At 59.1% G+C, this 57671-nt stretch carries 51 protein-coding genes and 1 riboswitch (2 of these 52 running past the window's edge); of the genes, 35 read left to right on the top strand and 16 right to left on the bottom strand.

What is annotated here, in order from left to right:
* The 9 genes from GOW09_RS08475 to cmk form a co-directional block, all read left to right on the top strand.
* Window positions 1-93 carry the final stretch of an outer membrane protein gene (locus tag GOW09_RS08475; protein ID WP_371808033.1) on the top strand. 636 nt of this gene lie to the left of the window's left edge, so the window shows 93 of its 729 coding nt (coding positions 637-729); its start codon lies beyond the left edge, outside the window; the stop codon is at window positions 91-93.
* 135 nt (window positions 94-228) lie between these two features.
* Window positions 229-1251: a PhoH family protein gene (locus GOW09_RS08480; protein WP_152457164.1), complete on the top strand. Its 1023-nt coding sequence runs from the start codon at window positions 229-231 to the stop codon at window positions 1249-1251.
* Between the two features lie 36 nt (window positions 1252-1287).
* Entirely contained in the window at window positions 1288-1782 is a 495-nt protein-coding gene (gene ybeY, locus GOW09_RS08485) for an rRNA maturation RNase YbeY (protein ID WP_171117393.1), read from the top strand.
* Between the two features lie 36 nt (window positions 1783-1818).
* A complete protein-coding gene (locus GOW09_RS08490; RefSeq protein ID WP_171117395.1) occupies window positions 1819-2706 on the top strand; it encodes a hemolysin family protein in 888 nt (295 codons plus the stop codon).
* Window positions 2703-4208, top strand: a complete 1506-nt coding sequence (gene lnt, locus GOW09_RS08495) for an apolipoprotein N-acyltransferase (RefSeq protein WP_171117397.1) — start codon at window positions 2703-2705, stop codon at window positions 4206-4208. The genes GOW09_RS08490 and lnt overlap by 4 nt, the downstream gene beginning before the upstream one ends.
* Before the next feature lie 41 nt (window positions 4209-4249).
* A riboswitch (SAM-SAH riboswitch) is annotated at window positions 4250-4299 on the top strand.
* A gap of 5 nt (window positions 4300-4304) precedes the next feature.
* Window positions 4305-5486, top strand: a complete 1182-nt coding sequence (gene metK, locus GOW09_RS08500) for a methionine adenosyltransferase (RefSeq protein ID WP_171117399.1) — start codon at window positions 4305-4307, stop codon at window positions 5484-5486.
* Between the two features lie 97 nt (window positions 5487-5583).
* The gene (gene trmB, locus GOW09_RS08505; protein ID WP_171117401.1) at window positions 5584-6294 is read left to right on the top strand and encodes a tRNA (guanosine(46)-N7)-methyltransferase TrmB; all 711 of its coding nucleotides are present in this window, start codon (window positions 5584-5586) and stop codon (window positions 6292-6294) included.
* Between the two features lie 68 nt (window positions 6295-6362).
* Window positions 6363-7709, top strand: a complete 1347-nt coding sequence (aroA, locus tag GOW09_RS08510) for a 3-phosphoshikimate 1-carboxyvinyltransferase (RefSeq protein WP_171117402.1) — start codon at window positions 6363-6365, stop codon at window positions 7707-7709.
* Window positions 7706-8323, top strand: a complete 618-nt coding sequence (gene cmk, locus GOW09_RS08515) for a (d)CMP kinase (protein ID WP_170344919.1) — start codon at window positions 7706-7708, stop codon at window positions 8321-8323. Before aroA ends, cmk begins: the two co-directional genes overlap by 4 nt.
* A 21-nt stretch (window positions 8324-8344) precedes the next feature.
* Here the strand turns inward: cmk and GOW09_RS08520 are convergent, their stop codons facing one another.
* The gene (locus GOW09_RS08520; protein WP_171117404.1) at window positions 8345-8821 is read right to left on the bottom strand and encodes a YHS domain-containing (seleno)protein; all 477 of its coding nucleotides are present in this window, start codon (window positions 8819-8821) and stop codon (window positions 8345-8347) included.
* Between the two features lie 217 nt (window positions 8822-9038).
* On the opposite strand from GOW09_RS08520, the gene GOW09_RS08525 reads away from it, so the two are divergent.
* From GOW09_RS08525 to GOW09_RS08565, 10 genes are all read left to right on the top strand, one after another.
* Window positions 9039-9575, top strand: coding sequence for a hypothetical protein (locus tag GOW09_RS08525; RefSeq protein WP_171117406.1), 537 nt, complete (start codon window positions 9039-9041; stop codon window positions 9573-9575).
* 206 nt (window positions 9576-9781) lie between these two features.
* Entirely contained in the window at window positions 9782-11467 is a 1686-nt protein-coding gene (locus tag GOW09_RS08530; RefSeq protein WP_171117408.1) for a tryptophan halogenase family protein, read from the top strand.
* Between the two features lie 170 nt (window positions 11468-11637).
* On the top strand, window positions 11638-11913 hold the full coding sequence (locus GOW09_RS08535; protein WP_256368156.1) for a DUF6525 family protein: 276 nt from the start codon (window positions 11638-11640) through the stop codon (window positions 11911-11913).
* A gap of 231 nt (window positions 11914-12144) precedes the next feature.
* Complete coding sequence (rpsA, locus tag GOW09_RS08540) at window positions 12145-13821, top strand: 30S ribosomal protein S1 (RefSeq protein ID WP_068337749.1); 1677 nt, start codon at window positions 12145-12147, stop codon at window positions 13819-13821.
* A gap of 270 nt (window positions 13822-14091) precedes the next feature.
* On the top strand, window positions 14092-14376 hold the full coding sequence (gene ihfB, locus GOW09_RS08545; protein WP_050603110.1) for an integration host factor subunit beta: 285 nt from the start codon (window positions 14092-14094) through the stop codon (window positions 14374-14376).
* Window positions 14377-14383: 7 nt separating this feature from the next.
* Entirely contained in the window at window positions 14384-14734 is a 351-nt protein-coding gene (locus GOW09_RS08550; RefSeq protein ID WP_171117412.1) for a lipopolysaccharide assembly protein LapA domain-containing protein, read from the top strand.
* An 11-nt stretch (window positions 14735-14745) separates the two neighbouring features.
* Entirely contained in the window at window positions 14746-15387 is a 642-nt protein-coding gene (locus tag GOW09_RS08555; RefSeq protein ID WP_171117414.1) for a phosphoribosylanthranilate isomerase, read from the top strand.
* Window positions 15388-15611: 224 nt separating this feature from the next.
* A complete protein-coding gene (locus GOW09_RS22310) occupies window positions 15612-15770 on the top strand; it encodes a hypothetical protein (protein WP_217360261.1) in 159 nt (52 codons plus the stop codon).
* Between the two features lie 68 nt (window positions 15771-15838).
* Window positions 15839-17086, top strand: a complete 1248-nt coding sequence (gene trpB, locus GOW09_RS08560; RefSeq protein ID WP_171117416.1) for a tryptophan synthase subunit beta — start codon at window positions 15839-15841, stop codon at window positions 17084-17086.
* A gap of 704 nt (window positions 17087-17790) precedes the next feature.
* The gene (locus GOW09_RS08565; RefSeq protein WP_217360262.1) at window positions 17791-19386 is read left to right on the top strand and encodes an Ig-like domain-containing protein; all 1596 of its coding nucleotides are present in this window, start codon (window positions 17791-17793) and stop codon (window positions 19384-19386) included.
* 53 nt (window positions 19387-19439) lie between these two features.
* Here GOW09_RS08565 and GOW09_RS08570 read toward each other — a convergent pair whose 3' ends face one another.
* The 7 genes from GOW09_RS08570 to GOW09_RS08600 all read right to left on the bottom strand — a co-directional run bounded on the left by GOW09_RS08570 (window position 19440) and on the right by GOW09_RS08600 (window position 25468).
* On the bottom strand, window positions 19440-19814 hold the full coding sequence (locus GOW09_RS08570) for a DUF2237 family protein (RefSeq protein WP_171117420.1): 375 nt from the start codon (window positions 19812-19814) through the stop codon (window positions 19440-19442).
* Between the two features lie 9 nt (window positions 19815-19823).
* Window positions 19824-20987 carry a serine hydrolase gene (locus tag GOW09_RS08575; RefSeq protein WP_171117422.1) on the bottom strand — a complete coding sequence of 388 codons (1164 nt, stop codon included), beginning with the start codon at window positions 20985-20987 and terminating at the stop codon, window positions 19824-19826.
* An 83-nt stretch (window positions 20988-21070) separates the two neighbouring features.
* The gene (gene pth / locus GOW09_RS08580) at window positions 21071-21751 is read right to left on the bottom strand and encodes an aminoacyl-tRNA hydrolase (protein WP_171117424.1); all 681 of its coding nucleotides are present in this window, start codon (window positions 21749-21751) and stop codon (window positions 21071-21073) included.
* A 141-nt stretch (window positions 21752-21892) separates the two neighbouring features.
* Window positions 21893-22546 carry a 50S ribosomal protein L25/general stress protein Ctc gene (locus tag GOW09_RS08585; RefSeq protein WP_171117427.1) on the bottom strand — a complete coding sequence of 218 codons (654 nt, stop codon included), beginning with the start codon at window positions 22544-22546 and terminating at the stop codon, window positions 21893-21895.
* 249 nt (window positions 22547-22795) lie between these two features.
* Window positions 22796-23962, bottom strand: coding sequence for an alpha-hydroxy acid oxidase (locus GOW09_RS08590; RefSeq protein ID WP_171117429.1), 1167 nt, complete (start codon window positions 23960-23962; stop codon window positions 22796-22798).
* Between the two features lie 147 nt (window positions 23963-24109).
* The gene (trpA, locus tag GOW09_RS08595; protein WP_171117431.1) at window positions 24110-24901 is read right to left on the bottom strand and encodes a tryptophan synthase subunit alpha; all 792 of its coding nucleotides are present in this window, start codon (window positions 24899-24901) and stop codon (window positions 24110-24112) included.
* Between the two features lie 78 nt (window positions 24902-24979).
* A complete protein-coding gene (locus GOW09_RS08600) occupies window positions 24980-25468 on the bottom strand; it encodes an acyloxyacyl hydrolase (protein ID WP_171117433.1) in 489 nt (162 codons plus the stop codon).
* 199 nt (window positions 25469-25667) lie between these two features.
* Here GOW09_RS08600 and ychF point away from each other — a divergent pair, with 199 nt between their 5' ends.
* A complete protein-coding gene (ychF, locus tag GOW09_RS08605) occupies window positions 25668-26765 on the top strand; it encodes a redox-regulated ATPase YchF (RefSeq protein ID WP_152457188.1) in 1098 nt (365 codons plus the stop codon).
* Between the two features lie 22 nt (window positions 26766-26787).
* Here the strand turns inward: ychF and GOW09_RS08610 are convergent, their stop codons facing one another.
* Window positions 26788-27144: a nuclear transport factor 2 family protein gene (locus GOW09_RS08610; RefSeq protein WP_171117435.1), complete on the bottom strand. Its 357-nt coding sequence runs from the start codon at window positions 27142-27144 to the stop codon at window positions 26788-26790.
* Window positions 27145-27326: 182 nt separating this feature from the next.
* On the opposite strand from GOW09_RS08610, the gene GOW09_RS08615 reads away from it, so the two are divergent.
* From GOW09_RS08615 to fdhF, 3 genes are all read left to right on the top strand, one after another.
* Window positions 27327-28208, top strand: coding sequence for a LysR family transcriptional regulator (locus GOW09_RS08615; protein WP_152457190.1), 882 nt, complete (start codon window positions 27327-27329; stop codon window positions 28206-28208).
* 85 nt (window positions 28209-28293) lie between these two features.
* The gene (locus GOW09_RS08620; protein ID WP_171117437.1) at window positions 28294-29997 is read left to right on the top strand and encodes an NAD(P)H-dependent oxidoreductase subunit E; all 1704 of its coding nucleotides are present in this window, start codon (window positions 28294-28296) and stop codon (window positions 29995-29997) included.
* A gap of 13 nt (window positions 29998-30010) precedes the next feature.
* Complete coding sequence (gene fdhF / locus GOW09_RS08625) at window positions 30011-32794, top strand: formate dehydrogenase subunit alpha (RefSeq protein WP_171117439.1); 2784 nt, start codon at window positions 30011-30013, stop codon at window positions 32792-32794.
* Window positions 32795-33074: 280 nt separating this feature from the next.
* Here fdhF and GOW09_RS08630 read toward each other — a convergent pair whose 3' ends face one another.
* The 4 genes from GOW09_RS08630 to GOW09_RS08645 form a co-directional block, all read right to left on the bottom strand.
* Window positions 33075-37163 carry a translocation/assembly module TamB domain-containing protein gene (locus tag GOW09_RS08630; RefSeq protein ID WP_254442710.1) on the bottom strand — a complete coding sequence of 1363 codons (4089 nt, stop codon included), beginning with the start codon at window positions 37161-37163 and terminating at the stop codon, window positions 33075-33077.
* Entirely contained in the window at window positions 37160-38968 is a 1809-nt protein-coding gene (locus tag GOW09_RS08635) for an autotransporter assembly complex family protein (RefSeq protein WP_171117443.1), read from the bottom strand. Before GOW09_RS08635 ends, GOW09_RS08630 begins: the two co-directional genes overlap by 4 nt.
* Window positions 38969-39120: 152 nt before the next feature.
* Window positions 39121-40107 carry a type I glyceraldehyde-3-phosphate dehydrogenase gene (locus tag GOW09_RS08640; RefSeq protein WP_171117444.1) on the bottom strand — a complete coding sequence of 329 codons (987 nt, stop codon included), beginning with the start codon at window positions 40105-40107 and terminating at the stop codon, window positions 39121-39123.
* A 54-nt stretch (window positions 40108-40161) separates the two neighbouring features.
* On the bottom strand, window positions 40162-40485 hold the full coding sequence (locus GOW09_RS08645) for a hypothetical protein (RefSeq protein ID WP_170344942.1): 324 nt from the start codon (window positions 40483-40485) through the stop codon (window positions 40162-40164).
* 326 nt (window positions 40486-40811) lie between these two features.
* On the opposite strand from GOW09_RS08645, the gene GOW09_RS08650 reads away from it, so the two are divergent.
* On the top strand, window positions 40812-41168 hold the full coding sequence (locus GOW09_RS08650; RefSeq protein ID WP_171117446.1) for a hypothetical protein: 357 nt from the start codon (window positions 40812-40814) through the stop codon (window positions 41166-41168).
* Between the two features lie 15 nt (window positions 41169-41183).
* Here the strand turns inward: GOW09_RS08650 and GOW09_RS08655 are convergent, their stop codons facing one another.
* Window positions 41184-42119 carry a glyoxylate/hydroxypyruvate reductase A gene (locus GOW09_RS08655; protein ID WP_171117449.1) on the bottom strand — a complete coding sequence of 312 codons (936 nt, stop codon included), beginning with the start codon at window positions 42117-42119 and terminating at the stop codon, window positions 41184-41186.
* A 130-nt stretch (window positions 42120-42249) separates the two neighbouring features.
* Here GOW09_RS08655 and GOW09_RS08660 point away from each other — a divergent pair, with 130 nt between their 5' ends.
* The 4 genes from GOW09_RS08660 (at window position 42250) to GOW09_RS08675 (ending at window position 44931) form a co-directional block, all read left to right on the top strand.
* On the top strand, window positions 42250-42477 hold the full coding sequence (locus GOW09_RS08660; RefSeq protein WP_171117450.1) for a hypothetical protein: 228 nt from the start codon (window positions 42250-42252) through the stop codon (window positions 42475-42477).
* A 7-nt stretch (window positions 42478-42484) separates the two neighbouring features.
* A complete protein-coding gene (locus GOW09_RS08665; RefSeq protein WP_171117452.1) occupies window positions 42485-43291 on the top strand; it encodes a thioesterase family protein in 807 nt (268 codons plus the stop codon).
* A 72-nt stretch (window positions 43292-43363) separates the two neighbouring features.
* Entirely contained in the window at window positions 43364-44011 is a 648-nt protein-coding gene (locus GOW09_RS08670; RefSeq protein ID WP_171117455.1) for a DUF1007 family protein, read from the top strand.
* Window positions 43996-44931, top strand: a complete 936-nt coding sequence (locus GOW09_RS08675; RefSeq protein ID WP_152457201.1) for a nickel/cobalt transporter — start codon at window positions 43996-43998, stop codon at window positions 44929-44931. The genes GOW09_RS08670 and GOW09_RS08675 overlap by 16 nt, the downstream gene beginning before the upstream one ends.
* Window position 44932: 1 nt before the next feature.
* Here GOW09_RS08675 and truA read toward each other — a convergent pair whose 3' ends face one another.
* Complete coding sequence (truA, locus tag GOW09_RS08680; protein ID WP_152457202.1) at window positions 44933-45700, bottom strand: tRNA pseudouridine(38-40) synthase TruA; 768 nt, start codon at window positions 45698-45700, stop codon at window positions 44933-44935.
* Window positions 45701-45807: 107 nt separating this feature from the next.
* Here truA and GOW09_RS08685 point away from each other — a divergent pair, with 107 nt between their 5' ends.
* From GOW09_RS08685 to ileS, 6 genes are all read left to right on the top strand, one after another.
* On the top strand, window positions 45808-47223 hold the full coding sequence (locus GOW09_RS08685; protein WP_171117457.1) for a YcjX family protein: 1416 nt from the start codon (window positions 45808-45810) through the stop codon (window positions 47221-47223).
* The gene (locus GOW09_RS08690) at window positions 47220-47675 is read left to right on the top strand and encodes a GNAT family N-acetyltransferase (RefSeq protein WP_171117459.1); all 456 of its coding nucleotides are present in this window, start codon (window positions 47220-47222) and stop codon (window positions 47673-47675) included. Before GOW09_RS08685 ends, GOW09_RS08690 begins: the two co-directional genes overlap by 4 nt.
* On the top strand, window positions 47668-48657 hold the full coding sequence (locus GOW09_RS08695) for a YcjF family protein (RefSeq protein WP_171117461.1): 990 nt from the start codon (window positions 47668-47670) through the stop codon (window positions 48655-48657). Before GOW09_RS08690 ends, GOW09_RS08695 begins: the two co-directional genes overlap by 8 nt.
* A gap of 60 nt (window positions 48658-48717) precedes the next feature.
* A complete protein-coding gene (locus GOW09_RS08700) occupies window positions 48718-49428 on the top strand; it encodes a VIT1/CCC1 transporter family protein (protein ID WP_171117463.1) in 711 nt (236 codons plus the stop codon).
* A gap of 178 nt (window positions 49429-49606) precedes the next feature.
* Window positions 49607-52315 carry a DUF2339 domain-containing protein gene (locus tag GOW09_RS08705; RefSeq protein WP_171117465.1) on the top strand — a complete coding sequence of 903 codons (2709 nt, stop codon included), beginning with the start codon at window positions 49607-49609 and terminating at the stop codon, window positions 52313-52315.
* Window positions 52316-52479: 164 nt separating this feature from the next.
* On the top strand, window positions 52480-55392 hold the full coding sequence (ileS, locus tag GOW09_RS08710; RefSeq protein ID WP_171117466.1) for an isoleucine--tRNA ligase: 2913 nt from the start codon (window positions 52480-52482) through the stop codon (window positions 55390-55392).
* A gap of 40 nt (window positions 55393-55432) precedes the next feature.
* Here the strand turns inward: ileS and GOW09_RS08715 are convergent, their stop codons facing one another.
* Window positions 55433-57391 (bottom strand): hypothetical protein, encoded by a 1959-nt coding sequence (locus GOW09_RS08715; RefSeq protein WP_171117468.1) that lies wholly within the window; start codon window positions 57389-57391, stop codon window positions 55433-55435.
* Between the two features lie 134 nt (window positions 57392-57525).
* On the opposite strand from GOW09_RS08715, the gene GOW09_RS08720 reads away from it, so the two are divergent.
* On the top strand, window positions 57526-57671 hold the beginning of the coding sequence (locus GOW09_RS08720; RefSeq protein ID WP_171117470.1) for a methylated-DNA--[protein]-cysteine S-methyltransferase. 310 nt of this gene lie beyond the right edge of the window; only the first 146 of its 456 coding nucleotides appear in the window; the start codon lies at window positions 57526-57528; its stop codon lies beyond the right edge, outside the window.

The following is a 57671-nucleotide window of genomic DNA, read 5'->3' on the forward strand; positions in this document are numbered from 1 at the left end:
AAATCCGAAGACGTTCAATTCGGTTCGGGCTTTTCCACGAAGTCCACACCGAAATACGGCGGCTTGAGATTCGGGCTGAACTATACGTTCTGATGCGCGTCTGACAGGCTTTTTCTTTTGTATGATCGGCGCTTTTGTCATCTGTGGGCTTATTTTTGAAACTGTGGCTTGCGCCCACCGAGATTTGTTGTCTACGCTCAGGGTGAACTGCCAAGACAGGAGAACGGATTGGCCATCGGTGCCCTGACCCCACCGCAAGACGAAATGCCCCAACGCGAGGCGTTTTTAGAGTTTCCCGACAACCGATTGTTGATTGACCTGTGCGGCGAATACGACCGCAATCTGACCGACATCGAAAGCAAGCTTTCCGTCCAGATCGTACGCCGCGGCAATCAGCTTGTCGTGATGGGCGATGAAGACGCCCAGAAGCAGGCTATTGAGGTGCTTCAATCGCTTTACACGCGATTGGAAGGCGGGCGCGAGGTCGAGGCCGCGGACGTGGACCGAGAACTGCGGATGGGTGGTTCGGAACAGGGGACCGGCAGCCGCGACGGCGATCAGTTGGAAATGTTCAAGGGCGGTTCAGTCGAAATCAAAACCCGCAAGAAACTGGTGGAACCGCGCACGGACGCCCAGAAGGCTTATGTGCAGTCACTGTTTCAAAATGAGCTTGCATTTGGCATCGGGCCAGCTGGCACGGGGAAAACCTATCTGGCTGTCGCCGTGGGCGTGTCGATGTTCATTGGCGGGCATGTGGATCGAATCATCCTCAGCCGCCCGGCGGTCGAGGCGGGTGAAAAACTGGGCTATCTGCCCGGTGACATGAAGGACAAGGTCGATCCCTACATGCAGCCGCTGTACGACGCGCTGAATGATTTTCTGCCCGGCAAGCAGCTGGCCAAGCTGATCGAGGAAAAGCGAATCGAAATAGCGCCGCTGGCGTTCATGCGTGGACGCACGTTGGCCAATGCTTTTGTGGTGCTGGACGAGGCACAGAACGCCACGACCATGCAGATGAAGATGTTCCTGACTCGTCTGGGCGAAGGCAGCCGTATGGTAATCACCGGCGACAGGTCTCAGGTGGATTTGCCACGCGGCGTTCAGTCGGGTTTGCAGGATGCCGAAAGACTGTTGAAAACGATCCCCAACATCAGTTTCAACTATTTCACGTCCAAGGACGTGGTTCGCCACCCGCTTGTGGCCGCGATCATCGAAGCGTATGAGGCGGATGCGGGCCGCGAAACCAGTTGATTGCAAGGCTCATTCACAGGGCTGTTGTGCGATAAGATGAATCTGGAACTCACTGTCGAAGACGACCGGTGGCAAGGGCTTGAAGCTTTGTCGCGGCAAGCGATATCCGCCGTCCTGTCCCATGCGGAACTGGACCCTGAGCTTTGCGAGATCAGCGTTCTGGGATGCGATGATGCGCGCATTTCGGAGCTGAACGCCGAGTTTCGCGGCAAACCAGCCGCCACCAATGTTCTGAGCTGGCCGGCAGAAGACTTGGCCCCGGACGAATCCGGGCAAGCGCCGCATCCGCCAAAGCCGGATTTCACCGGTGAAATTCCTTTGGGCGATATTGCGATCTCCTTCGACACCTGCGCGCGTGAGGCGGATGAGGCGGGCAAGGACATTGACGATCACGTCATCCATTTGCTTGTTCACGGAACGTTGCATTTGCTGGGATATGATCACATTCGTGACCCCGATGCCGCTTTGATGGAAGGGATTGAGGTCGAGATACTTGGCAAGTTGGGTATAGATGACCCATATAAGGTATAAGGTGGGTCAAGCGACCCGATCAGTTGGAACAAGGTAATGGGCGAAACAGACGGCAGTTCTAGGGCAGCGCAAAGCGCGCAACCTCAGGACAGCGGCAATGATACAGAAGAGAAAAGCGGGTTTATTTCTCGAATTTTCGACGCGTTTTCGGGTCATGAGACTCAGCAAAACCCGGTGATGAATGGGCAGAGCGCAGCGGCAGCTCGGCCTCACGGGATGATGAACCTGCGCCGGATGCGCGTCGAAGACGTGGCCATTCCAACGGCCGAGATCATCGCGGTTCCTTCTACCATCACCAAGGATGAACTGGCCGACGTGTTCCGGGACAGTGGGTTGTCCAGAATCCCGGTCTATGAAGGAACGCTGGATACGCCGTTGGGCTTCGTTCACCTCAAGGACTTCGCACTGACCCATGGTTTCAATGGCGGTGCCGACAAGTTTGACCTGAAATCCATGTTGCGCACGCTTTTGTTTGTGCCGCCTTCAATGCCGATCGGTGTCCTGCTGACAAAGATGCAGACCGAACGTCGCCATATGGCGTTGGTGATTGATGAGTATGGCGGCGTCGACGGGCTGCTGACGATCGAAGACTTGATCGAGCAGGTCGTGGGTGAGATCGCGGACGAACACGATGCAGACGAAGATCAGCTTTGGGTGCAGGAAAAGCCGGGCTGTTACGTTGTGCAGGCACGTGTGCCGCTTGAGGACTTCGAAGCCGAGATCGGCAGATCCTTGACCAGCCACGAGGATGTGGATGAAGAAGACATCGACACGCTGGGGGGGCTAGTGTTCATGCTGTCCGGGCGTGTTCCGGCACGGGGTGAGGTCGTGATCCATCCGGAAGGGCCGGAATTCGAAGTGATTGAAGCCGACCCGCGACGCATCAAACGGTTGCGCGTCATGCTGCCGGACGTCGCTGCATGACGCCTGTCCGGGGCTGGCCGTCATCGTTGAGATTGTTTGCCGCCGCCGCACTGGGCGCCGTCGGCGCTTTTGGCCAGGCGCCGCATGGGTATTGGGGCGCTACGGTTCTTGCGCTGATTTTGATCGTTCCGGTTTTCCTTGCCAGTGAAACCCGCGCTCGCGCGGGGTGGATCGGCTGGTTCTTCGCCACCGGCTATTTTGCACATGCACTCAGCTGGATCATCGAGCCCTTTCAGGTGGACGCAGAGCGCCACGCCTGGATGGCACCGTTTGCGCTGGTGTTTATGGCCGGCGGGCTCGCCTTGTTCTGGGCGGTTGCGTTTCGACTGGCGCGGCATGTTGGCGCGACCGCCATGCAGCAAAGCGTTTTGCTGATCGCGACGCTGTCGCTGGCTGAACTGGCACGGGGATACGTGCTGACCGGGTTCCCCTGGGGCGGAGTGGCGCAAATCTGGGTGAATACGCCCGTGGCGCAATTGCTGTCTCTGGTAGGGCCGTATGGCCTGAATGCGCTGACATTTGCCGTGGCGTTTCCGATAGGGGCGGCACTGGTTCAGGAAAGACGCTTGCGGGCACTGCTCCGTCCACTGGGATTTACAGCTGCGGCGGCGGCGCTGGCAGCTGGCTATGCGTCGATGCGGCCAATAGTGCAGGAAGGCCCGCACACAGTTCGTGTTGTTCAGCCCAACGCGCCGCAGCACCAAAAGTGGGACCCGGCATATGCGCCCTTGTTCTTTGCCCGTCAGATTGAATATTCCGCCGCTTTGCCCGGACCGGACCTGATCGTCTGGCCCGAGACCTCAGTTCCAGCCTGGCTGGGCAGCGCACAACCGTATTTGACGGCCATCGCGGATGCCGCTCAGGGGACGCCCGTGGTTTTGGGGATCCAGCGCGGAGACGGCCCGAGGATCTTCAACTCGATGGTCTATCTGGATGAAGCCGGGCAGCAGGGCGGTCTGTATGACAAACACCATCTGGCCCCTTTTGGGGAATATGTGCCTTTTGGCGAGTTGATGGGCCGTTTTGGGATTTATGGGATGGCGGCCACGACGGGGCATGGATTCAGCGCGGGGCCGGGGCCTGATCTTTTGGACCTTGGCGAATTGGGAAAGGCGTTGCCTCTGATCTGTTACGAAGCCGTGTTCCCGCAGGATGTGAACGGTGCGCCGGGCCGGGCAGACTTTCTGTTGCAGATCACCAATGACGCATGGTTCGGAACGCGTTCCGGACCGTTTCAGCATCTGGCGCAGGCCCGGATGAGGGCGATTGAGCAAGGTCTGCCGATGATCCGTTCGGCCAATACCGGCATATCGGCCATGATTGACCCGCTGGGTCAGGTCACGGCCTCATTGGCTTTGGGCAAGGCGGGATACGTGGATGCGATCCTGCCGCAGCCACATCAGCCAACAGTTTATTCCCGCATCGGGGACAGCCCCGTTCTTGCTGCGCTATTGTTTCTTGCTGCACTGGCGTGGTTCAACATCCGCCGCCTGACCAAATAATTAGAGATTGACCCCATCTTGAAGCGCGCGTATGCGTCTGTGACCTGTCACAACGGCTTCCTGGCGTGGCGGAGAAACCCCTAATGGAGCGCATTTATGTCCCGACAGAACTATACATTTACTTCGGAATCCGTTTCCGAAGGGCATCCTGACAAGGTCTGCGACCGTATCTCGGATGCTGTCCTTGATGCATTTCTCAACGAAGAACCAGAAGCCCGTGTGGCTTGCGAAACCTTTGCAACAACCAACCGGATTGTGATCGGTGGCGAAGTAGGCCTGTCTGATCAAGACAAGCTGCACGATTACATGGGGCGCATCGAACAGATCGCTCGTGATTGTGTGAAAGACATCGGTTACGAGCAGGACAAGTTTCACCACGAAACCGTCGAAGTAACCAACCTGCTGCACGAACAATCCGCCCATATCGCTCAGGGCGTTGATGCGGCGGATGACAAGGACGAAGGTGCCGGCGACCAGGGCATCATGTTTGGTTATGCCACGACTGAAACTCCGGCGCTGATGCCTGCACCGATCCAGTATTCGCACGCTATCCTGCGGCGTCTGGCGGAAGTACGCAAGAACGGCACCGAACCTGCTTTGGGCCCCGACGCAAAGTCGCAACTGTCAGTCGTTTATCGCGACGGCAAGCCGGTCGGCGTCAGCTCGATCGTTCTGTCTACGCAGCATCTGGATGAAGCGTTGTCTTCGGATGATATCCGCGCCATCGTCGAGCCTTATATCCGCGAAACCCTGCCTGACGGCTGGCTGTCGGCCGAAACCGAATGGCACGTCAACCCGACCGGCAAATTCGTTATCGGCGGACCGGATGGTGACGCGGGCCTGACCGGGCGCAAGATCATCGTGGATACCTATGGCGGTGCGGCCCCTCATGGCGGCGGCGCGTTCTCGGGCAAAGACCCGACCAAGGTTGACCGCTCGGCAGCATACGCAGCACGCTATCTGGCCAAAAACGTCGTGGCGGCCGGCATGGCCGAACGCTGCACGATTCAGCTGAGCTATGCGATTGGCGTGTCCAAGCCGCTGTCGATCTATGCCGACACGCATGGAACCGGCCAACTGGCGGATGCGGCTATCGAGAAAGCCGTGGGTGAGGTCATGGATCTGACACCGCGCGGCATTCGCCAGCATCTGCAACTGAACAAGCCAATCTATCAGCGCACTGCTGCTTACGGCCACTTTGGTCGTCAGCCGAGCGATGATGGGGGGTTCAGCTGGGAGCGCACCGATCTGGTCGATGCGTTGAAGTCCGCAGTCTGATCTGAACAACACAAAGCGCGCCTTTCAGGGCGCGCTTTTTCCTTGTGCGTACCGCGCGCCCTTGCAACGTTCTCTGGCGCGCAGTATGGCGACCGCCATGAGCACCGAGACCCCACAACGCCCGCGCAGAAACTTCTATGGCCGCTTCAAGGGCAAGACCCTGAAGCCCAGCCAAAAGACCTATCTGAACGAAGATCTGGCGGCTTTGTCGCCCGGTGCGGTGGATTGGGATACAAACCCCGAACGCAGGCCGTTGGACCTGAACAAGTTGTTCGGCGGCAAGCCGGTCTGGCTGGAAGTCGGCTTTGGCGGCGGCGAACACCTGGTTCATCAGGCGCAAAGCAACCCCGACATCGGCATCATCGGGGCCGAGCCCTATATCAACGGTGTTGCCATGCTGCTGGGTAAAATTCGGCAGGCGGGGGTTGATAACCTTGCTGTGCATCCCGGCGATGCCCGAGACCTGTTCGACGTGCTGCCAGAGGCCAGTATATCGCGGGCCTTCCTTCTGTATCCTGACCCGTGGCCCAAAACCCGACATCATCGTCGCCGTTTCGTGACGCCGGAACATCTTGAACCGTTGGCAAAGGTCTTGAAGCCCGGATCGATCTTCCGAGTCGCCACGGACATCCCCGACTATGTGCGGCAGACACTCGAGGAAGTCCCCCGCGCCGGGTTCGAGTGGCTGGCCGAGCGCCCCGCAGATTGGCGCGAGCCGTGGGACGACTGGATTTCCACACGCTACGAGCAGAAAGCCTTGCGTGAAGGTCGCACGCCCCATTACCTGACCTTCCGCCGCAATGACTGATTGCCGCTGGACCAACCGGTGCCAATTCGCTAATCGGCTTGAGCACTGATAGCGCAAAAGGAGCCCCCATGTCCGGACACCGAACGCCCATCCCGATGACTTCGCATCCCTGCGGCCCGCTGACCGGCACGGCAGAGGTGCCGGGCGACAAGTCGATTTCGCACCGGTCGTTGATCCTTGGTGCGATGGCCGTGGGCGAGACCAGGATCTCGGGGTTGCTCGAAGGTGAGGACGTCTTGGACACCGCAAAGGCAATGCGGGCATTCGGGGCAGAAGTCACAGATCATGGCGGCGGCGAATGGACCGTGCATGGCGTGGGTGTCGGCGGGTTTGCCGAACCGGATCAGGTGATTGACTGCGGCAATTCCGGCACCGGGGTGCGACTGATCATGGGTGCCATGGCGACCTCGCCGATTGTGGCAACGTTTACCGGGGATGCCAGCCTGAACAAGCGTCCCATGGCGCGGGTAACGGATCCGCTTGCGTTGTTTGGTGCGCGGGCCGTGGGACGCTCGGGGGGGCGTTTGCCAATGACGATCGTCGGTGCGGCGGACCCGACTCCGGTCCGGTACGAAGTTCCGGTGCCCTCGGCCCAGGTGAAATCAGCGGTTCTGCTGGCGGGGCTGAATGCCCCCGGTAAAACCGTGGTTATCGAGAAAGAGGCAACCCGCGATCATTCCGAGCGGATGTTGTCCGGGTTCGGTGCCGAAATCACGGTGGAAGACACCGATGAAGGCCGGGTCATCACTTTGACGGGGCGCCCGGAATTGAAGCCGCAGGTCATCGCCGTACCGCGCGACCCGTCCAGCGCGGCCTTCCCGGTTTGTGCGGCGCTGATCACGCCCGGTTCGGACGTTCTGGTGCCGGGTATCGGCCTGAACCCCACGCGCGCGGGCCTGTTCACGACGCTGCGCGAGATGGGTGCCGACCTGACCTATGAAAACGAACGCGAAGAGGGCGGCGAGCCGGTTGCCGATCTGCGCGCGAAATACTCGCCAGACATGAAGGGTATTGACGTACCGCCTGAACGCGCGGCCTCGATGATCGACGAATACCCCGTTTTGTCCGTGGTTGCCGCAAACGCCGCGGGCACGACGATGATGGGCGGAGTGAAGGAACTCCGGGTGAAGGAAAGCGACCGCATCGATGCCATGGCACGCGGTCTGCGCGCCAACGGCGTCACGGTCAACGAGGGTGACGACTGGTGGTCGGTCGAAGGGTTGGGCATCGGCAAGGTTCCGGGTGGCGGAACGTGCGAAAGCTTCCTGGATCACCGCATTGCCATGTCCTTCATGGTGATGGGTATGGGCGCGCAGAACCCGGTAAGCGTGGATGATGGCGGCCCGATCGCGACATCCTTCCCGGTTTTTGAGCCGTTGATGGCGTCGCTGGGCGCAAAGGTAGAGCGCAGGTGAGCTTCACTGTCGCGATTGACGGACCTGCGGCTGCGGGCAAGGGTACGATCTCCAAAGCCGTGGCGGCGCATTTCGGGTTTGCGCATCTGGACACCGGGTTGCTGTATCGCGCCGTCGGGCGGCGTACCCTCGAAGGGTTTGGTGCGCTTGAAGCTGCGCAGGCCCTGACCGCCGAAGAGCTTGAGCAGGGTGATCTGCGCACGGCTGAAATCGCGCAGGCCGCATCCAAAGTGGCGGTGATCCCCGAGGTTCGCGCTGCCTTGGTGGATTTTCAGCGCGCCTTTGCCCGAAGGTCAGGTGGGGCCGTCTTGGATGGGCGCGATATCGGGACGGTGATTTGTCCCAATGCCGAGGTGAAGCTGTTTGTAACGGCCAGCCCAGAAGTGCGAGCCGAACGCCGGTTTCTGGAGCTTAGTGCAAAAGGTGCTGACGTGACGCGCGAACAGGTTCTGGCAGATGTCAAAGAGCGGGATGCCCGCGACGCAGAGCGCAGCGCTGCGCCGATGAAGCCAGCTGAGGATGCAGTGCAACTGGACACGACAGACCTCAGTATCGAGGCTGCATTGGCCAAAGCGCTTGAAATCATAAGCGCAAAACTGCCCGCGACGCGCTGACGTCGCAGGCAGGGGCGGAGTTTAAAGCTCGCCTACGGCGATGCTCTTGATGTTTGCCCACTGTTCGTCCGCCGTTTTTGCGGTGGCGGGAACGTCCTTCATGAAGGCCGCGCGGGTTTCGGCGTTCAGGAACAGGTACAGTTTTCCATCTGCGACCAGGTACTGATCCGGGTCTCCGTCGAACTTCTTGCCGACCGATACGCCGAATGAACAGAACCCACCATGCTGCGGCAGGTAGGCCTCCGGGTTCGCTTCGAACGCCTCGAGGTTGGCGGCGGTGGTGAAGTAGTAGGACGCGCCGTCATAGGTTGCCGAGTGGGTGGCGAAGCCTTCGACCGGGTTGCCATCATTGACCAAAGCAACCAGATCGACCCCATGTGCGGCAAGCGGGGCACCTGCGGCCGAGATGCCGTTCGACACGTTGATTTCGTCCGCGGCAAAAGCCGGCGCGGACAGGGCGATGGCGGCTGCCAGGGCGGTGAAGACGATAGTTTTCATTACACGTTTCCTCTTGGTTCTGGGTTCGGGTCGATCGGATCGTCGACCGGTGAAACATAGTTAGGGGATGAAAGCTGGACGTGTAATCGCAGATAGGCCATCAGATATTGCAGATCGTACAAGTATCTGAATGTCCAGAAGGTGCGTTCACCAAGCTTTGTTTGGTCAGTGTGGTTTTGCGTACCTATGCTGAAAGAATGCCCGCAGGAGTGCCATCATGATCCGATTAGCCCTCATCCTTGTTTTCATTGCCCGAAGCCTTGCCGCGCAAGAGCCCGTGCAAAGCCCACCCGAAGCTGAGCCGCCGATGACGTATGAACGGCTGGGCAACATTCTTTTTGCGCTTGACCCCGAAGCAGAGCCGAGCGGCCCCGGGTTTCAATTGACGATTGCAGGGGTGGAGGTCTTGGTCATCACCGACACCAATGCGGATCGGATGCGGGCCATGGTCCCGATCCGCAGCGCCGATGCGCTGTCGGAGGAAGACTTGATCCGAATGATGCAGGCCAATTTCGACAGCACGCTGGATGCCCGCTATGCGATTGCCAATGGCACCTTGTGGGCTGCGTTTATCCACCCATTGTCCCTTTTGGAAAAAGACCAGCTGATCTCGGGGCTGGCCCAGACTGTGAACATCGCCAGGACATATGGCACCCTGTATTCCGGCGGTGCGGCAGAGTTCGGAGGCGGCGACAGCACCGATCTGCAACGTGAGTTGATTGAGGAACTGCTGAAGAAAGGCGAAGAGATCTGACTGCATCGTGAATATGGGACTGGCGTGACGCCAGCTGATAGGCCGACGTTGCGCGGACGGGCCTTCAGGCCGGTGCGTCATAGACCCTAGATGGATTCAGGAAAGCTGTTATAGTTTCTTCCCAGCGAAAAGGGAAAGCTGCGACACAACCCGCAAAAAAACAGGGGCGCAGCAAAAAATTCCCAAGCCAACAGGGACAAAACTATATGAACAATCGTTTGAACAAAATCACCATCGTGGGTGGCGGTACGGCTGGATGGATGACCGCGCTGATCCTGGACATGGTGTTTTCCCGCACGTCAACGCCCAAGGATCGACCGCAAATCTGCCTGATCGAAAGCCCGAACATCTCGACCGTGGGGGTGGGTGAAGCCACGGTTCCGCGGATGCCTGTCACGCTGCGTCAGGCGGGTATTTCAGAGCGGAGTTTCTTCCGCGAGACCAACGCGTCCTTCAAGCTGGGTGTGAAGTTCTGCAACTGGAACAATGACGCCAAGGGCAATCGCATCGATTACATGAACCCCTTTGCGCATGGCCAGATGCTTGAGGGGCTGGAAGCCGCCGAGTATTTCCTGCGCTTCGGCAATGGCGACCGGGATTTCACGCAGTCCATATCGCCGCATGATGATCTGGCCCGTTTGTGCAAGGGTGCGCGTCAGTTGGGGCAGCCGGAATTCGAACAACGGTTTGGTTATGCCTATCATCTGGATGCCGTAAAGTTTGCAGGCATGCTGACCAGGGTCTGCACGAAGCGCGGAGTGGAGCATATCCGGGATGAGGTGCAAACGGTCGAGTTGGATGAACAGGGCAATGTCAGTCATCTCATGCTCGAGGCAAAAGGCCGCCATGACATTGAGATGGTCGTGGATTGCACCGGGTTCCGTGGGCTGATCATCAACAAGGCACTTGGTGAGCCATTTTTGGATTACTCTGACTACCTGCCCAATGATCGGGCCTTGGCGTTGCAGATCGAGCATCCGGATCCTGACAAGATCGAAAGCGCCACCAGATCCACTGCTTTGGGCGCGGGTTGGACGTGGCGCGTGCCGCTTTTTAACCGTGTGGGCACAGGATATGTCTATTCGTCGGCACACCGCACGGATGATCAGGCGGCGGACGAATACCTTGAGTGGCTGGGAGACAGCGGCAAGGGTTTGACACCGCGCGTGATCCCGATGCGCGTCGGTCGCGTGCGCAATGCCTGGGTCAAGAATTGCGTGGCCATAGGCCTGTCCGGCGGGTTCATTGAACCGCTGGAAAGCACGGCGATCCACATGATTGACCATGCGATACGCTGGTTCGCCGAGCATTTGCCCACGCGAGACATCGAACCTTCGCTGAGGGACAGATACAATCGGCAGATGGACAAGCTCTATAATGAGGTTCTGGAATTCATCTGTTTGCACTATCGGTTGGGCAACCGTACCGATGACCAATACTGGATCGATGCGCGCACCGAGATGAAGATACCGGATCGGTTGGCCGAAAATCTTGACTTGTGGCAGTATCGCCTGCCGATGGATCACGATATCGAGTTCGCCACTTTGTTTGACAGCCGCGTTTATCAGACCGTTCTTTTGGGCAAACAGGTTTATGATACGGGCTATGGTTCAGGCATCCGTGATCGTCTTCGACCGTTGAAGAAACCGATTTGGTTCCAGGGTATGAAGAACGCGAAAATGGATCTGGCGAAGATCGTTAAATCCATGCCGGATCACAAAACACTGTTGCGCGATATCCGGGGGGAACTTGATCAACCTGCCTTTGGAATGGCGGCGGCAATGAAGCCTACAGTGGCGATGCCGGGCACGGCGCCAGCCCCTGTTGTCATCGAGAACATGCCGAACTTTGCTGAAATCCAAAGCGGCAAAAAGGATCTGCAACTGTTCTGACTGCTTCCTGCCCGTCGTGTAGGGAATGTTTGCAGGAAAGGCGGGGTGCAAACTCCCCGTCTTTTTTACTTCCGTGTGCTTTGTTGATATGTAATGTAATTACATACACATTGCGAAAGGCGACCGTATTGCAACAACAGAAGAAACAAGGGCAAACAAGGGGTCGGAACTTGCGGAGTACCCTCAAACGTCGGAGACGACAGGCGGCGCCTATGCAGGTCTACGACTCTCTGCCGTCAGGGCTGCGCCTGTGGTTGGCCTCGGCAAGCTTGCCGTGGAGCCCCGTTTCTGCGCAAAAAATCTGGAACCGGGCCGGAGGTGCGCGCAACCCATCCGCAGCGTTGATGCGACTGGACGCAATTGAACAGGCCATGCTGCGGCGCGATGCCGGGGTTTGGACCTTCAAAACCGGCAACGCGCCTGGGTACAGAGCCGCCAAACCTTGAAAATATGGGCTTTGCCCTTGCACATACCGGGGAATCCGCCTATACGCGCGCTGTCGATACAAGGGCGGTCAACGTCCGGATGACGTTTCTGAGCAGGGCCGAGTTACCTCGGCCCTTTGTGTTTGTTTGCTCAGGGGCGCACCGGATCACGCCTGAAGACATCATGAAACAAGACCGGCGGAGACAACCGCTCGGCCAGCAAAAACGTATTGTAAAGGAAAACAACGCCACATGGCTAACGCATCCATGGAGGAATTCGAAGCCCTCCTGAATGAAAGCTTCGAAATGGACACACCCGAAGAGGGGTCTGTTGTCAAAGGCAAGGTTCTGGCGATCGAAGCCGGCCAAGCCATCATCGACGTAGGCTACAAAATGGAAGGCCGCGTTGATCTGAAAGAATTCGCAAATCCCGGCGAAGCCCCTGAAATCGCTGTAGGCGACGAGGTCGAAGTTTACCTGCGTGCCGCAGAAAACGCCCGTGGCGAAGCCGTCATCTCGCGCGAGATGGCCCGCCGTGAAGAGGCATGGGACCGTCTGGAAAAAGCATATGCCGACGACCAGCGCGTCGAAGGTGCAATCTTTGGTCGCGTCAAAGGTGGTTTCACCGTCGATCTGGGTGGCGCAGTTGCGTTCCTGCCCGGCTCGCAGGTTGACGTTCGCCCCGTGCGCGACGCTGGCCCGCTGATGGGTCTGAAGCAGCCGTTCCAGATCCTGAAAATGGACCGCCGCCGTGGCAACATCGTTGTTTCGCGTCGCGCCATCCTGGAAGAATCGCGTGCCGAACAGCGTGCCGAAGTCATCGGCAACCTGTCCGAAGGTCAGACCGTCGAGGGTGTTGTCAAGAACATCACCGAGTACGGTGCATTCGTTGACCTGGGCGGCGTTGACGGCCTGCTGCACGTCACCGACATGGCATGGCGCCGTGTGAACCACCCGTCCGAGATCCTGACGATCGGCGAAACCATCAAGGTTCAGGTCATCAAGATCAACAAAGAGACCCACCGCATCAGCCTGGGCATGAAGCAGCTGCAGGAAGATCCGTGGGATCTGGTTGCTGCCAAGTACCCGCTGGGCTCGGTCCATCAGGGTCGCGTTACCAACATCACCGACTACGGCGCGTTCGTCGAGCTGGAAGCCGGTGTCGAAGGTCTGGTGCACGTGTCCGAGATGTCCTGGACCAAGAAAAACGTCCACCCCGGCAAGATCGTTTCGACCAGCCAGGAAGTCGACGTCATGGTTCTGGAAATCGACGGCGCCAAGCGTCGCGTGTCTCTGGGCCTGAAGCAGACTCAGCGCAACCCGTGGGAAGTGTTTGCAGAAACACACCCCGAGGGCACCGAGGTCGAAGGCGAAGTCAAGAACATCACCGAATTCGGTCTGTTCATTGGCCTCGAAGGCGACATCGACGGCATGGTTCACCTGTCCGACCTGTCCTGGGACGAGCGTGGCGAGGATGCGATCCAGAACTACCGCAAGGGCGATGTCGTTCAGGCGGTTGTCTCGGAAGTTGACGTCGAAAAAGAGCGTATCTCGCTGTCGATCAAAGCCCTGGGCGGTGACAAGTTCGCCGAAGCCGTGGGCGGCGTGAAGCGTGGCTCGGTGATCACTGTCGAAGTCACCGCGATCGAAGATGGCGGCATCGAGGTCGAATACGAAGGCATGAAGTCGTTCATCCGTCGTTCGGATCTGTCGCGTGACCGTGCCGAACAGCGCCCCGAGCGTTTCTCGGTCGGTGACAAGGTCGACGTCCGCGTCACCAACGTCGACAGCAAGACCCGTCGTCTGGGCCTGTCGATCAAGGCGCGCGAGATCGCCGAAGAGAAAGAGGCCGTGGAACAGTACGGTTCTTCCGATTCGGGCGCATCGCTGGGCGATATCCTGGGTGCAGCCTTGAAATCCGGCGACTGAGCCAAGGCAGTATCCCAAGCATGAATTTCGGCCCCGCACGACAGTGCGGGGCCGTTTTTGTTGCGAATCAATATGTTCCGAACCGCAGGGTTAATAAGGGGATTGATCGCGCATTAAGTGTGGAAATTGGCCTGACAGATAAAATTTCGCGCGAGAATGTGGCAAAATAAAGCCTCAAAACTCAGAGTATCCGTTCCCCCCTTCCGGGTTTTTTCCTATACTGTCAAAACAGTAGACCTGTCACACCGGCTGCCTGGGAGGGTATCACGCATGATCCGTTCAGAATTGATTCAGAAAATCGCTGACGAAAACCCGCATCTCTATCAGCGTGATGTCGAGCGGATCGTGAACACCGTATTCGAAGAAGTCACAGACGCCATGGCGCGCGGTGACCGTGTCGAACTGCGGGGCTTTGGTGCCTTTTCCGTGAAGAAACGCGACGCACGTGTTGGGCGCAACCCGCGCACGGGCGAGACAGTGCAGGTCGAAGAAAAATGTGTACCGTTTTTCAAAACTGGCAAGTTGCTCAGGGATCGATTGAACGGTAAAGCCTGACACCATGATGCGTTACCTTCGATATGCTTTTCTGGCGGCTCTCGGGATCATCCTGATTTCCGTGTCTCTTGCCAATGTTCAGTCCGTTGAACTGAAACTGATGCCGGATGCTCTGGCCGAGCTTCTGGGTTTTAACCTCAGCGCGTCACTGCCGCTGTTTCTGGTGGTTTTAGGGGGTGTTGCAGCAGGATTGGTTATTGGTTTCCTGTGGGAATGGCTGCGGGAACACAAGCACCGCCGCGACGCGACCGTGAAGAAAACCGAAGTGCGCAAGCTTGAGCGCGAAGTCAAGAAACTCAAGAAAAAGCAAAACGAAGGCAAGGACGACGTGCTTGCCATTCTGGATGAGGCGAGCTGAGCCTGACCGATATGCCTGATGTTCGGTTCAAAATCTGCGGTCTGACCGCACCGGATCAAGTGCGCGCTGCGGCAGACGCCGGGGCAGGCTATGTTGGGTTCGTTTTCTTTCCGAAATCGCCACGCAATCTGGATGTTTCGCGGGCCGCAGAACTGGCGCATCTGGTCCCAGTTGGCGTTGCCAAGGTGGCTTTAGTGGTGAATGCCACTGACGAAGAATTGGACGGCATCGTTTCGACTGTACCGCTTGATATGCTTCAACTGCATGGCAAGGAATTGCCCGAACGGGTTTCCGAAATTCGCGAGCGATTTGGTTTGCCGGTGATGAAAGCCATAGGAGTGGCCGAGGCCGAGGATCTGGCGGCCATCGATCTTTACTCGGAGGTGGCCGATCAACTGCTGATCGATGCGAAACCGCCCAGAGAGGCTGAATTGCCGGGCGGCAACGGGTTGGCCTTTGACTGGCGGCTGTTGGCCGGACGGAAATACTGGCGGCGACCCTGGATGCTGGCCGGAGGCCTGACACCCCTGAACGTTGCCGAAGCTGTCCGGATGACAGGTGCCCGGCAGGTAGATGTGTCAACCGGTGTCGAAAGCGCGCCGGGTGTGAAAGATGCGGCCCTGATCCGCGACTTTGCATCGGCTCTCAGGTGATCTGAAAAAGATCTTGTTGCGTATCCCTCGAAACAGAGGGGTTGAGCATGCTCGCAGCAATCGGGGGCGTTTCCTTGAAACATTGGTACCATGCGCCGGAGTTTTTCTGGCGCGCGGGACAGGCCTGTCGGCAGGCGCAAGGCGACCCATTGTGTCTGCACGCTGACTTGTTCAGGCAGGATGGCATCTATTTTTCATTCAGTGTCTGGCAAGACATTGAAGCAATGCTGACATTTTCCCAATCCGGCCCCCACAGGCGTGCCGTGTTGGCGGCCGGTCGGTTGGCGGATGTGAACAGGTTTCATCATTTTCCGTGCATTGGTGTGCCCTCGCCGGAACAGGCGATTCAGGTCTGGCGTCAAAACACGCAGGTTGTGGAATGATGCGTTTTGCCCATGGCAAATCCCGCTGCCACCACCTATGAACAACAGATACGACGAGGGAGACACCCATGGCCAACGATCTTTTCAATTCCTTCATGTCCGGCCCTGACGAACAGGGACGTTTCGGCATCTTCGGCGGGCGTTTTGTCAGTGAAACTCTGATGCCGCTGATCCTGTCGCTGGAAGAGGAATACAACAGGGCCAAGGATGATCCGACGTTCTGGGCCGAGATGGATGACCTGTGGGCAAACTATGTGGGTCGTCCTTCGCCGCTGTATTTTGCGGAGCGCCTGACCGAGCATCTGGGGGGTGCCAAGATCTATCTGAAGCGTGACGAGCTGAACCACACCGGCGCACACAAGATCAACAACGTGCTGGGTCAGATCATTCTGGCGCGGCGTATGGGCAAGACCCGGATCATTGCTGAAACCGGGGCAGGGCAGCACGGCGTGGCCACCGCCACCGTATGTGCCAAGTTTGGCTTGAAATGCATTGTCTATATGGGGGCGCACGACGTGCAGCGGCAAGCTCCGAACGTATTCCGCATGCGCCTTCTGGGGGCCGAGGTGATCCCTGTGACCTCGGGTCGTGGGACGCTCAAGGATGCGATGAATGACGCGCTGCGCGACTGGGTGACCAATGTGCGCGACACGTTCTACTGCATCGGCACCGTGGCTGGACCGCACCCCTATCCGGCAATGGTCCGCGATTTCCAGTCGATCATCGGCAAGGAAGCGAAAGAGCAGATGATGAAGGCTGAAGGCCGTTTGCCGGATACGATCATCGCGGCAATCGGCGGCGGTTCGAACGCGATGGGTCTGTTCTATCCCTTCCTCGACGACAAGGACGTCAACATCATTGGCGTCGAGGCGGGCGGAAAAGGTGTGAACGAGAAAATGGAGCATTGCGCCTCGCTGACCGGCGGTCGGCCGGGCGTGTTGCACGGCAACCGGACCTATCTGTTGCAGGATGACGATGGCCAGATTCTTGAAGGCTATTCGATCTCGGCCGGGCTGGACTATCCGGGCATCGGGCCCGAGCATTCCTGGCTGCACGAAATTGGACGCGCGAATTACGTCTCGATCACCGACAAGGAAGCGCTCGAGGCGTTCCAGCTGTGCTGCGCAACCGAGGGGATCATCCCGGCGCTGGAACCAAGCCACGCTTTGGCCCATGTGATGAAGATCGCACCGGAATTGCCCAAGGATCACCTGATCTGCATGAACATGTGCGGTCGTGGAGACAAGGACGTTCAGACCGTAGCCAAATATCTGAACTTCGATATGTCAGACACCGAAGGCCGTACGGCGGACTGAGTGTGAACCGGGGCGGCATGTCCCGGTTGCTCTGTCTTGGGGTCGATGGCTCAAGCAGACCTGAAAGCAATAATTCCAAGGCAGGACAGGCGGGATAGTCAAACATGTGACATGTCCGCCGAAATCAGGTTGCCCTGCAAAAAGGGCCGCCGCCAATGCGCATGTAAGGACAACACAGAAGCCCGAGGAATCGCCGGCTGCTGTGAAACCTCGATCATTGTGCCTGCATTTGTTTCCCAACAACTGCCAGTTGCGACCCCTGCCCGAGATTGTTGCGAATATCCCGTCAAAGCCGAGGGTCTGTATCCGGCATATCTTGAGCATATGACTTGCAAAGTCACGGCTTGTTGTGACGTCTTGCCGAGAAGACTCCCTGAAAACAACGTGCTTCTAAGTGCTTTCCGGCATTTTTCGCCTTTGCCTTGCGGTTTATGCATGGCCATGTGGCCCGCACGCCAAAGTTGAGTTGCTTCCAATTCTATACAGTGTCTCCAAATTGAATTAACTATTGGGTAACTGGCGTAGTTGCGGCCGGTTCAGGGGACGTCTCTGCAATGGATGGGACAATGGATGACGTGGTTCGGGGCACAGTGTCTTTGCCCGGGCGCCCTGGTGTTTAGCGCCCTCGCGGTGTTGTAGGAGGTAAAATGGTTAGGTCCGTTATTTCGAGGCTGTTGTGCCTCTGTTTTCTGATTTCAGCACTCATGATCGGAAGCGCGAAAGAGGGTGCGGCTCTTGGTGGCGGCTTCATCATAACCTCGGTTCCGACGCCGAACAGGGGAAGCATCTTTTTCAACAATATCCCATTTACCGGCACGGCCTTTGTTTCTCTGGGGGGGTCGGGGCAGGTTCCCGGCGGCAGTTTCTATTTCAACAACGGCATTTTGAACCAGAGTGCGATCACGCCCGCCGGCCTTGCTTCCCTTGGCTATATCGGCGCAACCATTCTCAGTCAGGATGGCGCGGATTCCACATATGCGGCAGACGGGTACATGGGGATAACGTTCACCGCGCGCGAAACCGTTGGAGGGCCGCTTTATCGCTATGAGATCGCGTTGTCCGGTGTAACGAACACCCAAATCGTCAACACGCGCGTTCTGGTGGATACGACACAGCCAACTGCAACGATCGGGGCCTTGACGCCGACCGGCAGCGGAACGTTTCAAGCAAGCATTACCCTCAGCGAACCAAGCACCGATTTCACCGTGGGCGACCTGTCCGTCACCAATGCAACGGCTACTCTGACCGGGTCCGGCACCAGCTATGTCGCCACTTTGACGCCCCAGAACAACGGCACCATCGAGCTTTTCATTCCGGCAGGGGTGTTCTCGGACGCGGCTGGGAATCTGAACCTGGAATCAAACAGGGTCAGCACGCTTCAGGCCGTGACAAATGCTCAACGTCAGATTCAGGCGTTCCAGAACGCCCGGGCCAACAGCCTTGTGACGAACCAGCCGAAACTGACCCAGTTTCTGCAAGGTTCGGGGTCGGGTGTTCTGGACGCTTCGGTCACGCAGGGCTCGGGCTATCTGAATTTCGCCAGTGATCCGGCGCGGCCCGTCTGGTTCAGTGTGACCGGCAACTGGAGTTCGCAGGATGATTTTGACAACTCCTATGCACTGGCAGTTGTCGGGGCTCATCGCCAGATCAATTCGAACCTGTTGATCGGTGCCATGCTTCAGTTCGACTATGCCGAAACGGAAAACGGCCCGGCCAGCGTGGACGGTACGGGCTGGCTGGTTGGTCCTTATGTGGTGGCAAAATTGCCCAATCATTCGGTGTTTCTTGAAGGGCGCGTTCTTTATGGTCAGGCCGACAACAACATCTCTCCGTTTGGCACCTACGAGGACAGTTTCGACAGTGACCGTTGGCTGGTCCAGTCGCGCGTAACCGGTGAGATAAAGCGTGGCGCCCTGACATTGATGCCTTTGCTGGACGTAAGCTATGCCAGCGACGATCAGAAAGCGTACACCGACAGCCTGGGCAATCTGATTCCACAGCAGGATTTCAGTTTGACGACGGCACGGTTGGGTGTCGATTTCAGTCACCCGTTGCAAGTGTCACGAGGAGAGATGATGCTGACGGGTGGGCTTTCTGGGATTTGGAGCACGACTTCGGGTACCGGGACCGCCCCGGGCGTGACACCGATTGGCGATACCGCCCGTGCCCGCGCGGATCTGGGCCTGGACTACCGGCTGGAAAACAACAGCTTGCTTGCAGCAAACGTGTTCTACGATGGCATTGGTGAAAGCGGTTTCGAAAACTACAGCATCAGCCTGATCTGGCAAATGGCATTCTGACCTTGGGGCGAAACTGGATCGCGGATCACGTCTCGCCCCGGGCGCAATGGCTTTCAGGCATTCGCCTTGTTCTGAAGCAAGATATCAAGCGGCACAATCTCGAGCGCGCGTTGATGGGTCGCCTCCAGGTGAACCTTTGGCGCGCATCCTTCGTCATGGGCCTGTAGGAACCGGCCGGCACACAGACACCAGCTGTCACCGGGCTTGAGACCCGGGAAATCGAATTCGGGCCGAGCCGTGCTCAGATCATTGCCGACGTATTTCGAGAATGCCAGAAACTCGGCCGTCATCACGGCACAAACGGTATGGCTGCCCTGATCCTCGGGGCAGGTATTGCACGCACCATCCCGAAAGAACCCGGTCAGAGGATCGCGTGAGCAGGGCGCCAGAACGCCGCCGAGTACATTGATACTGTCTTGTTTCTGCATGAACACACCTTACAGGCTTTCTGCGATCTTGCGGAACATTTCGATATTCTGGTCGTTTATGCCAGTGTCGCGGAATTTCCGATCAGCGCCGGTAGACACAATCAGAACGCCGCGAGGTTGGTTGAAATAGATGTATTGCCCATACACGCCCCGGGCCAGAAACTCTCCCTCATGGGCGCCGCGCGGGATCCACCACTGGTACCCATATCCAATCTTCCCCTGAGCGGTCGGGGCGCTGGGTTGAGTTGCCTCGAATATCCAGTCGGCGGGCACCACTTGCCGGCCGCTCAATTTCCCATCTTGCAGGATCATTTGCCCGAACCGTGCAAAGTCACGTGTCGTGAAATTCAATCCGCCCAGAACAAAGGCGACACCAGCGCCGTCAGTGACATAGTACCCGTCACGCTCAAGGCCCAGGGGCTGAAGGATTTTCTCCGTCAAAAGATCCGCGACACTGCGACCGGTCGCCCCGCGTATCACCATGCCCAATACATGCGTGTCTATGGAAACGTATTGCCAGGTTTCACCGGGGGGCGCGAAACTGTCCTGCAATGAGGCTGCAAAATCGTCCAGTTCACCGCCCAGGGCAATCACACGGCCCATCCTGTTGATGTCAGATTTTGGGTCCAGATAATCTTCGCCAAACGTGACGCCGCTGGCCATGTTCAGAACGTTCCGAATTGTCGCCCTGTCATATGCGCTGCCTGCAAGTTTGGGGGCGTATTTGACGACGGGATCATCCAATGAATCGATTGCGCCCTCTTGCAGGAGAATGCCGAAAAGCGCCGACAGATAACTTTTTGCCACTGACCACGAAATCCGACGATCATCGGGACCGGTGCCCAGATAGTATTCCTCGAACCGGATCTTGCCGTTCTGCATGATAAGCAAAGAAGTGACCGAGCGTTCATTGATCCAAGTGTCGGTGCCTTCCGGAAGATCGAAACCTTCGCCGTAGGGCAGTTCCCATGTTGGGGCGTTTCCACGCGGCAGATCCACGGTCAGAAAGGCTTCATCCATATGCGAAAAGTTGTGAACGATCTTGTCCTCGGCAAACAGAGAGTTCACCGCCATCAGGCGCTGTAACTCTTCGCGTTTCCAAAGCCCAACGGCAGCGGCGGCCAAAGCCAGCGCCAGCACAATGCGCAGAACCCACTTCAGTATGGACCGCATCGCATAGCCTCCCTTGTTTGCGTGTATTGGAACGTGGACATCCCGCTTTCGCAACGCCGACGTAACGGAAAGAGGGCGGGGCGCTATTTGAACCTGTCCAACAGCTTTTGCATGGCGGACCGTTCGTCGGCCGGTGGCTCAGGAGGTGCCTTAGGCGCGGTTTCGGCTTTCGGGGCAGCCGTCTTGGACGACCGGGGCGGTGCAGTGCGCAGGGCCACCGCGTTCATGAATTTTCCACCATCATCCCGCGCCAGATGGGGCACTCCGTCTGAAACACCCCGAAGGACGTCATCCAGCCAGTCCGCCTCGGATTTCGCAAAGTCGCTCAGGACATAAGCCGAGACCATCTCTTTGCGCCCCGGATGTCCGATCCCAAGCCGGACACGGTCATAGGCTGCGCCTATATGGTCGTGGATCGAACGCAGACCATTATGCCCAGCGTGTCCGCCGCCCGCCTTTACCCGCACTTTGCCCGGGGCGAGGTCCAACTCGTCATGGAACACGACAACATCTGTGGACTCGAGCTTGTAGAAACGCATCGCTTCACCCACGGATTGACCGGACCGGTTCATGAAGGTCTGCGGTTTCAGCAACAGGATTTTTTCAGAGCCCAACCGCCCTTCCGAGATTTCGCCCTGAAACTTGGATTTCCATGGGCCAAACCCATGATCTTCCGCAATCCGCTCCACAGCCATGAACCCGATGTTGTGCCGGTTTCGGGCGTATTTCTGCCCCGGGTTTCCCAATCCGACAAAGAGTTTCATGACCAAGCTCCGCCTCTGTAGCCTCGAGGCTATGTGATGCCCGGAATTGCCATGGAAATCCAGCCAGCGCCGCGCGTCTTGGCCATAAAAAAACGGGGCTCGTCAGAACCCCGTTTCAAAATCCAGACGTTTGATCCGGATTTATTCTTCTTCTTTGCCGACGACTTCGACTTCGTCGACTGCAACTTCCGCTTCTTCACCTTCTTCGTCGTCGCTCGTGGACAGACCGGTCGGTGCCGAGACGTTCGCGATTACGAAGTCGCGGTCGATGGTCGGCTTGGTGCCTTCGGGCAGGTCAACCGACGAAATGGTGACGACGTCGTTGATGTTCATTCCGGCCACATCAACGGTGATCTTCTCAGGAATGTCACCTGCGGTGCACAACAGCTCGACTTCCGGGCGGACAACGGTCAGAACGCCGCCCTTCTTGATGCCGGGGGCTTCATCTTCGTTGATGAACTCAACCGGAATGTACAGCGCGATCTTGGTGGTCCGGCGCAGGCGCATCAGGTCCAGATGGGTCGGCAGGTCTTTGACGACATCACGCTGAACATCGCGGCAGATGACGCGAACGTCTTCATGGCCTTCGACCTTCAGGTTCCACAGGGTCGACTTGAAGCGACCGGCCTTCAGGCGCTTGAACAGTTCGTTGAACGGAATCTGAATCGGCAGCGGATCTTTGTCGCCGCCAAACACTACGCCCGGAACCATGCCTTCGCGGCGAGTTTTGCGAGCGGCGCCCTTGCCTGTCCCCGTCCGTTCCAGAGCTACGAGATCAGGAATCTCTCCAGCCATGATAATTCTCCAATGTTAGGGCGGGTATCCTCCAAGGCTGTATACCCGCGTGAAGCCGCGTCCTTATCTCGATTCATCCGGTTTGGAAAGGGGTAATTCACAGCTTGCCGTTTTGTGGGGCTCAGCCGCGCGCTCCGAAGTGTTCTTCGCCAGATCAGTGAAGGGTCCGCTGTTTCATCTGGCCACAAATATCCCGGGGGAGACGCCCGGAACGGGCGGCGGGGGCAGAGCCCCAAATCTCCCGCGGTCTCAGCTTCGCCAACGACCACCGAAATCTTCTGGTACCAGAAGATTGTGCGCCCCCAGCGCGCCGACGGTTTTTTCACCGCACAGCGCCATTGTTGTATCAAGTTCCTTCTGAATCACCTCCAGCGCGGTGGTGACGCCTCTCTGGCCCATGGCGCCCAGCCCATAAACGAATGCGCGTCCGATATACGTCCCCCTGGCCCCCAGCGCCAATGCCTTAAGCACGTCCTGACCCGAGCGGATACCACTGTCCAGATGCACTTCGACATCATTGCCGACAGCGTCCATGATTTCGGGCAATACCCGGATCGAGCTGAGCGCACCATCCAATTGACGCCCGCCATGGTTCGACACGACAATGGCATCGGCCCCAAGCTTGGCAGCCATTTTGGCATCTTCCGCGTCGAGTATCCCTTTCAGGATCACCTTTCCGCCCCACTGTTCCATCAGTTTTTCGACTTTACTCCAGTCGAGGGTGGGGTCGAACTGTTCAGCGGTCCAGGCCCCCAGTGAAGACGCGTCCGAGATACCTTGCACATGTCCCACTATATTGCCGAACTCGCGCCGTTTGGCACCCAGCATTTCAATGCCCCAGGCCCATTTGGTCATCAGGTTCGCGATGGTCTTCGCGGTCAGCTTGGGGGGTGCGGACAGGCCGTTCTTCAGGTCTTTGTGCCGTTGGCCCAGAATCTGCAGATCCAACGTAATCACCAGCGCCGAACACCCGGCGTCCTTGGCCCGCTGGATCAGACGGCTGACATAGTCAGCGTCCTTCATCGTGTAGAGCTGAAACCAGAACGGCTTATCGGTGTGCTCGGCCACGTCTTCGATCGAGTTGATCGACATTGTGGAAAGGGTAAAGGGAACACCAAAATCCTCAGCGGCTTTGGCGGCCTTCATCTCTCCGTCCGCATGCTGCATCCCCGTCAACCCGACCGGGGCCAACGCGACCGGCATCGACACCTTCTGGCCGATCATTTCCGAGGCAGTTGAACGCCCGGACATATCAACGGCAACCCGCTGACGCAGGCGGATCTTTTCAAAATCGGAACTGTTTTCGCGGAATGTTTGTTCCGTCCAACTGCCGCTTTCAGCGTAGTCGTAGAACATCCGCGGCACGCGACGCTCGTAAATGCGCCTGAGGTCTTCAATATTGGTTATCACAGGCATGACTCAGACCTCCGAACTTACTGGTTCGTTTTCCTTACCAATGCATGTCAAAGCCTGCAATGATCTGGCCCGGCGGCGGGCAGTCAAAAAAGCCTGCCCCAGAACAGTTTGCGGCAGGCTTTCGAGTGTGTTGTGTTATCTGCCGGATCAGGCGCTATGAGCGCCATCCGACAGGGACTTTACAAAATCCAGAACTTCCTCGACCGGTTTGCCTGCACCGATCTGGCTGACGATCGCCGATCCGACTACGGCACCATCTGCCACGGACGCGATATTGCGGGATTTCTCGGGCGTATTGATGCCAAAGCCCACGATCACCGGCAGCTCGGTCGCGGCCTTGATGCGGGCAACCTCGGGGGCCACATCCGTTGCCTGCGCCTCGGCCGCGCCGGTGATGCCAGTGATTGAGACGTAATACACGAAGCCCGAGGTGTTTTGCAGAACGCGCGGCAGGCGCTGGTCATCCGTGGTAGGTGTTGCAAGACGAATGAAGTTCAGCCCGGCCGCCTGCGCAGGCAGGCAAAGCTCTTCGTCTTCCTCGGGCGGCAGATCGACAACGATCAGCCCGTCAATACCGGCATCTTTGGCATCGGCCAGAAAAGCCTCGACACCCCGGCTGTAAATCGGGTTGTAGTACCCCATCAGGACAATTGGCGTCGTGTCATCTGTTTCCCTGAACGCGCGCGCCAGATCCAATGTGCGCTGCAACGTCATCCCGCCGTCCAGCGCGCGTTGACCCGCCGCCTGAATGGTGGGGCCATCCGCCATCGGATCAGTGAAGGGCAAACCAAGTTCGATGATGTCCACACCCGCGCCGGGCAGGCCTTTGACCACGTCGAGCGAGGTGTCATAGTCTGGGTCCCCTGCCATCACATAGGCAACAAAAGCCTTCTTTCCTTCGGCTTTCAGGGCGGCAAACTTAGCGTCGATACGGGTCATCGGATGTCCTTGCAATCGGGTTTGGACCCGTGTGCAGAAACTTTGACCGAAAATCAATCCCGCCAACGCAGGAATAGCTCAGAAGCCCAGATGGTACCGCAGCAGAACCGCGTTTACACCAGGGTTCTCATCATTGGTGCTGGCGTTCGATTTGTGCGTGATCGCAACTGACATTCTGTTGCCGTTGTTCAGGTTATATCCAAGACCCAAAAGGCTGCGGATCTGAAAGTCTCCGCCCAGGTCGTTCTGGTCGTTGCTGGCATTGAAGTACCCCGGCATGACACTGCCTTCGACGAACCAGCGCTCACCCAGAGAATACAGTCCGACCAGCCCCACACCGATATGCGTATCCCCGTCTTCGTCCACAGAAAACGCAGCACCCCAGCCAGCACTGAACCGAGTTGCCTGGTGAAAAGGAGTGTGATGGTACTCGAGAGCGATCAGTGCCTGATCTTCGGACGTCGCCTCGGAAAAATCTGAATACCCGGCACCAAAAACAACCGTCTGAGCTTGGGCTGTAGCAAATGTAGAGACCGTCAGTACGGCTGCAAGAAGTAGTTTTTCCATTATATTCTGCCATTTAATTTGGTCGCGCTATGTTAATTGTTCATCCTACCCTTCGTTTTTCAGGACCGACAAGAACACGATTTGAGAACAATTTCGTGATGTGGCCGAAGGGACTCAAACAAAGTAGCCCCGGCAATCACTTGCGCATTGATGCGGACCTGCATAGAAGCTGCGCTCGTATTCTATGCAGGAGGCCGTTATGGGCTTTAAGATGGGAATCGTGGGTCTGCCGAACGTGGGCAAGTCGACCCTGTTCAATGCGTTGACCAAAACCGCTGCCGCGCAAGCCGCGAACTTCCCGTTCTGCACGATTGAGCCCAATGTCGGCGATGTGGCCGTGCCGGATGAGCGGCTCGACAAGTTGGCCGCAATCGCATCGTCAAAACAGATCATCCCGACCCGCATGACATTCGTGGATATCGCCGGTCTGGTGAAGGGGGCTTCGAAAGGCGAGGGGCTGGGGAACCAGTTTCTGGCAAATATTCGCGAGGTCGATGCCATCGCCCATGTCCTGCGCTGTTTCGAAGATGGCGACGTGACCCATGTAGAAGGCCGCATCGATCCTGTGGCCGACGCCGAGACCATCGAGACCGAGCTGATGCTGGCCGATCTGGAAAGCATCGAAAAGCGCCGTGCCAACCTGGTGCGCAAGCTGAAAGGCAATGACAAAGAGGCCCAACAGCAGGACCGCCTGCTTGCCGAAGCGCAAAAGATGCTGGAGAGCGGCAAACCTGCACGGTTGGTCGAGGTTTCGGACGAGGATGCCAAAGCTTGGAAGATGTTGCAGCTGCTGACCACCAAGCCGGTTCTTTATGTTTGCAACGTGTCCGAGGAAGAAGCCGCTGAAGGCAACGAATACTCGGCGAAAGTCGCCGAGATGGCTGCCGCCCAAGGCAACTCTCACGTCATCATCAGCGCCAAGATCGAAGAAGAGATCAGCTTGCTTGAAGCGGACGAAGCACAGATGTTCCTTGAGGAAATGGGTCTGGAAGAACCCGGCCTCGACCGTCTGATCCGTGCCGGGTACGACCTGCTGAAACTGGAAACCTATTTTACGGTCGGCCCGAAAGAAGCCCGCGCCTGGACCATCCGCACTGGCACCGCTGCACCGCAGGCGGCTGGTGTCATTCATGGTGATTTCGAAAAGGGATTCATCCGCGCCGAGACCATCGCCTATGACGACTTCATCGCCTGCAACGGCGAGCAGGGGGCGAAAGAGGCAGGCAAGATGCGGGCCGAGGGGAAAAGCTATATCGTCAAGGATGGCGACGTGATGCATTTCCTGTTCAACACCTGACGCCATTTGCCCTGTGCCGTCATCAGGGCGTTTCGTTCAAGCTGCATTGTCGAATCAGCCACCCGCCGTCCGGCTGTCTGTACAAAACGTTGAGAGATGTGCCGTCATCAGTTGTTCCTTCGCGGAAAGTCGCAAGGCACCAGCCGATTTGGCCGTCGATGCCAGCCTGCACAACTTCGATGACTTTGTCCTCGCCACCTTCCTCCAGCCATTCCGAATGTATTGTTTCAATGGCTGTTCGTCCTTTGGCTGCGGGGCCAAAAGGTGAGTATAGCTCTGCGTCTTCGGTGAAAAACGATGCGCACCCAGCTGCGTTTCGGGATCGGTAGCATCCGACATACGCGTCAAACAGTTTTTGAAATACGTCTACAGCGGTCATGCGGTACCTCGCCTACTTGTTCCCAGCGCCCATTAATGGCGGGCAATCTTATACGACAAAGCACCAGTTTCCGACGCGCCCGCGCTGAAAGACGGTGCTTTCCCTGTACGGTAAAGACGGTGCTTTCCCTGTACGGTAATGCAGTTAGAGTGGTCTTTGGCCTGATGTTGGAAATTTGAATCATGATCGAAATCCGCGACCTGCAACTGCTCAGCGCGTTGGCGCGGCACCGTCATTTCGCCAAGGCCGCCGAGGAATGCGGGATTTCGCAGCCCGCCTTTTCCATGCGCATCCGCAACCTCGAGGATCGGCTGGGCGTGTCCATCGTCCGCCGCGCCAACCGGTTTCAGGGCTTGACCGAAGAGGGCGAGATGATTGTCCAACGGGCGCGGCGTATTCTCGATGACACCAAAGCACTGGAACAGCAGGTGCTGGCCACCAGGGGCGAGATCACCGGCACGCTGATCCTTGGCGTGATACCGACGGCCATCGCCTTTACCGGGCGCCTCACCAAACGCTTTCGGCAAGCCCATCCTCGCATCGTTACGCGCATCGAGACCATGTCTGCCACCGCCATTCAACACCGGCTGGACGAAGGAAGTCTGGACGCCGGGATAACATATGGTGACAGCATCGGGACTGATCTGCGACAGGTGCAACCTTTGTACGAGGAAACCTATGTTCTGCTGGTTCCGTCACACATGACGGACGAAACCGGCCCCTTGCCTTGGGCGCGCGTGGCTGAATTTCCGCTGAGCCTGCTCGAGCCGCAGATGCAAAACCGGCGTATTCTGGATCGTATCTTTGCCGAACAGGGGCTGCACCCGGACGTGGTCGCCGAAACCAGCGGATTCACCGCGTCGATGGTGATGGCACGCGAGGGGCTGGCTGCCACGGTTGTGCCACGTGTCCTTATTCGGGCATTGGGCGAGTTGCAGGGGACAAAGGTGCTGCCGCTGGTCGATCCGATTGTAAGTAAACCGATCTGTCTGGCCACCCTGAGCCGAGATCCTGAACTGCCAACGGTGCAGGCACTGCGCGCTGTGGTGACGTCTTTACGGTGATAAGATGTCGTTATCGTGCGATTGCAAAAAGCGATTTGACGATATGCTAGCCTGATGAGACACGGGGCCTGAATCGGAGGGCATCATGGCACCATTAGACACCAAGCCATCAGGCGCACCCAAGGGCGTCTGGAAGTCAGGTAAAGGCAAGGGGCGGCACACGCCCAAAGGCCGACAGTTCACGGATGAAGCACAGGCCGAAATTGCGCGCCTGCTGGGCGACCGCCCACGCCGCCGCGACCTGCTGATCGAGTTTCTGCACCTGATTCAGGACACGCACGGCCATATCAGCGCCGACCATATCGCCGCGCTGGCCGTCGAGATGCGGATCGGGCAGGCCGAGATTTACGAGACCGCGACCTTCTATGCCCATTTCGACGTGGTGAAAGAAGGTGAAACACCGCCCCCCGCGCTGACCATTCGCGTCTGTGATTCCCTGTCCTGCGAAATGGCTGGTGCGCAGCAGTTGAAAAAAGCGCTGGAGGATGGGCTGGACCCGTCCGAAGTGCGCGTTCTGCGTGCGCCCTGCATGGGGCGCTGCGACACCGCGCCGGTGCTGGAAATCGGGCACAACCATATCGACCACGCGACCCCTGAAAAGGTGCAGGCCGCCATCGCGGCCGGGGACACCCACGCCCATCTGCCCGACTATGAGACCTTCGCGACCTATGTCGAGAACGGCGGATACGCCAAGCTGAAAGAGCTGCGCGAGGGCGGCGACTGGGAAGCGGTCCAGGAACAGGTTCTGGCCTCGGGCCTGCGGGGCCTCGGCGGTGCCGGTTTCCCGTCGGGCAAGAAATGGGGCTTTGTCCGCATGAATGACGGCCCGCGTTTCCTGGCCGTGAACGGGGACGAGGGCGAGCCGGGCACATTCAAGGATCGCTACTATCTGGAACGCACGCCGCATGTTTTCCTCGAAGGTATGCTGATCGCTGCCTGGGCGGTTCAGGCCGAGACCTGCTTCATCTACATGCGTGACGAATATCCAGCCGTTCTGGAAATTCTGCGGCGCGAGATCGCGGCTTTGGAACAGGCCGGGATCGTCGAGAAAGGCTATATCGACCTGCGCCGCGGCGCGGGCGCTTACATCTGCGGAGAAGAATCCGCGATGATCGAGTCGATCGAGGGCAAAAAGGGCCTGCCGCGTCACCGCCCGCCCTTCGTGGCGCAGGTCGGCGTATTCGGCCGCCCGACGCTGGTGCACAACGTGGAAACGCTCTACTGGGTGTCCAAAATCTGCCGGGAAGGTCCGGAGATCCTCAATTCGGTTGAAAAGAATGGCCGCAAGGGGCTGCGCAGCTATTCGGTCTCGGGCCGGGTGGCCAAGCCGGGCGTTTACCTGCTGCCGGCAGGGTCGACCATTCTTGACGTGATTGATGCCGCCGGGGGCATGGCCGAAGGTCATGTGTTCAAGGCGTATCAACCGGGCGGGCCGTCGTCAGGTCTTCTCCCCTCCAGCATCGACGACGTCCCGCTCGACTTTGACACACTACAACCGCTGGGCACCTTCATCGGGTCTGCTGCGGTTGTGGTTCTGTCCGGTCAGGACACGGCCCGCGATGCGGCGCTGAACATGCTGCGCTTCTTCGAGGACGAAAGCTGTGGCCAGTGCACGCCCTGCCGGGCGGGCTGCGAAAAGGCGGTGAAACTGATGCAGGCCGAGAAGTGGGATACCGACCTGCTGGAAGATCTGTGCCAGGTGATGGGCGACGCTTCGATCTGCGGTCTGGGGCAGGCTGCCCCGAACCCGATCCGCCTGGTCATGAAACACTTCGCTGAAGAAATCTGAGGGAGACAGAGCCATGCTTGATGCAAGCCCAAACAAGACCGTCACCTTCAACCTGAACGGCGATGACGTCACCGTGCCCGAAGGCACCACTATCTGGGAAGCGGCCAATGGCCGTGGACTGGTGATCCCGCATCTGTGTCACAAACCGGCGCCGGGCTACAAACCCGATGGCAACTGCCGCGCCTGCATGGTCGAAGTCGAGGGCGAGCGTACGCTGGTCGCCTCGTGCATCCGTCCGGCGGCTGACGGGATGGTGGTGAAAACCGACACCGACCGCGCCGAGAAATCGCGCGCCATGGTCATGGAACTGTTGGTGGCCGACCAGCCCGAGCAGCCGCACGATGCCTCGAGCCATTTCTGGGATATGGCCAAGCTGAACGATGTCAGCGACAGCCGTTTCCCGGCGAAAGAGCCCGAGAAGATTCCGCTGCTGGATGACAGCCATGTGGCGATGCGGGTCAATTTGGATGCCTGCATCAACTGCAACCTCTGCGTCCGCGCCTGCCGCGACGTACAGGTCAATGACGTGATCGGCATGGCCGGGCGCGGGCATACCGCGCAGGTGGTGTTCGACCAAAACGACCCGATGGGCGAGTCGACCTGCGTGGCCTGCGGTGAATGCGTTCAGGCCTGCCCGACCGGCGCTCTGATGCCCGCCACCGTGCTGGACGACCAGCAGCACGGCGACAGCAAGGATTACGATTCCGAAACCGAAAGCGTCTGCCCCTTCTGCGGGGTGGGCTGCAAGGTCAGCCTCAAGGTCAAGGACGGCAAGGTCAAATATGTCGAGGGCATCAACGGCCCCGCCAACGAAGGCCGTCTGTGCGTCAAGGGCCGGTTCGGGTTCGACTATATCCACCACCCGCATCGCCTGACCAAACCGCTGATCCGGCGCGAGGATGCACCGTCAAAAGGTCTGAACGTTGATCCCGGCAACCTGTCGACCCATTTCCGCGAAGCGACCTGGGAAGAAGCGATGGATCTGGCGGCCACCAGACTGATGGCCCTGCGCGACCAAGACCCTCGCAGCGTTGCGGGCTTTGGCTCGGCCAAATGCACCAACGAAGAGGCCTATCTGTTCCAGAAGTTCATCCGTCAGGGTTTCAAACACAACAATGTCGACCACTGCACCCGTCTGTGCCATGCGTCGTCTGTGGCCGCTCTGATCGAGAACGTGGGTTCGGGCGCAGTGACGGCGACCTTCAACGAGATCGAGAACGCTGATGTGGCGATCATCATCGGCGCCAACCCGATCGAGAACCACCCCGTCGCGGCGACCTATTTCAAGCAGTTCGCCAAGCGCGGCGGCAAGCTGATCGTGATGGACCCGCGCGGTGTCGGCATGCGCAAATTTGCGGACGAAATGCTGCAATTTCGGCCAGGTGCCGATGTCTCGATGCTGAACGCGATCATGAACGTGATCGTCGAGGAAGAGCTGTATGACAGCCAGTACATCCACCGCTGGACCGAGAACTGGGAGGCCGAGAAAGAACACCTGCGCCAGTTCACCCCCGAGGCGATGGCGCCGATCTGCGGCATCGAACCGGATCAGCTGCGTCGCGTTGCGCGCACCTTTGCGCAAGCCAAGGCTGGTCTGATCTTTTGGGGTATGGGCGTCAGCCAGCATATCCACGGCACCGACAATTCGCGCTGCCTGATCTCGCTGGCATTGATGACCGGGAATGTCGGCAAACCCGGCGCGGGTCTGCACCCTCTGCGGGGCCAGAACAACGTGCAGGGTGCATCAGACGCCGGCCTGATCCCTATGTTCCTGCCGGACTACAAGACGGTGACGGATGACGGCATTCGCGCGCAGTTCACCAATATCTGGAAATCGGATGATTTCTCGAACGAGAAGGGTCTGACCGTCACCGAGATCATTGACCAAGCCTATGCGGGCAACATCAAGGGCATGTACATTCAGGGCGAAAACCCGGCTATGTCCGACCCGGATGTTGGCCACGCACGTGAGGCCCTGGCCAAGCTAGACCTGATGATCGTGCAGGACATCTTCCTGACCGAAACCGCGAACTATGCCGACATCATTCTGCCGGCCTCGGCGCTGTATGAAAAGAACGGCACGGTTTCGAACACCAACCGTCAGGTGCAACGTGTCCGTCCGGCCGTGGCGCCTCCGGGTGAGGCGCGCGAGGATTGGAAGATCACGGTCGAACTGGCGCAGCGCATCGGGCTGAACTGGGACTACTCCGATGTGTCCGAGGTCTTTGCCGAGATGAAACTGACCATGGAGTCGCTTGACAATATCACGTGGGAACGGCTGGAAAACGAGACGATCACCTATCCGTCGCTCAGCGAAACCGATCCCGGCCAGTCTATTGTGTTCGGCGATGGTTTCCCCCGCGCGGGTGGCAAAGCAAGGTTCACTCCGGCCAATGTCATCCCGCCTGATGAGGCGCCCGATGATGAATACCCGATGATTGCCACCACCGGCCGTCAGCTGGAACATTGGCATACCGGTTCAATGACCCGCCGGGCAAAGGTTCTTGATGCGGTCGAGCCAGAGGCCAACTGCTCGATGAACCCGCGCACGCTGAAGCTGATGGGGATTGAGCCGGGCGAAATGATCCGCCTGACCACGCGTCGTGGTTCGATTGAAATCATGGTGCGCGCCGACCGGGCCATTGCCGAAGACATGGTGTTCATCCCGTTTGCCTATGTCGAAGCGGCGGCGAACATCCTGACGAACTCGGCCATCGACCCCTACGGCAAGATCCCCGAGTTCAAATTCTCGGCCATTCGTGTCGAAAAGATCGAGGATGCGATGGCAGCGGAATAAGATCGCGGCCAGACTGAGCAAGGGCGGCCTCTGGAAGGGGGCCGCCTTTTTTCTTTGCCGCGCCATCGTTCAAACGATTGCACCGTCTGACCGGCTCCGACAATTCGTCGGGTTTTCAATTGGCCGCAGCACCGCGCAAATTTCCGCGCTGGCGATTGCATCGCGACCACCAACGAAATCGGAATCAGGCGTCGACAAGACAATTTGAACACCCGTCACCTGCTCGTGCGACATGAACGGATGGCTCAACTCGGTTTCTTTTTTGACAGTTGGTCAGTGGTCAGTAGTCACGCTCGAAGAACACACCCACGCCGGTCTCTCCTCGGCCATCGACCGTACCGCGCACGGTGAAATTGTCCGTGACATCGAGGTTCAGGTTCACTTCGGTGTCACCTTCGGTGTTCACGGTGAAGTCCGTATAGAGGTTTTCACCCAGGTACGCGCCCGCGCCCAAACGGCCCGCGCCGCTTTCGGACGCTCCTATGTCGACCGTGTCGACTCCGGTGGAGTCGCGGAGACCTTTGGTTGCATCCCCTCCCGCACCGCTAAGCTGCGCCAGTGATGCTGCCATTTGCGCGATCAGGAAAGGCGAGATTTCTGAAAACCGGTTCCCGAACAGCAACATTGCCAGTGCTTCTTCAGCCGGACGTTCGGGGTCGGAAAACACATTGACCTCAGGTGAATCCAGCGGGCCGGCTATTTCGATCGTTGCGGTGCCGTCAGACGTGCTGGCTGAAGACTCGAACTCGATATACGGGGTCAGGTCGCCCTGCAACGTGACGATCCCCTTGGTCAGTGCCAATCTGCGGCCCAGAATGTCGAAATTCCCGCGGATCAGTTCGATCTGACCGGACGGAACGACAGAGGCAGTGGTGCCGCCGATGAAAATTCGACCACCCAGTTCAGCGTTCACCCCGCGCCCTCTGACGAAAACCGCTTTGGGTGCAAGCAGGCTAATATCCAGCGCAATACGGGATGCGCTTTTCTCCGATCCTTCGGTCACGACCAATCCGGCCCGCTCTCGGGTGACGAAACCGGCGCGACTTTCGTTGATGTGCTGGATGTCCGGGATAGGTGCCGCGCCTACCGCGCCGGACGCGGCGGCAAGGTTGATGTTGGTTTCGTCAAACGTGATCTGACCGGCAAGCGAACTGTTTCCGGCCAACGCCCCGGTCATGGCAATCTGACCGTTCAGGGTGGTTTCATACAGCAACCGGTCTGTCAGCACCAGGTTGTTCAGGGTGGTGGTAATCTGGGCGTTGAACGGAGGGGTCAGGTCAACAGGCCCGTTGACGGTAAAGTTGCCGCCCGCCCGAACTCCGCCATTCAGTGTAATGTTTGCGCGACTTTGCGCCAGATCCACCTGACCACTGATCCCGGTAATGGTCTGACCAGCACCCGGAATTGCAAGGGATGTGCCCGAAGTGGTGACTGAACCGCTCAGCGACGCCAGCGCCGGAGCACCTTTGAGTGCCAGATCGAAGCGCGCCGAACCGTCGATCTTGTTGGGTGTGATGAAGACATTCGCGATCCCAAGGTTGATGCCGCCCTGTGCCTTCAGATCCGCCTGACTGCTGGTTTCATCAAAAGTGCCGGCCAACGTGGTGTCAATGTCGGCAGGCCCTTGCGCCTTGGCGTCAATCGTCCAGACACCGTTATCGCGTTTGGCCGTTCCCTTTGCTGCCACAGTGCCGGGAAATTCGGGAACGAACCGCTCGATCCGGTTCAGTTTGGCGTCAAAATCCACATCAGCCGAGCCATTCTGGCCGACCGTTCCTTGAAGGCTGGCGTAAGAACTGTCAGGCCCGTCCAGGCGAGCAGTGCCTTCCAGTCCAGAGCCGGTCGGAGCGACGTTCCCGCTCATGTTCAGCGGTCCGGACAAAGTTTGCGACAGACGGGCAAGGTCATCCAGTTTGGCGGAAAAGTCCAAACCGCCGGCGTCTCGGTTCAGCTTGCCCGATGCATTCGCCGAAAGGGCGGTTCCAATCAGTTGGAACGTACGGATATCCAGGCCTTCATCGTTGTTCATCGCGTCCACGGTCAGGTTCGTTCGCCCCTGGATCAGGTCGTCAACGGCGTCGATCCCGGTTTTGATATCGTCCGCCGCCAAATTGCCTTTTACGTCGAACGCTTTGCTGCCGACTGCGCCCTTGCCGGCAACATCCGCTCGGATCGCCCCTGCCAGATCGCGTTTTGCAAGGCTGGAAAACGGTGACAGGTCCGGGATGTTCACATTGACCTGCCCGTCAATGGCAAGGGCTTTCCTTGGATCGTCTATGGTAACAGAGGCCTTGGCGGTCAGGGCTGAACCGTTCACCGATGCGTCGCGGATAACAATCTGTTCTTGGCTCAGCGCACCGTCGAACGTGATCTCGTTGCGACCGACCAAAAGCGGGTCGATCTCGGTTAGACCGGTTTTGATATCCCGGCCCGATACGCTGGCCGTTCCGTCAAACTCCAGCGTCTGAACGGTTCCCTTTCCGTTCAGCTTTGCTTGCACCGCACCCCCAAGCTCGCGGTCGGCAAGGCCGGAAAACACGGACAGGTCTCGGGAATTGACCGTCGCCTGACCATCGATCGTCACGTTGCCATCAGTGGTCGTTACCGTGCCGTCGGCCTGGGCGCGCAAGGTATCACCGATCAGGGTGAAATCTCGGATGGTTACGCCATCTGCGCCGCGCCTGGCGTCGAGCGTTATCGTTGTATTGCCCTTGATCACCGGATCGATGTCATCACGCCCGGTCGAGAGGTCGGTTCCTTCGACCTCCAGCTTGCCGTCGAAACTGCCTTCCAGTGGCGAGCCCCGACCGGTCACCTTGGCCGAGACCTCGCCTCCCAACTCCAGTTGCGCCAGTTCCGAAAACCGGGACAGATCCGTGGCTTTCAAAGTGGCGGTGCCGTCGACGGCCAAGCCGGTGGACAGGCCGCTGACCAATGCGTCGACGCCCAATTCGTAGTCCGAACCGACCAGTTCGAGACCGGTCAGGTTCAGGGATTGGTCACTGCCATATTCGAAAGTGCCATCCAGAGTGACGAGGTCGCCTATTGCTGCATTCAGGGCCTCGTCCGCCAGACTAATACCGTCCAACGCGGCCTGCAGGTTGCCATTGATTTTTAGCGCTGCGCCCTGTTCCAGGGTCCCGTGAGCAGTAATTTGCGCGCGCTCCAAATCAACTTGCTCGGCCTGCACGGCATCTGCTGTCAGACTCAAGTCCCAATGATTGCCGTTTTTTTCGTCGTACAGCGCCGAAATCTGTGCTGCTCCAACGGACGTGTCACCGCCTGAGGCTGGAAGAGTTACCCTTTCACCCTCCGGTGGCGTTATGCGTCCTTGCAGGGCCGCGAGTTGCAATCGCCCACCTGCCGCCAATTGTAGCTGGCCTTTCAGGTTCAGTGCTTGTGACGAGATCTCAAGCTCGTCAATTTCCAGCGCACCCTCAGGTTGGGTTCGCCCATCCACATAGAGCTGTGTTTTGGCACCGAAAAACGTATCCATTTCTTCGGCGACAAAAGGTGTCAAATCACCACCGAGATCGGCAGTAAACGCAATGCCCTCTTCTGCGCTGGCCGCGGCAGTCGGGGCCGAGCGTAACCGAACCTGCCCTGTCACCCGAGGCTGACCATCGCTGCTGAGGCCGATATCTGCGGTGAAGTCGGTCACCGGTCCGGACCCTTTCGCTGTCAGCGCGATAGGCGGGGTATCCGGCATTTTAAGAGCGGTCGAGATCAGGCCGCCCGCCGCCTCTGTCACCTGAAGATCAAGATCGATCTGGCTGTTTGAATTCTGAAAGCCCGCTGTCAACTTGATTTCATCACCTGCCCGGTCCAGCCGGGTGATATCAAGGTTGGTGTCCAGCGTCCCGTCGGCCAGTGACAGGTTGCCACTAACCGCCAGTTCTGCGGCCACTCCGATCAGGGGCTCGCCCAAAGCCAGCTCGTCGATGCGAATTTCACCGATTTGGATGGCAACAGGCAGTTCAGGCAGTTGGAAGCCTTTTGCCTCTGCGGTTGGCGGCGGCGTGTCTTTGGTGGTGGTGCCAGGTGCGCGGGCAACGTCGATCTCTTGCGCCGTCAGGGCATTGACTGAGAACCGCCCACGGATCAAAGCCAGCCGGTTCCAGTCAAGTTCGGCATCTTTTATGGTCAGCCAGACCCCTTCGTCATCGGCAACGGTGATCTCGGCAATCGTGGCACGTGAACTCAGTGCACCTTGCAGGCCTTTGACGGTGACGTTCTGATCCTCGCCCGACAGGGTATCCTGCAGGAACCGCTCGATCATGCTGCCGCCTTCGTCCTCCTGCGGATGTCCGGCCACAGGCACGATTGCCAGCGCGCCGATCAGCAGAGGGTATGAAAGGTACCGTCTCAAAATGCCTGTCCTATCCCGATATAGAACTGTAGCCCGTCCCCGGTGGGACCGCTGACAGGATAGGCCAGATCAAGACGCAAGGGGCCAAACCCGCCCAGATCGTATCTTACGCCGATACCGGCGCCCGAGTGATCTTCTTGCGCGCCGCTGCCGACAAAGGAAGACGTATCGACGACACCGTAGTCATAAAACCCGACCAACGACAGGCTGTCAGTAACCTTGCCACGGATCTCGCCGGACAAGCCAATGAATGACTTGCCGCCCGCGATGCCGGTCCCGACCGGAATGCCAAGGCTTTCATAGGGTTGCCCGCGAACGGTTCCCGCACCGCCCGAGAAGAACAGAAAGTCAGGCGTGACGCCATCGGCAGGTGGGCCAATCACGGATCCCAGCTGCGCGCGACCGGCCAAAACGATCCGCCCCCCTGTCCCCAGGCTGGTATAGGCCCGCCCATCAAAGAAAAGGCGGAGGCCGGTATCCGTACCGGATATTCCGACAAAGGGCATGACTTGCGAGTCCAGATAGAATCCGCGTGTGGCGCTGACTTTGCTGTCGCGTTTGTCCCATTCAGACCGGAAGGGCAGGATGAAATACCTGAACTTGCGACCAGTGCCATATGCGTCGTCGGCGTCTGACAGCTGAAACCCAGCGGATGCCTCGGCATATAAGTTGTCGGAAAAAGTGCGGCGCGCACCATAGGCCAGCGAAGCCACCGTTACATTATAGTTTTCCGTGTTGCGGCGTTCCAGCAGGGCGCTCCAGAAGGTGTTGTCATCCGGGCCAAGCCGGTCAGGTTGATCCAGACGCAACCCGATCCGGCCATCAATATCCTCTGCACCGCCAATATTTCGAACCGCCACTTCGAAGCGCAGACGTTCTGCGCGCCTGAACATATTGCGATGGGTCCACGTCGCGGTCACATCAACACCATCGCGAGAGGCCAGTTCGACACCAAAGGTCAACCGACGTTTGGGCAGGTCTTCGAACGTGGCATCGAAATCCAGTGTGCCATCCGGATTCGGCGTCTCTCGTTCCTGCAACGAGACCACGTTGAACGTGCCGGTCCGGCGCAACCGTGTTCCCACCTTCTGGATTTTCTCAGGGGAATAGACCTCTCCGCTTGGAAACCCGGCGATCTTTTCGATGGACCTGTGGCGCACATCTGAATTGCCCTTGATGAACATCTTGCCAAATGTCAGCCTGCGCCCGGGATCAAGGTCGATCTGGGCATCCAGACGGGCCTGGGCGTGGCGCGCGATGATTGTCTGACCCGCAATTCCGGCTTTTGCGTGACCCGCGTTCCTCCAACCCTGAACACCGGCCGAGGAGGCCTGTTGAATGGCACCGGTCGTCGCCAGTTTCCCGGGGGCAAAGTTTTCGGGCAGATCCGTTCCGGGGGCCAGGGGCTTGACAGTGGCGGTGCCGAATTTGAAGCTTGGCCCGGTTTCAACGGTAATTGCAGCACGGTTTATTTGTGCAGGCACCGTGAGAGAGCTCAACTCGGCCGCCTCCTGTCCATCAAGCTTGATGCTGACGACTGGGCTGAAATACCCTTCGTCGTAAAGGATTTGTACAATCGTACGGTAATCCGACAAAGCTGCCGAGAGGATTTCAAGCGGGGTGTCGAGGCCGCGTTCCTCAGCCGTGGTTACTGAGGAGGTCTCCTTGAGGCGATCAACCAGTTCTTTCGATGCGCCGGGGGCCGAAAGGGAGGTTTCCAGCGCCGCCAGCGTGGTTGGGGCCAAAGTCACAACTGTGGCCATCAGCCAGCGCCCCAGACGGCATTGCCGCTTGCTCCTTTGCATGAATTGCCCCAACTGTCCCAATTCCAGTTCTCTTGTCCGTGTCGTGCACGGCCCTTTGAATTCAGGTTAGAGCATCTGAAAGCGGATGGGGAAAGGAATTATACATGAGACGAGAATTTTTTCGGCCAAATTGTGCTGAGGTTGCCGCCCGGCTATTCGGCTGCCATAAGGCGGGCCACGTCCAGCATTCGCGCCGAGAAGCCCCATTCGTTGTCGTACCAACCAAAGACCCTGACCTGATTTTCACCCACCATACGGGTCTCGGGCCCGGCAACAACCAGCGATTCAGGGCGGGACCGCAGGTCGGACGAGACCAGTGGCAAATCAGTCCAGCCAAGCACTGGGGATGCAGCAACGGCCTGCTTCAGGGCTCGATCGAAGATCTCGGCGCTCATGCCGCGCTGCAATGTGACCACGAGGTCCACGGCTGACACGCTTGCCGTCGGAACGCGGACAGCCGCGCCCGAGATACGCCCGGCCAGATGCGGAAGGACGACATCGATAAGGTGCATCGCGCTCGATGTGGTCGGAACCATCGACAGTGCCCCAGCCCGAGAACGGGCAAGGTCGCCACGCGGCGCGTCGACCATGGGTTGGCTGTTGGTATAGCAGTGGATGGTGGTCATGTGCCCCGATGCAACACCGCCGATATCGTCGATGACCTTGACCAGTGGCACCAGCCCATTGGTGGTGCAGGATGCGTTTGACACAATACGGGCGCTGCCCAACTGGCCTTCGTTCGCACCCAGAACGATGGTGACATCAGCAGCGGGGGAGGGGCCTGAAATCAGTACTTTGCCTGCGCCCGCAGACAAACCGCGACGCGCAACGTCCGAACTGCGGGCGATACCCGTACAATCCAGCATGACGTCAACGCCCGACAGATCAACGCGGGACAGATCATCGCTGTGGGTCATGGGAATTGAGTGCCCATCCACGATCAGCGCGGCGTCCCCTGCGGACACATCGCCGGGATAGGGACCAAATGTGCTGTCGTATTTGAACAGGTATGCACAGGTGTCCAGCGGCGCGATGTCATTGATCAGCACCAGCTCGATATCTGACCCTGCCGGCAGGGCCAGAACCTGCCGCAGGATCGTACGGCCAATACGGCCGAATCCGTTTATTGCGAGTTTCATGCGCAAGCTATGGCAGGCCGGTCGGGCGACCTCAATGCCTGATCTGACGCTGTGTCAGTTGCAGCTGACCTGCGAGAAAAACTGGCCCGAGATGTTCTGATACATGCTGGCCACGATCGGCTTGCACCCGGTTGCCTGCTGAATCGCGGCAATGGCCTGAACGGTGCGCAGGCGCGGTGGCGGACCGAATGGGTTGAGGTTGTTGTTGTCACGCGTGGCGCGATAAACGACCGGCGCGTCGGAAACCTGTGTCACCGCCCAGGTGCGGCTCATGACGAACACGGATTTGGTTTCTTCCTTGGCCGAGATGGGGGATGCAAAAAGGGCCGCGGATGAAGCGAGTGCTGCGACGGCCAGCAGGGCGGGGCGTAGTTTCATGGAACAATCTCCAGTGCTCAAAATCAGAATTTACTTGGATTTCAGCAAATTCCGGCCCGCCTGTGAAGCCCCAAGGTCAGAAATTTGCGACGCCACCCCGTCGGGCAGGTGTTACCGGCGAGCTGTGGGCATGGCAAATGTCGGTCGCAGCCCCTGTGCCGCCAATGCCTGAACCACCCCGGATCGCCCGCGTTGCGGGCTTGCGAAGAGAAGTCTCGCAGACAGGTCTGTCCGGGGTTTTTTTGAAGGTTCGCGTCAGGGGCTTGGCCCTGCCGGGTTAGGGGTATAACCTTGACCACAAATGATTTCAGCTCTGCGAGGCCGCCATGAATGCCCCATTTGTTACCGCCATCGCCGCATGCGGCATTTTATTGATGAGCACTGTGGTCGAGGCCAAGCCCCTTTCTCGAATCATAGCCGAGATGGGGTTGTCTCCGGCAGATTTCGAAGTGGTCAACGCAGCCTCGAACGCGCTTTTGACCAGCGGTACGCCTTCCGTGGGCCAGGAACGGTCATGGAAGAATGACGACACGGGTTCCAAAGGGACAATCCGGGTGCGATCGGTACAGGGAAACTGCGTTGCTCTTCAGCATGTGATTCAGCCGGAAGGCGGTGATCAGAGCAGGGAAATCCGAACCCGCCGCTGCAATGACGGCAACGGCAATTGGATCCTTACGCCCTGATTATCAGCTCAGAATTCAGTAGCCCTTATCACGATTGACTTCATGCAGCAAGGCCACGCCGGAACTGAGGCGTCGGAAGTTTTCAGCCACATCCGACAAGGCGTCGCCCAGATGCCAGCCTGAAACATGTGGAGTGATCGTCACGCCGGGGTGGCGCCATAGCGGGCTGTCTTGTGGCAAAGGTTCCTGCGAGGTGACGTCCAACACGGCATGCCCCGGAACACCTGCGTCCAGTGCCGCGATGAGGGCGTCCTCATCAATCAGATTTCCGCGCCCCGCGTTCAGCAACTGACTACCGGGTTTCATCGCCGCCAGCATCCGGGCATCAAACAGGCCAGCGGTCTGAGGGGTCGAAGGCAGGATTGCGCAAACGTGGTCACATTGGCCAAGTAGCGCGGGCAACGCGTCCTGCCCGTGCATGCAAGTTACGCCTTCAATGGCTTTGGGCGTCCGGCTCCAGCCCATGACCTGAAAGCCCACGGCGTGCAGCATCCGCGCGGTGCGGGCGCCGATGTGGCCAAGACCCAGAACACCGACCACGGTGTCCGGCGTAAAAACCGGTGCGCGCGGGGACCACTCGGCGCGGGTTTGGGCCGCTTCGTGAAACGCCATGTGTCGCTGAGCGCGCAGGATATAGGCCAGAAACCACTCGGCAATGCCCTGTGCCGGTGCGTCAGGCTTCAGGCGGGCGATGCGCACGTGACCGGGCAGACCAGGATGGCTGACAATGGTCTCGACCCCTGCGCCCAGCTTTTGAACCAGTTTCAGGTTCGGCAGTCGCGTCGGGTGGTCACGTTGCATGTCAACCACGGCCAGCATCGTTATGTCATCCGGATTGCCCAACGTTTCGGCGGTGCGGATATCCGCATCCGGTAACACGGCCTGTAAACTGCGGGCAATTTCGTCATCACTTATCCAGTTGGACAGCCCGGTTTCGATCAACAACGCCATGTGCGGCTCCTGCATATGTTTGATGTGGTGACGTCCCGTCACTGCGGTGGACAGGGCCCGGGCAGTTAAGCCATCCTTGCGGCAAAAGTATAGCCCGGACCCGGTGCTTCAGTGGGACATTTCCGAAAACATGACATTCAGCCTGGCCGTGCAAATTCATGATCATCTGCAAGACGTTGCTGATATGACCGGGGCCGAGGTCACTCGGATGGATGACGCATGTGTCCCTGGCGGTGATGGCGAAACTGATCGCAAGGCCAGCGTGTCAAACAAATTCGCCCCCAAAGTCGGAACGGGGAAAGTGTTTGAACGCCTGGCTTCAGACAAACGGAAACGATTTGCGCAAGAACAGACCTGAGGATCACATGGCCGAAGCGCTCGACTTTACCAACACGACCTATTTTCATCAGCGCGAGGACGGGGCGTTTGTTGGCAACGATGCCGCGCGCGGGCCTTGGTCTGCCGCACATTGCCACGCGGGGCCGGTCAGCGGCTTGATCGTTCGGGCCGCAGAAACCGAAATCGGCCCGGAGAAGATGCTGACCCGACTGACTGTCGATTTGCTGAGGCCGCTCCCGCTGGCCGGGCTTCGCGTTGCGGCAGAGACCACGCGCCACACAAAGACACTCGGGACTACGCGGGTCACGGTGCACGATCTCGACGATACGTTGTGCGCCACGGCAACAACCATGCACCTGTTGCGGCGCGATCTGGGGCAGGTGCCGAATGTCGAAATGGATGCGCCGCGAATAGAGGACGTTGTCGATGGCCCTTTTCCGATAGGTGAAATTCGCCACGACCTGCCAGGCTTTGCCCATTACAGCGATATTCGCTATCCCGCAGGGGGAAAACAGGGGGCCGGGCCCAAAACGATTTGGATGCGTACTCCGCAGCTTTTGCAGGGCGACGATCAATCGCCCATACAGGCCCTGTGCCCGTTGGCGGATTGTGGCAACGGTATCTCATGGAATGCGCCGACCACTGAAATGGGGTTCATGAATACGGACCTGACCGTGCATATCCACCGTGAACCGATTTCGGATTGGCTGGCCTCAAAATCGATTTCGCATTGGCAGCCTTCCGGCATCGGCATGTCTCAGTCCGTCCTCTTTGATACGCAAGGTCCGGTGGGCACAGCGCTGCAAACACTGGTTCTGTTTCCGCCGACCTGATGTTGGGCCGGATTTCGCATCGGGAGTGAAAATGTCGTTGCCGCCACGCGGACGGAGACCTATCTTGCGCCTATGCGTTACCTTATAACCACTATGATCCTTTGTTTGCCGATGCAGGCCAACGCCCACCCGCATGTCTTCATTGATACCGGGCTGGAGTTCATCGTGGATGACGCTGGTCAACTGACCCATGTTCGCGTGACCTGGGCGTATGACGAATTCTACTCGTTTCTGGTTCTGGAAGACATGAAGCTGGATCAGGATGCTGACGGCGTTCTGACGGAAAGCGAAGAACGGTTCCTGACCGGGTTCGATACGCAGTGGGTGGAAGGATATAACGGCGATCTTGTCGTTACCGCAGACGGAAACCACGTCGCGCTGTCGGGCCCGATGGAGGCGCAGGCGACAGTTGAAGACGGGCGCGTTGTCACCACGCATCTCAGGGCGGTGGAGGCCGGTTCCGTCGCGGCCGCGGCGCTGTCTGCGAAAGCGTTTGATGAGACGTTTTATACCGCCTACGAGGTGACGCGGCCCGTGACCGTGACGGGCCCCGCCGCGTGCCAGATTGACCGGTTTGACCCGGATATCGACGGCGAACTGGCCCAGATGCAGGCCTTTCTGCTGACCCTGGACGCCGACTATGACCTCGAGGAAAATGACATCCCTCTGGTCGGTGAACGTTTTGCGACCGAGATCCGCGTTTCATGTCCCGCTACCTGATCCTGCCTGTCGGCCTGGCGATTGTACTGCTGCTCTGGTTTTGGGGCAGCGGAGGCTTTGACAGTCTTGCAGCCTGGGCTGCGGGGGAGCAACGAGAATTCCAGAACCAGATCGCCCGATCCTTGCGTGCCGCGCGTGCCGAGCAACCCGAGGCGGTGGCAACGCTGTTGACAGTCTGTTTCGCCTACGGGTTCTTTCATGCCATCGGCCCCGGCCACGGAAAGGTCCTGATCGGGGGTTACGGTTTGGGTCGGCGTGTCGCCTTCTGGCGGTTGTCGGCGATCAGTGTATTGTCCAGCCTGGGGCAGGCGGTGACGGCCGTCGTCTTGGTCTATGCCGGGGTGCTGGTGTTCCAGATGTCCCGTGAAAGCCTTGTTGGAACGACGGAACAGGTCATGGCACCGATAAGCTACGGAGCGATCGCCCTTATCGGTCTTTGGCTGGTGGTCCGGTCCTTGCGCAGTTTTGCAAAGAGACGGAATACCACGTCGCCCCATGAGCACCATCATCATGAAAACGATCACTCGCATCACCCTCACCACGATGGAGAAGTCTGTTCAGATTGCGGCCACCGCCATGGCCCGACCGCGCAGGAAGTTGCAAATGTGGGTTCACTGCGCGAGGCCCTGATCCTGATTGCGGGCATCGCGGCACGACCGTGCACAGGGGCTTTGTTCGTGCTGATTCTGACGTGGCAGATGGGCATCGCGATGGTCGGTATCGCCGGGGCTTTTGCCATGGCATTGGGCACGGCGCTGGTGACGACACTGGTGGGATGGACGTCCTTTGGCCTTCGCGGAGGTCTGCTGGCCTCAGCCTCAGCCACACGGTTCGCGTCGGTGCTGGCCCCAACAATCGAACTGGTGGCCGGGCTGATCATTGCCGTGATCGCAAGTGGTTTGCTGCTGCGTGCGATTTAGGTCAGTCGAAAACCGGTTCCGGATACCCGACCCGCGCCAGATACAGCCCCTGCGGCGGGCACACTGGACCGCAGGCCGCACGGTCGGCAGCTTCCAGCGCCTCGCGCACCTCTTCCGGGGTCCACGCTCCGGCGCCCACACGTTCCAGCGTTCCGACGAAACTGCGCACCTGATTGTGCAGAAATGACCGAGCCCTTACGTGGAAATGAACCTCGGGGCCGGAAAAGCCCTGAACCTGTTCAACCCGCAACTCATCCAGAGTTTTGACCGGGCTGGCCGCCTGGCAAATCGACGACCTGAAGGTCGTGAAATCATGGCGACCCAGCAGCATGTTCGCCCCTTCCTGCATGGCCTCGACATCCAGCGGATGGTTGATCTGCCAAACCTGCCCTTTGTCATGGGTTGCAGGCGCGCGTCGCATCAGGATGCGGAACAGGTATTGCCGTTCGACCGCTGAAAACCGCGCGTGCCAATCGTCGGTCACGCGCGCGGCGTCCACGATCGCCACCGGCTGCGGTTTGAGGTGATAGTTCAGTGCCTCGGACAGGCGGAACGGGTCCCAGTCCTTGGCCATGTCGCAATGGGCGACCTGACCCAACGCGTGAACGCCGGCGTCGGTGCGCCCTGCGGCCGCAATCGTATGCGCACCCGGCTGGATACGGGACAGGGCCTGTTCGATTGCGCCCTGCACGGACGGCTGATCCTTTTGCCGCTGCCATCCGGCAAACGGTTCCCCCTGGTATTCGACTTTCAACGCGTATCTGGGCATGTGCCGCTGGTACAGCTCGGCGCGGGAACGGGCAAGGGGGCGAAAGCGCTGGTATGTGCGGTACCCTCTACCTATCTTGGGTGAAACGATAATTGCGGGGCGACGGATTGGTCATCTCATCTCTGGCAGACAGTCTTGTGCGCGGCGTCGAAACCATCGGCGACAGCGTATCCGAGACGTTTTTTGAGCCTGTCATCCGCCTGGGTGTCACCGGGTTGGCGCGGTCGGGCAAGACGGTTTTCATCACCTCGCTGGTGGCGAACCTGCTGGATCGGGGGCGCATGACCGGGTTGGTTGCGCAGCAGGAAGGTCGGATCAATGCCGCCTATCTGCAACCGCAGCCGGATGACACCGTGCCCCGGTTCGATTATGAAACGCACCTGTCCGCCCTAACGGGTCCGACACCGCACTGGCCGGACAGCACGCGCGCGGTGTCAGAGCTGCGCCTGTCCTTCAAAGCCCGCCCAGCCGGCTTGCTTGCCGGCTTGCAGGGACCGCGCACCGTTCATCTGGACATCGTCGACTACCCCGGCGAATGGCTTCTGGATCTGGCCCTGCTGGACAAGTCTTATGCAGACTGGTCTCGGGAAACACTGGAACGTATCGAGGCCCGCTCGGAGGCGGTCGAGTATCTGGGGCAGGTCAATGCCGCAGACCCTTCCGGCGCGCATGACGAGCCGACCGCGCAGGCGCTGGCATCGTCGTTCACGACCTATCTCAATCAGGCGCGTGAAGCGGGGTATTACGACTGTACCCCCGGGCGGTTCCTGCTGCCGGGGGATCTGGCCGGATCTCCGGTTCTGACCTTTGCGCCGTTGGTGGTGTCTGGCCCGTCGCGGCGCAGAACGCTTCAACGCGAGATGGAACGGCGATTTGAAGCCTATAAAGCCCAGGTCGTGAAACCGTTTTTTCGCGATCATTTCTCGCGCATCGACCGGCAGGTGGTTCTGGTCGATGCGCTGGGCGCTATTCACAAAGGTCCTCAGGCGGTCGAGGACATGCGCCGCGCCATGGCTGATATCCTGTCGGCCTTTCGCCCCGGCCGAAACGCGTGGCTCAGCCAATTGCTGCTGGGCAAAAGGGTTGAACGCATCCTTTTTGCGGCGACAAAAGCGGACCACCTGCACCACATGCAGCACCCCCGCCTGACCGCGATTATCGAGGCGTTGACGCGTGAGGCGCGTGATCGGGCGAATTTCGCCGGAGCCCGGACCGAGGCCCTGTCTCTGGCTTCGCTGCGTGCTACGACCGAAGAACTGCGCCACCACGACGGGACAGACTTGCCATGCGTTCGGGGTACCCTGTTGGAGAGCGGCAAACAGGCCGCCTTCTACCCGGGAGAATTGCCCGAGGATCCAGCGCATCTGTTGGGTCCGGCCCGCAACGGGGCTGATGCGTGGTTGGGCGAAGATTACGGCTTCATGGCCTTTGCCCCGGCAAAGCTGTCGCTGAAACCCGGTGATGGCCCGCCGCATATCCGGCTGGACAGGGCGGCACAGTTCTTGATCGGAGATCGGTTGTGACGACAATTCTGCGCCACGCACGCCCGACGGATGCGGGCACCATCGGGTCGATCCTGCACAATTTCGCCTTGGAAAAAGACTGGATGCCTGAATTGCACAGCTGCGCCGAGACGATCGCTTTCTGTGGTCGAATGATTGATCTGGAATGGGTGACCGTGGCCGAAACCGAGGCCGGCGTTGTTGGTTTTTTGGCGCTCGACGGTCGTGAAATCCATTCGCTTTATCTGGATGCTTCGGTTCGGGGCCGCGGGATTGGTCGGCAATTGCTGGATCACGCCAAATCGGCCCGCTCAGAGCTGAGCTTGTACGCGTTTCAGGACAATGCCCGAGCCTGCCGGTTTTATGAACGTAACGGCTTTGCCGAGGTGGCTCGCAGCGATGGGGCGGACAACGACGAAAACCTGCCGGACATACGGTTTGTCTGGCGCAGCGAGGATGTGATCAATGGCTAAAGGCCCGGTTTTGATCGATCTTGAAACGGATGAGCCCCCTGCCGATGTCGCCAAGGCCCCGCCGGTGCCGGACATCGCGCAACCACAAGGGCAGGCGATGCAAGGCGCGGCGCGGCTGGCGGCGCGCAGACCATCGGCTCTGGCACGCTGGTTCTGGGGGCTTGCTCTGGCGGTGATCGGGGCGGCCGTATCGGTGGCCGCGTGGGATTTTGCAACTTCGCTGGTGGCGCGAACACCTGTTTTGGGTTGGATCGTAACCGGATTGATCGCCGCGCTGGTTCTTGTGGCGCTTATGATCGCAATCCGTGAACTGGCCGCATTGGGGCGATTGTCCCGTGTGGATGGCCTGCGCCGGGCCGCAGATGCCGCGTTGGCAGAGGACGATCTGGCTCAGGCCCGCGCAGTCACCAATCGTATCATCGCATTCTACAAAGGCCGGGAAGACACGCGCTGGGGCCGCGAACGATTGACCGAGCGGATGGCGGATCAGTTCGATGCGTCAGCTCTGCTGGAACTTGCCGAAGTTGAGCTGTTGGCGCCTCTGGACGAAGCCGCCAGCCGCGAGGTCGAGGCCGCGGCCCGGCAAGTTGCAACCGTGACCGCATTGGTGCCATTGGCGCTTGCGGATGTGATAACCGCGCTGGCCGCGTCATTGCGGATGATCCGCCGGGTTGCCGAAATCTATGGCGGGCGCGCGGGTACGTTGGGCGGCTGGCGTCTGACCCGCAGTGTATTTGTGCATCTGGTGGCGACAGGGGCGGTTGCAGTCGGCGATGATCTGCTGGAGCCCGTCCTGGGCGGTTCGGTTCTGAGCAAACTGTCACGCCGGTTCGGCGAGGGTCTGGTCAACGGTGCCCTCAGCGCTCGTGTGGGTGTGGCCGCGATGGAGGTGTGCCGCCCGTTGCCCTTCTCGGACAGGCACAAACCTTCGACGCGGGGCATCATCAAGCGCGCCTTGCAGGGCCTGTTTTCCAAGGGTTGATCCAAAGCAAGGCGCCCCGGCCTGCGCTTCGGCACACTGAATGTGTCAAAGGAGCCAGCCATGACGGATCACGGTCACAGCCCGCAGGAAATCGCCGAACGGATCAACGCGCCGCCCGGCCGCGGCGTGTTGCGCGATGTCGTCTATGGCGGCATCGACGGGTCCGTCACCACATTTGCCATCGTGGCAGGCGTTGCAGGGGCAGGCCTTTCCCCTTTCGTTATCGTGGCGCTTGGCCTGGCGAATGTTCTGGCTGACGGGTTTTCGATGGCGGCGGGCAATTATTCGGGCACCAAGGCCGAGCTGGACAACATTCGCCGCATCCGCGCGGTCGAGGAACGCCACATTGCGTTGTACCCGGATGGTGAGCGCGAAGAAGTGCGAGAGATCCTTGCGCAAAAAGGGCTGTCTGGCGACATTCTGATCGAGGCCACGGCAGAGATCACCTCGAGCAACGAAAACTGGATCAACCTGATGATCGAAGGTGAATATGGTCTGGGCAGTGTCGACCCGCATCCAATGAAAGCGGCTGTGGCCACCTTCTTCGCGTTTCTGGTGGCGGGGATGATCCCATTGCTGCCGTTTCTGGCGTCCGTGCCGAACGCGTTTGCGATCTCGGCCTGGATGACCATGGCTGTCTTTTTTGCGATTGGCGCGCTCAAAAGCCGGTGGTCACTGGCCCCCTGGTGGCGGTCGGGGATCGAGACGTTTTTGATCGGCGGGCTGGCCGCGCTGATCGCGTATCTCGTCGGGTCCTTGTTCCACCCATAAATTTTGCGCCGCTGGGATGACGGTTGTTGCGGCAGGCGTTACCGCAGACCCCGGACCTTTTCAGGCCGACGATCGCGCGTCCGGCGATTTCGGTGCTTTAGATCGGATCACAGCTTTCCTGACTGTCACTTTCGGACGGCTCAAGATAGCCTGACCTCCAAAAGGATCGGAGACTCGGTTGGAATCGCTGCTTGTTCTTGTTGGCCTGATAGTTCTGGCCATCCCTGTGACATTGATCGCTCTTTTGGTCGGGCATTCCCGATTGCGTCGCCGGGTAGAGCAGCTGGAAGCGCAAATCAACGCCTTGGCCTCAGGCGATGCGACGGTCCTGCCGCAACCGGAACAGGAAACGCCTGCACCGCAACCTGCTGCTGAAGAAAAGCCGCGCAGGCCGGCACCTTGGTCGGCTCCAAAACGGCAGGAAGACAACAGTGCCGACGCTCAGGATGCAGAGATTTCTTCTCCGGCTGTCGTGTTTCGCCATGACAGGTTTGCGGCTTTGGGCGCGTGGCTGCGCGAGAACTGGTTTTATGTGGTTTCGGCCCTGTCTCTGGCATTGGCCGGTATTTTCCTTGTGCAATACGGCGTCGAAAACGGTTTGCTGCCGCCGGCGGCCCGTGTCGTCGCTGCCCTGGGTTTCGGCACGGTTCTGATCCTCGGAGGAGAAGTCCTGCGCCGCAAGTTCGGTGATGACGAAGCGGTGGCAACCGCCTATCTGCCCTCGGTCTTTTCCGGTGCCGGGCTGGTCACTTTGTTCGGGGCGATCCTGTCCGCGCGCCAGCTGTACAACCTGATCGGTGCCGAAACGGCACTGGCAGGGATGGTCGTTGTCGCGCTGGTGGGCCTCGTTCTGGGGTGGTTCCACGGTCCGCTGCTGGCTGCGGTCGGTTTGATCGGTGCCTTCGCGGCGCCTTTCCTGGTCGGGGGCACGTCCGATGATCCGTCGTGGCTTTATGCGTATTTCCTGCTGGTTGCCGTCTTGGGGCTGGGTATCGACACGGTACGGCGCTGGGCATGGATCTCGGTCCTGACGCTGTTTGGGGCTTATGCGGCGAACCTGCTTCTGGTGATGGGCGCGCCGAGTACGGAATCGGGATACCTGATCGCGGCAACGGTGCTGGCGCTTTTGGCAACCGCCATTCCGGTGCGACGCATTTGGCCAAATCACGCGGGCCCCATGCTGACTGAGATGATCCGCCGCCCAAAGGCCCGCCCTTGGCCGGAATTCCCAACTCGACTGGCCGCCGGGGCCATCGCGGCAAGTACGGTGATCCTGTCCTGGCATTGGGCGGACACGGAACCCGAATTCTGGTTGGGCGTCAGCCTGTTGTCTGCCCTTGTTCTGGCTCTGCTTCTATGGGCTAAGGATGCACCGGCCCTCCGGGACCTGACCGTCCTGCCTGCGGCTGGATTGGTGGTCTTTGTCGCCTCTCACGGGCTTGAGAATGGCGCGGTTCTGGACAGGTTTGCGGGCACTTACGCGGAAACGCCCGAGGCCGACTATCCGATGGTGGTGACTGTTCTGGTCGCCTTGGGAGGTTTGATGTCGGCCCTGATGGCCTGGCGTTCATTCACGACCAGCCAGTATCGCGCCGTCTGGGCCGGAGGAGCGGCGCTTTTTGCCCCTGTGCTGGCCATCGCGCTGGAAATAGGCTGGCATCCGGCTTTGGTGATCGGAGCCTACCCCTGGGCGCTCCATGCGATCGCACTGGCGGTGCTGATGGTGGTTCTGGCAGAACGTTTTGCCCGTGTTGACGGCGATGAACGGATGCGAGCGGCTCTGGCCACTCTGTCCGCGCTGTCGTGTCTGGTGTTCGCTTGCGTCATCGTGCTCAGTTCATCGGCGCTCACGGTTGCTCTGGTCGCCAGTGTCGTGGTTGCCGCAGCGTTGGACCGCAGGTTCATCCTGCCGCCGATGAGCTGGTTCATCTGGGCTGGTGTCTTTACCGTCACGGTGCGTTTGGTGCTTGATCCCGGACTGGACTGGGCCAATTCCGCTCCGGTGTCCGAGATGGCGATGGTCTATGGCGCGGCCACATTGGGATTTGTCGTGGGCTGGTGGCTTTTGCGTCCGTTGAAGCGCCCTCTGGCGGCGCTGCTACTGGAAAGTGCGGCCTGGGCGACAGCGGGTATCCTGCTTTCCTTGCTGCTGCTGCGTTGGCTCGAAGGCTTTGGCGAGGGCGGCGCTGACAACAGCCATTGGGGCCTGGGTCTGTTGGCCGTCATCTGGCTTTTGCTTGCGTTCGCGCAGGTACAGAGGTTCGGGTTGGGTGGCAAACTGAACTACCTGCGATACCTGCTTGCTCTGTTCTTTGCGGGTCATGGCCTTTTCTATCTGTTGCTGGCATTGGCGGACCAGAACCCCTTGTTTGATCCGAATGCCGATCCGGTGCTTGGGCCGCCGGTTTTGAATACGCTGGCCGTTGCCTATCTGTTGCCCGCATTGGCCATCGGCGGATCGGCCTGGAGGATCAGGGAAATGCCGAAACCGATCATGCAAGCAAGCTTTGCCGTTGCAGGGACGTTGGCCGCAGTTTGGTTGGGTTTGACGATCCGTCACGTCTGGCAGGGCGCGGCGGGGATGTATGAAGTCAACGGCGTCACCCAGCCGGAACTGTATACCTACACTTTGGTGCTGCTGCTGATCGGGGCCGCTCTGTTCTATCAATCTCTTGCCCGCCGATCCGACCTGATGCGCAAGGCAGGGCTGGCGGTGATCGGGCTGGCGGTGGCCAAGGTCTTCCTGATCGACATCGCCGGTCTGGGCGGCCTGATCCGGGTGTTTTCGCTGTTGGCGCTTGGCCTTGCGCTGGCCGGTCTTGCGTGGCTGAACCGGTGGGCGAAACTGCGCCATTCGCCGCAGCGGGCAGAACCTCTGGACCATTAGGTGCAGGCGTCATATAAGCGCGCCATGCATGACCGGATGGCCATCATTATTCGAATTATATCCCCGGCGCTCTGACCTCCTGAGACGCCGGGCAAAGGTGTTTGAGACTTCGCACCGACCGCTTCGATCCAATAGACGACCAGATCATCCAAAGGACGCCCCAAATGTGCGCCGACACGATCCAGACACCTGACTACAAAGACACGCTGAACCTGCCCAAAACCGATTTCCCCATGCGCGCCGGCCTGCCCAAGCGCGAGCCCGCATGGCTGGAACGGTGGGAGACCATCGGTGTCTATGACCGCCTGCGCGAGAAAGAGGGCCGCTCGCCCTTTACCCTGCACGATGGCCCTCCTTATGCAAATGGGCATCTGCATATCGGCCACGCCCTTAACAAGACCATCAAAGACATGATCGTGCGATCCCATCAGATGATGGGCTTTGATGCGCGATACGTGCCCGGCTGGGACTGCCACGGCCTGCCGATCGAATGGAAGATCGAGGAACAGTACCGCAAGAAGGGCAAGAACAAGGACGAGGTGAACATCGTCGACTTCCGTCAGGAATGCCGCAAGTTCGCCGAGGGCTGGATCGACATCCAGCGCGAAGAGTTCAAGCGTCTGGGCATCACCGGCAACTGGGCCGATCCTTACATCACCATGGACTATCACGCCGAGGCGGTGATTGCGGACGAATTCATGAAGTTCCTGATGAACGGCACGCTCTATCAGGGTTCAAAGCCCGTGATGTGGTCGCCCATCGAAAAGACGGCCCTTGCTGAGGCCGAGGTCGAGTATCACGACAAGGAAAGCTTCACCATCTGGGTGAAGTTCAAGGTCGTGAATGCGGGCGATCTTGATGATGCCTATGTGGTGATCTGGACGACGACGCCGTGGACCATGCCGTCGAACAAGGCCGTCGTCTATGGCAAGGACATTTCCTACGGTCTCTACGAAGTTACCGACACGCCCGAGGAATGCTGGGCCAAGGTAGGCGACAAATTCCTGTTGGCCGACAACCTGGCCGCCGATGTATTGGGCCGTGCCCGTCTGAACGACGATCAGTGGACCCGTGTGCGCGACGTGACCGCCGACGAATTGGAGAGCGTGCAGCTGCTTCACCCGCTGGCCGGGGCCGAAGGCGGCAATGGCGAATGGGACGACATCCGCGATTTCCGCGCCGCTGACTTCGTGACCGATACCGAAGGCACCGGTTTCGTCCACTGCGCGCCGTCCCACGGGATGGAGGAGTTCGAGCTGTACCGTGATCTGGGCATGCTGGAACAGGTCATCACCTATAACGTGATGGACGATGGCTCGTTCCGTGCCGATCTGCCGTTCTTTGGCGGCAAATACATCCTGTCCCGCAAGGGCGGCGAGGGTGACGCAAACAAGGCCGTCATCGACAAGCTGGCCGAAGTCGGCGGGCTGCTGGCGCGCGGCAAGATCAAGCACAGCTATCCGCATTCGTGGCGCTCGAAGGCGCCGATCATCTATCGCAACACGCCGCAGTGGTTCGCATCCGTCGACCGCAAACTGGATGACGGTATGGGCGAGATGGGCGACACCATCCGCGAACGTGCCCTGCGGTCGATTGACGAGCTGGTGAAGTGGACGCCGCAGTCCGGCCGCAACCGCCTGTATTCGATGATCGAAGCGCGCCCGGATTGGGTTCTGTCGCGCCAGCGTGCATGGGGTGTGCCGCTGACCTGCTTCACCAAGAAGGGCGCTCTGCCCAACGACGCGGATTACCTGCTGCGCAACGCCGAACTCAACGCCCGCATCAAGGCAGCGTTCGAGAAGGACGGTGCGGATGTTTGGTACACCGACGGCTTCAAGGAAAAGATCCTCGACGGAATCGCCAACCCGGACGACTACGAACAGGTCTTTGACGTGCTGGATGTTTGGTTCGACTCGGGTTCCACCCACGCGTTCGTTCTGCGCGATCGCGAGGACGGGACCGAGGATGGCATCGCCGATGTCTACATGGAAGGCACCGACCAGCACCGCGGCTGGTTCCATTCGTCCATGCTGCAAGCCTGCGGCACCAAGGGCCGCGCGCCCTATCGCAACGTAGTGACCCACGGTTTCACGCTGGATGCCAAGGGTAACAAGATGTCCAAGTCGCTGGGCAACACCATCGTGCCGGAAGAGGTCGTCAAGCAATACGGCGCCGATATCCTGCGCCTGTGGGTGGCGCAGACCGACTATACCGCCGATCAGCGGATCGGGCCGGAGATTCTGAAGGGCACCGCCGACAGCTATCGTCGTCTGCGCAACACCATGCGGTTCATGCTGGGCTCATTGGCCGACTTCACCGAGGCCGACCGCGTCGCGCCCGAGGATATGCCGCGTCTGGAACGCTGGGTTCTCAGCCGTCTGGCGGAATTGGATGCGCAGGTGCGCAAGGGTTATGCCGCGTTTGACTTCCAGGGTGTTTTCAGCGTCGTGTTCAACTTTGCTACGGTTGATCTGTCGTCCTTCTATTTCGACGTTCGCAAGGATGTTCTGTACTGCGACGGGGACAGCACACGCCGCCGCGCCGCGCGCACTGTTCTGGATATCCTGTTCCACCGTCTGACCACCTGGCTGGCCCCGGTTCTGGTCTTCACCATGGAAGAGGTCTGGCTGGAGCGGTTCCCGGGCGATGACAGTTCGGTCCATCTGGTGGACTTTCCGGACACACCCGCCGATTGGCGCGATGCCGAGCTTGAGGCCAACATGGCCAAGGTGCGCCGTGTGCGCCGGGCCGTGACCGCCGCGCTGGAGGTTCAGCGTCAGGACAAGGTGATCGGCTCCAGCCTCGAGGCGGCACCGATCGTGCATGTCGAGGATGGCGATACCCGCGATCTGCTGGCCACGTTCGACGTGGACGACATGTGCATCACCTCGGGCCTGACCGTGACCGGCGATCCCGCCCCGGCCGAGGCGTTCCGTGTGCCGGAAATCGAAGGCGTTGCCGTCGTGTTCGAAAAAGCAGAAGGCGAGAAATGTCAGCGTTGCTGGAAAATCCTGCCTGATGTGGGCCGCCACACCCACGCGGGCGTCTGCGGGCGCTGCAATGAGGCATTGGGATAAATCAACGCGCCCCCCGAATTCAGTCGGGGGGCATTTAGGGCTATGTCTGCACAGGCTGCGGTGTTGGATTGAACAGATCAAAGCCAATCGCGGGATCTGACAGGGCTTTCCAAACCTGATAGTCCGTAAAGTAACCGGTGTGCCCGCCGGGATCGACCGGGATGTTTCGATTTGCAAAAATGAGACCACCCTCGATCTCGGTTCCGACAAAATCGTCCTGCCGGAAGATGTTGAACCACGAGGCGTTCAACTGACTGGCGGTGATGGTGAACATCTCGGGAAAATAGCGCTGATAGATATGCGTGACCGGAGAGCCCATCGTGATGAGTGTCAAAGTCCGCCCGCCGATGCGTCTCTGGACGCGTGGGTCAGCAAGCATCTGTGTGGCAATCACGGTGCCCTGCGAATGGGATATCACCGTAATATGATCCGCTGGAAAGATATCGAGAACATAGTACAACGTGCGATAGAAACGTTCGTCTATCGCCTTGCGATCCGGATAGTTGCGTTGTCGCGTTTCCAGATCTTTTCCCAGATAGCATTTGTCACGAATGGCGTAGGTAACGATATCCCGTGCAACGCCCAGCCCGGCGGAAACAAAATCAGAAAACCGGTACATCAACGCAGTTGCGCCAAGAACGATTAGGCCGATCTCGCCTTGCGAACAGGCCAACCTGTCCAAAGCCCAAGAGATCGGGTTGGTTTCACCTATGCCCACGTTGCATGCGGCCTCAAAACTCTGGTTGGCTGCGATCTCTCGGATCGTGACCAGAACCAGCACGATTGTACCAAACAGAAAGACCCACTGCGCCAGCCGGTTTACAATCGCCCGGCTGATCAGACCGCTGCGGGTGTGAAGGTTGGCCTTGTACGTTTTGCGACCTGCAAAAAGCCCGACGCCAACGAACCCCAACAGAACGATGGCCACAAAGGCCACGCTGAGTGTTTCGATGGACTCGTTCAAATTGCTTTCAAAAAGACGTTGCAGCTGACCGCCGGACAGGCCCGAAACAGTTTCCAGCAATTGCTCTATGGTCAACCAGAGGCCGGAAATGAAGAACATCCAGAAAACCAGCATGCCTGCACAGATGCTGGGGTACAGCCGCCTGTGCTCTGAAAGTGTGTCATTGATCTGCAGCGTCCAGGCGGACAACGCGTAAAGAATGAGTGTCAGGAAGATAAGAGTGGCCCAGAAAATGGACAGCAGAAAAACCTGAAACGCCACGAATTGCTCCAGGGCCGGCGGGCAATTTCCCGTGTCGGAAGGGACGCAGACCCACAATTTCAGGCCCAGCGGCCCAATGACCAGGCACAGAGTCAGTGCTGTTCCCATTGCGAGCATTCCACGCCAGAAGACCCGCCTGAGATAGGTCGGCGCCGATCGGCTTTGCCCCAGCCCGACAATGGCCCCGCCGGCGTACAGCCCGAACAGAAGCCAGAACAACAGGGCAGGGTTCTGGAAAACCGAGACAGGTATCCGGTCGGTCATGACCGCTGCGGCACCAATCAACAAAAAGACGTTCAGCGTCGCAACCGCACCGAAGAAGATCCATGTGAAAAGATGTACCAGCTGTGCCGCAAGTGTATTCCTGCCATTGGGCTGGTCCGAGGCAACGCCTTTGCGGATGTGGGTTTGCTCGACATTGTCCATCGCCAGATATCCCAACGCCAGAACGACCCAAATCAGGTCCAGCACGGTTTTGATCGCTCCTTTCGGGGCCGGAGAGCGATCAGCCCAATAAACTTCGGCAAACAGGGCCTTGTCCTGAGGAACAGCCGGGTCAGTCACCGTGCGCAGATTGACTTCGAACAGCTCTGCATTTCTTGGATTTCCGTCGAAGGTGGATTCGGCCAGTTCGATCATGCCGCGTTCGACTTCGATCGGTGGTCTGGGGTTTCCATCCAGCCAGGTTGTTGCTGCGCCAACGACCTGATCGACGGTTTCGCCGGGTTTTTGTTCACCGATTCCATGTACCGTTAGGATCAAATGTCGACCCATTGCGTTCTCCAAAATCTCTTTAAGTAACGGCAGGAGCGTATCACGAATGGCGCCAATGCCCAAAAATGACGTTTTGCGTGGTCTTGTACATTCCCGCGCTTGTGCTTGGTGCTTTGATCTGAAACCGTCGGTCCATGGCGATGATTTCCGTTGAAACTCAGTTCGGACGACTTGGTGTTGAAGAAACAGACGGAGCCCTTACACGGCTTGTCTGGAACGGCAGGGACGAGGGTGAGCCGACTGCGCTGCTGCGCGAAGCCGCCGCCCAGTTGAGGGCCTA

It is taken from the genome of Ruegeria sp. HKCCA5463, assembly GCF_013034175.1.
Lineage (GTDB): Bacteria > Pseudomonadota > Alphaproteobacteria > Rhodobacterales > Rhodobacteraceae > Ruegeria.

What these genes read in the sequence shown, in the direction of transcription:
- GOW09_RS08670 (WP_171117455.1), top strand. Translation starts at nt 43,364, where the DNA reads ATGCGTTACCTTATAACCACTATGATCCTTTGTTTGCCGATGCAGGCC.
- GOW09_RS08520 (WP_171117404.1), bottom strand. Translation starts at nt 8,821, where the DNA reads ATGAAAACTATCGTCTTCACCGCCCTGGCAGCCGCCATCGCCCTGTCC.
- GOW09_RS08615 (WP_152457190.1), top strand. Translation starts at nt 27,327, where the DNA reads ATGATCGAAATCCGCGACCTGCAACTGCTCAGCGCGTTGGCGCGGCAC.
- GOW09_RS08585 (WP_171117427.1), bottom strand. Translation starts at nt 22,546, where the DNA reads ATGGCTGGAGAGATTCCTGATCTCGTAGCTCTGGAACGGACGGGGACA.
- rpsA (WP_068337749.1), top strand. Translation starts at nt 12,145, where the DNA reads ATGGCTAACGCATCCATGGAGGAATTCGAAGCCCTCCTGAATGAAAGC.
- GOW09_RS08665 (WP_171117452.1), top strand. Translation starts at nt 42,485, where the DNA reads ATGGCCGAAGCGCTCGACTTTACCAACACGACCTATTTTCATCAGCGC.
- GOW09_RS08565 (WP_217360262.1), top strand. Translation starts at nt 17,791, where the DNA reads ATGATCGGAAGCGCGAAAGAGGGTGCGGCTCTTGGTGGCGGCTTCATC.
- GOW09_RS08575 (WP_171117422.1), bottom strand. Translation starts at nt 20,987, where the DNA reads ATGCGGTCCATACTGAAGTGGGTTCTGCGCATTGTGCTGGCGCTGGCT.
- GOW09_RS08525 (WP_171117406.1), top strand. Translation starts at nt 9,039, where the DNA reads ATGATCCGATTAGCCCTCATCCTTGTTTTCATTGCCCGAAGCCTTGCC.
- GOW09_RS08590 (WP_171117429.1), bottom strand. Translation starts at nt 23,962, where the DNA reads ATGCCTGTGATAACCAATATTGAAGACCTCAGGCGCATTTACGAGCGT.
- GOW09_RS22310 (WP_217360261.1), top strand. Translation starts at nt 15,612, where the DNA reads ATGCTGACATTTTCCCAATCCGGCCCCCACAGGCGTGCCGTGTTGGCG.
- lnt (WP_171117397.1), top strand. Translation starts at nt 2,703, where the DNA reads ATGACGCCTGTCCGGGGCTGGCCGTCATCGTTGAGATTGTTTGCCGCC.
- GOW09_RS08550 (WP_171117412.1), top strand. Translation starts at nt 14,384, where the DNA reads ATGCGTTACCTTCGATATGCTTTTCTGGCGGCTCTCGGGATCATCCTG.
- pth (WP_171117424.1), bottom strand. Translation starts at nt 21,751, where the DNA reads ATGAAACTCTTTGTCGGATTGGGAAACCCGGGGCAGAAATACGCCCGA.
- truA (WP_152457202.1), bottom strand. Translation starts at nt 45,700, where the DNA reads ATGCCCAGATACGCGTTGAAAGTCGAATACCAGGGGGAACCGTTTGCC.
- GOW09_RS08675 (WP_152457201.1), top strand. Translation starts at nt 43,996, where the DNA reads ATGTCCCGCTACCTGATCCTGCCTGTCGGCCTGGCGATTGTACTGCTG.
- ychF (WP_152457188.1), top strand. Translation starts at nt 25,668, where the DNA reads ATGGGCTTTAAGATGGGAATCGTGGGTCTGCCGAACGTGGGCAAGTCG.
- GOW09_RS08655 (WP_171117449.1), bottom strand. Translation starts at nt 42,119, where the DNA reads ATGGCGTTGTTGATCGAAACCGGGCTGTCCAACTGGATAAGTGATGAC.
- ihfB (WP_050603110.1), top strand. Translation starts at nt 14,092, where the DNA reads ATGATCCGTTCAGAATTGATTCAGAAAATCGCTGACGAAAACCCGCAT.
- trmB (WP_171117401.1), top strand. Translation starts at nt 5,584, where the DNA reads ATGAGCACCGAGACCCCACAACGCCCGCGCAGAAACTTCTATGGCCGC.
- metK (WP_171117399.1), top strand. Translation starts at nt 4,305, where the DNA reads ATGTCCCGACAGAACTATACATTTACTTCGGAATCCGTTTCCGAAGGG.
- GOW09_RS08660 (WP_171117450.1), top strand. Translation starts at nt 42,250, where the DNA reads ATGACATTCAGCCTGGCCGTGCAAATTCATGATCATCTGCAAGACGTT.
- aroA (WP_171117402.1), top strand. Translation starts at nt 6,363, where the DNA reads ATGTCCGGACACCGAACGCCCATCCCGATGACTTCGCATCCCTGCGGC.
- GOW09_RS08610 (WP_171117435.1), bottom strand. Translation starts at nt 27,144, where the DNA reads ATGACCGCTGTAGACGTATTTCAAAAACTGTTTGACGCGTATGTCGGA.
- trpB (WP_171117416.1), top strand. Translation starts at nt 15,839, where the DNA reads ATGGCCAACGATCTTTTCAATTCCTTCATGTCCGGCCCTGACGAACAG.
- GOW09_RS08695 (WP_171117461.1), top strand. Translation starts at nt 47,668, where the DNA reads ATGGCTAAAGGCCCGGTTTTGATCGATCTTGAAACGGATGAGCCCCCT.
- GOW09_RS08570 (WP_171117420.1), bottom strand. Translation starts at nt 19,814, where the DNA reads ATGCAGAAACAAGACAGTATCAATGTACTCGGCGGCGTTCTGGCGCCC.
- GOW09_RS08650 (WP_171117446.1), top strand. Translation starts at nt 40,812, where the DNA reads ATGAATGCCCCATTTGTTACCGCCATCGCCGCATGCGGCATTTTATTG.
- GOW09_RS08555 (WP_171117414.1), top strand. Translation starts at nt 14,746, where the DNA reads ATGCCTGATGTTCGGTTCAAAATCTGCGGTCTGACCGCACCGGATCAA.
- GOW09_RS08530 (WP_171117408.1), top strand. Translation starts at nt 9,782, where the DNA reads ATGAACAATCGTTTGAACAAAATCACCATCGTGGGTGGCGGTACGGCT.
- GOW09_RS08635 (WP_171117443.1), bottom strand. Translation starts at nt 38,968, where the DNA reads ATGCAAAGGAGCAAGCGGCAATGCCGTCTGGGGCGCTGGCTGATGGCC.
- GOW09_RS08620 (WP_171117437.1), top strand. Translation starts at nt 28,294, where the DNA reads ATGGCACCATTAGACACCAAGCCATCAGGCGCACCCAAGGGCGTCTGG.
- GOW09_RS08600 (WP_171117433.1), bottom strand. Translation starts at nt 25,468, where the DNA reads ATGGAAAAACTACTTCTTGCAGCCGTACTGACGGTCTCTACATTTGCT.
- ileS (WP_171117466.1), top strand. Translation starts at nt 52,480, where the DNA reads ATGTGCGCCGACACGATCCAGACACCTGACTACAAAGACACGCTGAAC.
- ybeY (WP_171117393.1), top strand. Translation starts at nt 1,288, where the DNA reads ATGAATCTGGAACTCACTGTCGAAGACGACCGGTGGCAAGGGCTTGAA.
- fdhF (WP_171117439.1), top strand. Translation starts at nt 30,011, where the DNA reads ATGCTTGATGCAAGCCCAAACAAGACCGTCACCTTCAACCTGAACGGC.
- GOW09_RS08645 (WP_170344942.1), bottom strand. Translation starts at nt 40,485, where the DNA reads ATGAAACTACGCCCCGCCCTGCTGGCCGTCGCAGCACTCGCTTCATCC.
- GOW09_RS08640 (WP_171117444.1), bottom strand. Translation starts at nt 40,107, where the DNA reads ATGAAACTCGCAATAAACGGATTCGGCCGTATTGGCCGTACGATCCTG.
- GOW09_RS08700 (WP_171117463.1), top strand. Translation starts at nt 48,718, where the DNA reads ATGACGGATCACGGTCACAGCCCGCAGGAAATCGCCGAACGGATCAAC.
- GOW09_RS08715 (WP_171117468.1), bottom strand. Translation starts at nt 57,391, where the DNA reads ATGGGTCGACATTTGATCCTAACGGTACATGGAATCGGTGAACAAAAA.
- GOW09_RS08490 (WP_171117395.1), top strand. Translation starts at nt 1,819, where the DNA reads ATGGGCGAAACAGACGGCAGTTCTAGGGCAGCGCAAAGCGCGCAACCT.
- trpA (WP_171117431.1), bottom strand. Translation starts at nt 24,901, where the DNA reads ATGACCCGTATCGACGCTAAGTTTGCCGCCCTGAAAGCCGAAGGAAAG.